This is a genomic window from Nocardia sp. NPDC049526 (assembly GCF_044465765.1).
Taxonomy (GTDB): domain Bacteria; phylum Actinomycetota; class Actinomycetes; order Mycobacteriales; family Mycobacteriaceae; genus Nocardia.
On record NZ_JBITMA010000006.1, the window covers coordinates 230,687 to 287,127 of the forward strand.

The following is a 56,441-nucleotide window of genomic DNA, read 5'->3' on the forward strand; positions in this document are numbered from 1 at the left end:
GCACGCCCCCGACGTCGCTCGGCACACCACGCACGCCGGCGCCATCGACGCCCATCCCACCATCAACCTGATCGGCGGCTCCGGAATCGCCCTCGCCAGCGGACATCCCGGCCGCGGCAGCACCGTGGTCGCCCCCGGCTACCACCACCTCGACGTACTCACCGCCGCCATGAACCAGAACAACCGGCAACCCGAAATCGTCTCCACCACACTCGCCCAGTTCGCTCTCGCTACCACCGGTCCCCATTGATCGGAGGTGTACCCAGGTACACCATCGTTTCGGGACCGCACTCCCTGGGCTCGCCCCTCCGGCGAGGGCATCGTTGATGCCAACGAAGTCGTCGGCCTCGCACCGAGCCGACGGTGAATCCAGAGAGGACAGCGAGCATGGCAACGATGAAGTCGGTTCAGACCAGCACACCCGGCGCGATCACAGTGGTCGAGGAGCAGCGCCCGACGCCAGGCCCGGCCGATGTGCTGGTACGGATCCGGGCGTGTGGAATCTGTGGCACCGACGCGACCTTCGTGCACATGGGCGGTATGCCGAAGGTGCTCGGGCCGCAGGTCAAGGCCGAGGCCCTGACGCCGGACCAGATGCGCCCGGTGGTGCTCGGCCACGAACCGGCAGGCGAGATCGTCGAGGTCGGCGCCGATGTCACCGGACTGCAGGTCGGTGATCACGTGGTGGTCAATCCGCAGGCCGCCCCGTCGGGCATCATCGGTTGCGGCGGACCGCTGGGCGGTATGAGCGAATATCTGCTCATCGAGAATGCCGAGGTCGGCTCCAGCGTCGCCATCGTGCCGGATTCCGTGCCCTTCGCCGTGGCCGCGCTCAACGAGCCGATGGCCGTATCGCGGCATGCGGTGAACCGCTCCGAGGCGAAGCCGGGTGATAAGGCGATCGTCTTCGGTGCGGGTCCGATCGGGCTCGGCGCGGTGATCTGGCTGAAGCTGCGCGGCGTCGAGCACGTTGTCGTCGCCGATGTGATCGCCTCCCGGCTCGACACCGCGCTCGCGGTGGGCGCGGACGCGGTCATCAACTCCGCCACCGAGGATGTCGCCGCCCGTCTCGGTGAACTGCACGGTTACGGGAGCAACGCCCTGGGCGCACCGCGCCCCGACACCGATATCTACATTGATGCCGCCGGCGTCGCCGCCGTCGTCAACACCGCGCTCGCCACCGGCAAGTGGGGCGCCAAACTGGTCACTGTCGCCGTGCACAAGAGGCCCGAGCCGATCGACCTGGGCGCCATCCTGCGCAACGAGATGACCATCATCGGTTCTCAGGGCTACCCTTCCGAGATCTTCGAGGTCACCCCCGAGATCGCCGAGCACGCCGACCGCTTCGCCCGGCTCATCAGTCACCAGGTCCCTTTCGCCGATGTGCAGAAGGCGTTCGAATTGGCCCTCACCCCGGGCGCGGCGGAAAAAGTGGTCGTCACCTACGAATGAGCCGCAGCCGGCTTCCGCTCGCCGGGATCGGCGCTGGCGGGCCGGGGCCACCTGAAATAGCATTCTCTGAAATAAGAGAATCATTCTCCTACCTGGCACGACCCGACAAGGACTGTGAATGACCGAAGTTACGGCGCGGCCGTCCGAACATGCCGAGCCCACGGTGCGCACCGCCACAGGTGCGGTCCGTGGGAGACGGGAGAACGGCTTGGTCGTATTCCGCGGGATTCCGTTCGCGCAGCCACCGATCGGTGCCGCGCGCTTCGCGGCACCGCAGCCGCTCGCCGAGTGGGACGGCATGCGGGATGCCTTCGAGTTCGGACCACCGCCGCCGCAGGAGACCTCGTTCGGCAACCGCTCCAGCAGTGTCGTCCTGCCGAAGGGCGACGACTGGCTCACCGTGAACGTCTGGACACCCGATCCCGACCCGGCTGCCCGTCGGGCGGTGCTGGTGTGGATCCACGGCGGCGCCTACAAACTGGGTTTCTCCGGCAGTCCCGGCTACGACGCGCAACATATCGCGCGCGACGGCGACCTCGTGGTCGTCACGCTCAACTACCGGCTCGGTATCGAGGGTTTCGCACACATCGACGGCGCACCGGCCAACCGCGGTCTACTCGACCAGGTCGCCGCCCTCGAGTGGGTACGCGAGAACATCACCGCGTTCGGCGGGGATCCCGATCAGGTCACTGTTTGCGGGGAATCTGCGGGCGCCGGATCTATCGCGGCGCTACTGGCCATGCCGAGCGCGGCCGGGCTGTTCCGGCGCGCGATCTTGCAGAGCATGCCGGGCACGTTCTTCTCCGACGAGCTCGCCACTGATATCGGGACCGCCATCGCCGCACAAATCGATCTGCGGCCGACGGTGGCGGACCTGTCAGGTGTGGATCCATGGCAGTTGACCGACGCGGGAGCCAAGGTCGGCGCATCGATGCGGCAGTACGAGCGATGGGGCGCGGTGGCCGACACCCTTACCGCGTTCTCGCCCGTGGTCGACGGTGGCGTACTGCCGAGGGCGCCGTGGCAAGCGCTCGCGGATGGCTCCGCCCGCGACGTCACGGTGGTCGTCGGGCACAACCGGGACGAATTCCGGCTGTTCCTCGCCCTCGGCGGACAACTCGGCACGATCGCTGACGCACAGGCGGCGCACGCGCTGCAGGTGTTCGGCCCGGGCTCCGACGGTGCGCACGCATATCGCACGGCATTTCCGTCCGCCGGACCGGAAGAGCTGTTCGAACTGGTTCAGACGGACTGGCTGTTCCGGATGCCCGCACTACACCTGGCCGAGGCCCAGGCAGCAGGCGGTGGCCGCGTGCATCTGTACGAGCTGACCTGGCCCGCACCCGGTAACGGCGGCGTCCTCGGCGCCTGCCACGGCCTCGACGGACCACTGTTGTTCGCCGCCTTCGGCGCCCAGCTCGGCCCGCTGCTCCTCGGCCCAGAACCGTCGGCCGAGGCCCGGGAACTGTCGGCTCATATGCGTGCGCGCTGGAGCGGCTTCGTCAGGACCGGCGAACCGGGCTGGGCCGCTTACGATCCGGAGCAGCGCCTGACTCATATCCTGGATGCGAAACCTAAGGTCGTCGCCTACCCCGAGGAAACCTCTCGCGGTCTGTGGCGCGACCACGTCTTCTCGGCGCTGCCACTGCTTGGTTAGTGCGGTGCTCGCGGCGGGGCCGCACCGAGGATGGCCGGGCAGATCAACCGGCCGGTCGCGATGGCCGGCCGGGCGGCCGCGCTGCCGATATTGCCGCTATCGATGATTCCGAAAGTCTTCGTCATGTGGGCTCTTTCGCCGGCATCCGCAGCGCAGCCGGCCCGGCGATCGGACCAGCTGCGCCACGGCACCAGCGGGGCGATCACCGGAGCACAGCCGGTGAACGCACCACGGGAGCAACTGTGTGCGGGGGTTACGAATTGGCCGGAGCCGCAGGAGCATCGGTGACGTGCTGAGCCTGCAACTGGTTGTACTTCTCCATTCCGGCGGTAAGACCGACCGGAATAGCCAGGGCGAGACCGCCGACCGTGGCTCCGAAGCCACCCACCGCGACCGCGCCGATCAGGCAGGTCGCCGCGAGCGCGGGGACCGTCAGCGTGCCCGCCGAAATGAGCGTCATCAGAGTGCCGCCCGTCGCCATGCCGAACGGACAGCCCACCACGGCGCCGATCACCGAACCCACCGCGGAACCCACCGCAAAGGCGGCACCCATATGCGGATTCGCGGCCTCGACAGCCTGATTGAAGTTCGACATAGGATCACCCGCCACCGGCGCCGCGGCTGCGGTGATCGGAAGCGCCGCAGCTGCGGTGCCCGAGTCGGAGACAGCCGGTGCCGAGCCGGCCTCGTCCTGGATCGGAGATCCGGCAACGGTCCGGCCGGTAGCATCACGGACGTCGAATTGGCCCTGTTGCATGACTACAGTGCCGAAAGGCGTGCTGAGCACCGACTTTCCGATGGCGAGGTCGTCGCTGAAATGCACGCCGGGCGCAACGTCGGTGGTGAGGGATTGATTCTGCTGGGCATCGACGGCGACTGCGGTATCCGCGTCGGCGCGCGCGGCACCAGCGGCGATCGCGACCGCTGCCGCAGTCAAGGTGGTGACGGCCATGCCACGAGTCTTGAGGTTCATTGTTATCTATCTCCTGGGTCGGGTGAGCTATTGGGCCGAATCGGGATTCGGGACCTCTTCCGCGATCAGCCCCTTGGAACGCAGCGAGTTGTATTGCTGGCCAAAGGCATTGCTCATCGCGGGTGAGCCGGTGACGATGCTGCCGACGGTCCCGCCCAGGAAGCCGAGGGTGCTCGCACCGATGATGCAGCCGCCGACGATCCCTACCGGTGTCAATACGGCCGTCGGGAGCGTGAGGGCACCGCCGGTCACCGCACCCAACGGGCACCCGACGAGCACACCGATCGTCGTCCCGACCACCCGCCCGGCCGTGGAATCGTTGGCGAAGGCGCCAGTGATCGCGGTGAACGCGTTCAGGTATTCCTGCCCGGGATCCGCCGGCGCGGCACCGGCCTGCTGGGAACTATCGACTACCGCGACGGAGGACGGCGTGGCGGCCTGGTCCGGTTCGGCGGTCGCGGTTCCCGCGCAAATCGTGCTGGCCACGATCGCAACGGCCGCCCATCCGGCCGCCTTGGGTATCTGATGCATGTTGCTGCCTCACTGATATTGGAGCTGAAGAAGAGCGAGAATCACGATCTCATAGAACGAGAACGATGATGCCGCTAAGGGTGCAGCCGAGAAATAGAAAGACATCATGCCTATATGCAAGATCGGCATGGCTATGCACCGCGTAGCACCGACGGCTTGACGCGCGTCGTTTGCGACGGTTCACGGCCCCTACCCCTCGGCGGCCTTCTGTTGATGAACGGCCGCCGCGGCGAGTTCCGCATCTTCACGATAACCGACTTCTTCCCTACGCGAATCTCTCTCTCCATTGAGAGAATGTCATTCTTACAAGGGTTGCGGGCAGTTAGAGATGTTTTGCGAATATTTGGCGACTACTGCTGTCCGGGCAGCAAGGTGAGGAATAGCGCGTGCGCGTCGGCGCACAGCCGGTCGCCGTCGTGCAGGGTCGCTACCAAGAAGATCTTGCGCCCCTCCTGCCGCTCGACTCTGGCGCGAATGGTCAGCTCCGTGTCGAGCGGGGTAATGGACCGGTAGTCGACGGTCAGTGAAGCGGTGCGGATCGCCGCACCCGAATAGGCGACCCCGCTCATGCCGAGCACGGTGTCGAAGGCGAGCGCGATATGACCGCCGTGCACCGCCGAATTGCCGCCGAGATGGAAGCGGCGAAAGGTGATACGAGCCGACACGCCGTCGCGGTCGGAACGGTCGACGACGAACGGCGGCAGGGTGATGTTGCCGTTGGCGGGCACGTCGGGCCGGACCCAAGTGGGCACCGACCACTCGTCGACCAGGACCGTGTCCAACAGGCCGTTGAGCTCCTTGAGCGTGGTGATCGTTTCGAGCGCCACATCATCGGAGGGGCTGGCCAGTCGCACACGGTCCATCAGGCCGCGAATCTGTTCGATGAACTCCCCGTAGTGCGGACCGCCTCGGGAGATGTCGGGCGTGCGATCCAGCGACCGAGACCGCACCGGCCGAAACCCACCTTCGTGGTGTTCCTCGGTGGGTAACGGCTCGAACTGGCTCTCACTCATGAGAATTACATTATCGCCCGGCGCTGCCGCACCACGGACCGCCGCCCGCCCTACGGGACGGCGGCACCGTCGTGGGTGATCGCCTTTCCGTTCAACTGGTCACCCAGCTGCGCGAGATCGTAGGACTGCCTGGCCAGCCAGAAGCGCAGGAATCCGGTCAGCGAATAGCGCAGGAACAGCGCCGATCCCACCACGCTCGCGGCCACGCCGCCGAGTGCGAGGGTTATCGCATCACGTTGTGCCAGTGGGTCTTTGGTGCCGTGTGCCATGAAGTAGGACACCACGGCCACCAGCAGGCCGAGCACCATGAGGGTCACTCCGGTGCGCAGCCACAGCACGGCCCGGCCGGCCGCGGGGTCGGGGATCTTGGCCTCGTCGAGTTCGCGGACGAAGCGGTCCGCGCGTGTTTCGGTCATTCGGAGCTTCCTAAGTAGAGGGCCGCCAGTTCGTCGCGGATGCTGTCGGGGTGGCCTTGTTTTTCGATGCGACCGCGCACGAGCACGGCCGCGTGATCGGCGATATCCAGTACCGCCGCGGCGAACTGCTCGACGACCAGGACGGCCACGCCCTGGCGGGCGATTTCGGCGACCTGCTCGTAGAGCTGAGCGACCACCAGCGGCGCCAACCCCATGGACAGCTCGTCGAGCATGAGCACCGCAGGATCGGTGGCCAGGCCACGGGCCAGGGCGAGCATCTGCTGTTCGCCGCCGGACATGGTGCCTGCCGTCTGATCGGCCCGCTTCCCGAGAATCGGGAAGCGAGTGAAGGCGATCTCCTGGATCTCCTCACGGGAGCGACCCGTGAAGGTCATCATCAGCAGGTTGTCGCGGACCGACAGATTGGGGAATACGCCGCGTCCCTCCGGGATCAGGCACACCCCGGCCCTGGCCAGGTCGCGTGGGTCGGCACCGGTCATATCGCGCCCGCCCAACCGCAGTTGGCCGGACGCGACCGGATGCACACCGGCGGCGACCTGCAGTGTGGTGGTCTTGCCCGCACCGTTCGGCCCGAGCAGGGCGACCACCTGGCCCCCGACGACGCTCAGATCGATGCCGTGCAGCACCGTGATCGCGTCATAGGCCGCACGCACCTCGCGCAGTTCCAATAGCGGGCCGGCGACGAGATCCGGTGTCGCCGAGGCTGTTTCGATGCTGTCCACGGTCATGCCGCCCCCAGATAGGCCGCAAGGACGGTTTCGTCGCGCCGGATCACCTCGGGTGGGCCCGAGGCGATGACCTTGCCGAGGTCGAGTACATAGACCTCGTCACAGACATTCATGACCAACCCCATATCGTGTTCGACCAGCAGCACCGCCGTCCCGTCGGCGGCCAGCGAACGCAGTAGCGCCGCGAATCGTTCGGTCTCGCTGTGGTCCTGACCGGCCGCGGGTTCATCGAGCAGGATGAGCTCGGGTCGCGCGGCCAATGCCCGGCCCACCTCGATCAATCGGCCGGTCCCCGTCGGCAGCGCGTCGGCACTACTGTCGGCGACTTCGCGCAGATCCAACCGTTCGATGATCTCGTCGACGACCCGGGCGGCATGCCGACGCTGTGGCCCGAGTTCCGCGGCGACCAGCAGATTGTCACGAACGCTCAACCGGCCGAATAGTTCCAGCCGCTGGAAGGTGCGAGCCATCCCGAGCCGGGCGCGGCGGCCCGTGCCGAGCCGGGTGACATCGCGCCCATTGATCAGCACGCGCCCCGAGGCCGGTTTGCGCAGACCGCAGATCACATCGAAGAACGTGCTCTTGCCTGCACCGTTCGGACCGATCAATCCGGTGACATGACCGGCTTCGGCCACCAGCCCCGCGCCGTCGAGCGCGCGGTGGCCGCCGAAGACGACGCTCACATCCTCAACTTGCAGCAGCGGTGGCACGGCTCAGCACCTCCTCGTCCTGGGTCCGCCATGGCCGCCGAATCCCCCACCATTCGACCGGTAGTTCGGGTTCGGCCGGCACGCGCTGCCGCGCGATCCAGACGCGGGCTCCGATAACGACGAGCACCAATCCGAAGAACAAATGCCACCCGGTGATCACATCGGCCAGTCGAAGCACCCACAGCAGCACCGAGACGACCAGCACCACCGGCATCACCACACGATCACGGAACATCGGCAGCCATTCCTCCCGCATGGTGGCAATCGCACCCTGACCGAGCATGCCGCCGGCGAAGGCGATGCCACCCAGCGAAGGCACCACCTGGGACAGGTTCAACAGCGACGGCCAGAGCACCGGAATCACCAGCAGCGGCCCGGCGTACGCGACGCCGGTGAAGAACCCGCTGCCGACCGCGCCGAGACCGGCGATCACCACGATCAGGAAGATCGGCAACCCGGAAACCAGGTTGAAGTGATCGGAGGTGACCGCACGCAACTGCATGCCGTACAGCGCACCGCCGAGTCCGGCGATCGCCGCCGAGAGGGCGAACACCAGCACCTTCGCCATCAGCAGATTGCCACCGAGGGTCGCGTACGCGGCCTCGCTGTCGCGCATCGCGATCAACCGCCGCCCGAACCGGCTGCGCCGCAGCAGCGCTATCGCGAAGCCCGCCGCCGCCAGGCATACCGCCGCGAATACGGTCACCTGGGCGGTGCTGTTGAGATGCAGGCCGAACAGCCGTGGCCCGACCAGACTCACCGAGCCCTGTTCGAAGAAGTTGATCCGCACGCCGAATACGTGCACGGTCGGCAGGGTGAACACCCACCGGTCGAGGACGACCGAGAACGCCACCGTCGCCAGGGCCAGATAGACCCCGGACAGCCGGAGCGCGGGCAATGCGATCACCGCACCCACCGCACCCGCGACCACCATTGCCAGCAGCAATGCCCACCACTGCCCGTCCGCGCCGTACTGGGCGTAGATGACCGCCCCGATTCCGGCGATGCTGAGCTGACACAGCGAGATCTGCCCCGCGTATCCGGCCAGCGGTACGAACGACAACCCGATCACACCGAAGGCGAAGATCTGCCCGTAGGTGATCAGATCGGCCTCGCCGAGGACGGGGGCCAGCACGACGCCCAGCGCCACGACCACCGCCGCGAAGGCCGCCGATCCCGAAACCGTCGGCAGCGGCACCGGACTGAGGCGCCGATCCCGGCCGCGCAGCCGTCCGTGTGGGAACAGCAGCAGCGCGATGAACAACAGCAGCGCGGGCGCGGCCAGCCGCAGCCCCGGCAGATATTCGTTCTGCGGCAGATAGCCGGTGAGGTAGCTCTCCAGACAGCCGACCACGATCGCGCCGAGGAAGGTCATCGGCAGGCTGCGCAATCGGCCGAAGATCGCCGCGGTGTAGGCGCTGACGATCAGCAGCGACAGCTGGGGCGCATCGAGCGCGACGGTCGGCGCCACCAGGATGCCGCCGATCGCCGCCAACTCGATGCCCAGAATCCACGCCACTCGGTTCGCCCGCCGCGGGTCGGCGCCGGTCAGACCCACCAGCGCACGATCGTCGACCGTGGCCCGCATCTCCGCACCGGTCCTGGTGCGGTACAACAGGATCCGCAGTCCCACGGCCACCGCGATCGCAACCACCATTGTCAATGCCTGATGCCAGGTGATGGTGACGACCCCGAAGTGCATCGGTCGCTGTTCGGCGAAGAACTTCGGCAGGGTGCGGGCCGTGTTGGGGTCCCACACCCATTGGGCGAGCAGGATCAGACCACTCAGCAGGGCAATGGTCATCACCAACTTCTCCGCATCGCCGAGGCCCTGGGTAGGGGCCAACGCCCACGCGAAGAACAAGCCGAACAGCGGTGCGAATACCAGCAGCACCGCGGCGATCGACAACGGCGCGGGCACGCCCCAGCCGATATGCAACTGCCAGTACACGAACGCCGACACCATGCCCGCCGCACCGTGCGCGAAATTGAACACGCCGGTCGTGGTGTAGGTGAGCACCAGGCCGCTGCCGATGATCGCGTAGATCGCCGCGGTGCTCAGCCCGACGACGCTGAAGGCGAGGAATTGCTCCATTGCCGAACGACTCCGCTACTTGAAGTCGTTGATACCGAGACCGACGTCGGCGAGGGTCAGGCCCTTGCCGTAGTCGTTCTTGTACACGTAGGCGTTCATATCGCAGCGGTACGGACCGGTATCGGGCTTGAAATCGGTGGCCTGCTGCCAGCCCTGCGGGGTCGCCTGCACGATGTTGTAGCACTTCGGCAGCGCTCCGGTGGGCCGCAGATCCACCGGTGCCTGCAGACCGCCCGCGGTCCACGCCGTCTCCTTGCTGGCGGCGTCGTATACGCACTTGCGGGTCAACTGGTCGCCACAGCTCGCGGCCGATTTGGCGAAAAGCAGCCACGCGGAGAACGCGCGCAGTGCCGGATAGGTGACATCCTTACCGGGCGCGTACTTGGCGAACAAGTCCTTCACCAGCTTGACGTCCGGCACTGTCGCGGCCGCCTCGAGCGGCGCGATGCCGGCCAGATCGGCGAAATTGTTCTGCCCCGCAAGGGATTTGCCCGCCAGCTCCAGGAACTGCGAGTTGTAGGCGTTGCTGTTCGCGTCGATCCAGTCCAGCTTGTAATCCATGCCGGTCAGCACATCCTCGAGCTTGGCCAGGCTGCGGAAATCGCCGAGGAAGATCAGCCCCTTGACGCCCTTGCTCTTGATCGACTGCGCGTACGGCGTCCAGTCCGCGACACCGGTGGCCGGATAGAGCTCGTTGTAGACCACCGAGGCGTTCATCGCCGTCAGCGATTCCTGGAACTTGGGCACCATCACCTTGGTCGACGGTGAATCGCCGGTGATGATGCCGACCGCACCGGCCGAAGCCGGGTAGGTCGTGAGCAGCCACTGGTGATATCCGGTGTAGACGTCGAAGGGGCGAGAGGCCGACGCGCCGCCGCCGACCTGGAGGTCGGATCCGGAGTTCTTCACATCCACGACCTGCGCCGGGAAGTCCGGCAACAGGCACTTCAACCGATCCTCGGTGCCGAGCGAATCCAGCGCAGCGCCGCCACCGACCAGCGCGAAGTCCTCGCGGCAGGCCTCGATCATCCGCTGGCGGACCTCCCTGAGCTTCGCATCGCGCACGGTGGCCACCAGCTTGCGGCCGCCGATACCGCCGGCCGCGTTGCACCAGGAGGTGAAAACGTTTGCCGCATCGATGAATTCGGTGTTCTTGGTGAACCCGACGTCACTGAAGACACCGACCTTGATCTCGCCCGCGGTCACGCCCTGCGCGGACGAGCTCGACGGCTTTCCGGCTTGGCAGACATTCTTCAGATCACCGAAGTCGCCCGACGCAGTCGAGCTGGTGGTGTTGGTGCCCTCGACGTCCTCACCACCACGACTACAGCTGGCCGCCAGCAGCGCGGCTGCCAGCAGAGCAACGAGTATTCGCTGCGATTTCACGTTTCCTCCTCTACGGACGCCACCGCCGATCCACGATCGGTCGAGGTCACGTCCTTGTTCTTCATCGAGCGGCGCCCTACCGGATCTGGCACTCTCGCCGCTGGAAAAGCAGCTTTCCATATTAAGAGAATTAAGTGGCCCAAATTGGGAAATGTTGTCTGCATCAACCTTCGGCCCGCACGCCCAGGGCGCCCCGCGATGGCCCGCCAGCACCACCGATTGCCACCGAACGGGAATGAGAATAGGATTCTCACAAAAAGTGAAGGAGGATCTCATGTCGGCGCAAACCAAGTTGCCGTACCCGCTGTTCGACGCGGACAACCACATGTACGAGACCAAGGAAGCACTGACCCGCCACCTGCCCAAGCGGTACGAGGGCATCATCCAGTACGTCGAGGTCAACGGCCGGACCAAGATCGCGGTACGGGGGCAGATCAGCCAGTACATCCCCAATCCCACCTTCTCGGTGGTCGCGCGTCCGGGCGCCATGGAGGACTACTTCAAGAACGGCAACCCGGAGGGCAAGAGCCGCCGCGAGATCTTCGGCGAGCCGATGAAGGCCATCGACGCCTTCCGTGAACCCGGGCCGCGCCTGGCGCTCATGGACGAGCTGAAGGTCGACCGGAGCTTGATGTTCCCCACCCTGGCCAGCCTGGTGGAGGAGCGCCTGCGCGATGATCCGGAAGCCATCCACGCCATCGTCCATTCGCTGAACCAGTGGATGCTCGAGACGTGGTCGTTCAATTACAAGGACCGGATCTTCGCGGTTCCGGTCATCACCCTGCCGATCGTCGAGGAGGCGATCAAGGAGCTGGAGTGGGTCGTCGAGCACGGCGCCAAGGCGATCCTGATCCGCCCCGCTCCGGTGCCGGGCTTCCGCGGCCCGCGCTCGTTCGCGCTGCCGGAATTCGATCCGTTCTGGAAGCGGGTGGTCGAACTCGGCGTCGCCGTGACCATGCACACCTCCGACAGCGGCTACGCCCGCTACACCCAGGAATGGGACGGCGCCAACGCCGAGATGCTGCCCTTCGTCACCAATGCCTTCAGCATGGTCAACGAATGGCGGCCGGTGGAGGACGCCGTGACCTCGCTGCTGTGCCACGGTGCGCTGCTGCGGCATCCGGAGCTGAAGGTCGCCATCATCGAAAGCGGCGCTGCCTGGCTGGGCCCGCTCATGAACAAACTGTCCGAAACCTTCAAGAAGGCGCCCGAAGGCTTCGGCATGCAGAACCCGATCGAAACCATCAAAAACCAGATCTTCGTCAGCCCCTTCTACGAGGAGGGCGTGAGCGACCTGATCGACCTCATCGGCGTGGATCGGGTGCTGTTCGGGTCCGACTACCCGCACCCAGAGGGCCTGGCCCAGCCCACCCACTTCGCCGATATGCTCACCCATCTGCCGGTCGAGGATCAGGCCAAGATCATGGGCGGCAACCTGGCTGGTCTGCTCGGCGTATGAGTGGTCAGCCCGGGAGGCAGCAGCGAAGCGTGACCACGCAGGGCCCCGCTCATGCGCCGAGTAGGCACAGCGTATGACCTGGGAGACCATCCCGCAGTTGGTCATGAGCGCGGCCGACCGCTTCGGCGCCGCCGAAGCGGTCGTGGACGGACCATTGCGGATCAGCTTCACCGAACTGGCGGAACGGGTCCGCCGGGCCGCGGGGGCCTTCGCGGACGCCGGAGTCGAATCCGGTGACCGAGTGGCGATCTGGGCGCCCAATTCGGCCGAGTGGATCATCGCGGCGTTCGGGTTGCTGAGCGCGGGCGGCGTGCTCGTCCCGGTCAACACCCGGTTCAAGGCCGAGGAGGCCGACGATATCGTGCGCCGCAGCGGGGCGAAACTGCTGCTGGTGCAGCAGGGCTTCCTCGGCGTGGACTACGCGGGTCCGGACGGCGTGCCGGTGATCGACCTGAAGTCGGACTTCCTGTCCAGCGGTGCGCCGTTCGAACGGCGAGCGCGTGGCACGGATATCGCCGACATCATCTACACCTCGGGCACAACCGGAAAGCCCAAGGGCGTCATGATGAATCATCTGCAGACCCTGCGGCTGTATTCGGAATGGTGCGAACTGGCCGATCTGCGGGAGGGCGATCGCTATCTGATCGTCAATCCGTTCTTCCACACCTTCGGATACAAGGCCGGGATCATCGCGTCGCTCATCCGCGGCGCGACGATCCTGCCGGTCCCGGTCTTCGATGTCGATCGGGTGCTCGAGCTGGTCGAGCGCGAGCGGGTGACGATGCTGCCCGGTCCGCCGACCCTCTATCACTCGCTGCTGGAGGCCAAGGACCGTTACGAGCTGTCGTCGTTGCGGACGGCGGTCACCGGGGCCGCCGATATTCCGGTCGAACTGATCCGCCGGGTGCACGAGGAGTTGCCGTTCCGATCGATCATGACCGGATACGGGCTCACCGAGGCGGGCACCGCGACGGCGTCGCGCCCCGGCGACACCTTCGAGCAGATCGCGACCACCGTCGGGACCGCCTGCGACGGCATCGAAGTGCGCATCGCCGATGACGGCGAGGTGCTCGTCCGGGGGTACTCCGTCATGCAGGGCTACCTCGACGATCCCGAGGCAACCGCCGCGGCCATCGACCCCCAGGGCTGGCTGCACACCGGCGACCTCGGCAGCCTGGATTCCGGCGGACGGCTGCGGATCATCGGCCGTAAGAAGGACATGTTCATCGTCGGTGGCTTCAATGCCTATCCGGCCGAAATCGAAGGCGTCCTCCTCGAGCATCCGGCCATCGCGCAGGTAGCGGTCGTCGGCGTTCCCGACGAGCGGCTCGGGCAAGTCGGTAAGGCGTTCGTGGTAGCCACCGGCCCGATCTCCGAACAAGAACTGATCAGCTGGGCCAAGGCCCGTTTGGCGGGTTACAAGGTCCCGCGTTTCGCGAATTTCCGGGAAGCGCTGCCGTTGAACGCCACCGGGAAGGTGATGAAGGATCAGCTGCGGTAGGCCTACCGCAGCTTCCCGATCACCTTCGCCCCGAATTCGGCCGATGTCTCCGGTGCGGCGAAATCGGTGAACCACACATAGAACCGCTCGACGCCGCGCTCGACGAGGTCGCCGAAGTGTGCGACGAGTTGCGCGGCGTCACCGACGACAAGTCCGTCACCCAGCTGACCGAATCGCCGAGTGCTGCGCGCGTGCACCTCCGCGGCATCCCGGCCATGGCCGACGAAGCCGACCATCTGCTGGACAGATACCCGCGCCGACCCGATTTCGGGTCGCAGTTCGGTCAGCCGATTCAGTTGCGGCGCAGGCAGATTCCACCAGGTCGCATAGCCGCGCACCAATTCCAGCAGGGGTGCGCTGGTGCCGCCGATGACAATCGGAATCGGTGTACTCGATACCGGCACCTGCACCGGTCCTTCGGTATTCGGTGCGCCCCAATACTGGTGCAGCAGTTCCAGACTGCGCCGCAGCCGATCGCGTCGCGCGGCCGCCCGGTCCCGGGTGATGTCGAATCCCACCAGCTCGTGCGGTACCGAACCGGCGCCGAGGCCGAGCTCGAATCTGCCGCCCGATGCCTCCTGCAGCGTCACCGCCGCCTTGGCGAGTACTGCCGGATGCCGGAACGAATCGCACAACACCAGATGCCCGATCCGCAGCCGCTCGGTTCGCGCGGCCACCCATGCGGCCACCGTCATCGCCTCCCACAGCGGTAGCTGTTCGGCGCCGGGCGCGACCAGATGGTCGATGAACGCAATGCCGTCGAACCCGCTGGCCTCGGCCACGCGGGCCCGTTCAACGATGTCGTCGACACGCAATTTGATCTGCGGCAAGAACAGAAACCACTCGGGCGTCGGATTTTTCACAGCGCCAGGCCACCGTCGACGGCGACTGTCGCGCCGGTCATGGCGCTGCTGTCGGGCCCCGCCAGAAAGGCGAGGACGCCGGCGATCTCCCCCGGATCGAGCAACCGTCCGATCGGCTGTTGGCCGGCGAATCCCGTCACGTCGGGTAGCCGGTAGAGGCGCGCGATCTCGGCCAGCAGCGCGGTATCGGCAGAGCCGGGACTCACCGCGTTCGCGGTTACCCCGGTGCCGCCGAGCTCCGCGCCGAGTGCCCGAATCAGCCCTGTCACACCGGCTTTCGCCGCACAGTAGACGGCCAGCTGAGGCAGACCCTTCGTCGCGGCGGCCGAGGCGACGGCCAGGAACCGCCCCGATCGCGGTGCGGGCCGGGCCAGCAGTGCCGGAACGGCCGCCCGCGCCAGGTTCACGACCCCACCCAGGCAGACATCCAGGACCGCGTGCTCCTGCTCGATCGGCATCTCCCACAACGGAACTCCACCGGCGATCACCCCGGCCGCCGCGACCACCGCATCCAGCCCGCCCCAAGTAGCGACCGCCTCGGCCACCGCGGCCTGCAGCGCGGACCGATCGCGCACGTCGGCGATATGCGGCCGCACCGCACCGACCCGGTTCACCCGACTGCTCGCCTCGGTCGCCACCGCGACGAGTTCCTGTTTACTTCCCATCGGATAGGGCAGCGCGGGATCGTCGCTCGCCAGATCCACCGCGAGCACCGACCAGCCCCGAGACGCCAATTCCAGCACCGTCGCCGCCCCGATCCCCCGCGCGGCGCCGGTGACCAGCGCGACCCGCCGATGCTCCGAACGCGAAGTCACGCCGACCTCCGAACCGCCGGATACTCGGCAACCGGTCGATGTCGATGCGGATAATCCTGCGACAGCTTCGGCGCGGTCAGGCGGTCGATCCCGGCCGGCACCGAATCATCGCGTCCACCTACACGTTCCGTACCCGCCCCGCTGCGCTGCGGCCTACGCAGTTCGGTGCACAGTTCCGAGCTCTGCAGGATGGGTTCGAATCCGCCTGCGGCACGGATGTTTCCGGCGCGGTACCGGTCGTGGCCGGCGAACGGACCCGCGTAGACATCGCCGACCGGGTCGATCAGACACATCACCTGGCCCGCGCCGGGCACGGTCGATCCCGGCAGCGATTCGCCGAAGCCGGGCAGATCGTGCTCGCGCAGCCAGTCGACAAGCATTCGCCGCTGGTCCGCCGTCGGGTGCAACTCGTCCGAGGTGTCCGTGCCGCGGCCCGACGGGCGCAACGGGTTCAGTCGCAGCTGCGCACCGAACATATCGGCAATCGCCTCGAGCGCGTCGAGTTGGCCGACGTTGTATCTGGTCACGGCGACGGACAGCTCGAATCCATAGACGCCCGAGGAGGCGAGCAACTCCATCGCGCGCACCGCCGCCCGGTACGCTCCGGTGCCGCGCACCGCGTCGTTGACCGCCTCGGTCGCGCCGTCGAGGCAGATCCGCACGTCGATATCGCCGTTCCCGGCGATCCGCCGCGCGGCATGGGGCGTGACCCGAATCCCGTTGGTGGAGAACTTCACTCCGATGTGCTTGGCGGTGGCGTAGTCGATCACTTCCCAGAAGTCCGGACGTACGGTCGGCTCGCCGCCGCCGATGTCGACACGGCAAATCCGCATCCGCTCGAATTCGTCGATCAGCGCCGTGCATTCGGCGGTGCTCAGCTCGCGCGGATCGCGGCCGCGCGTACTGGACGAGCAGTGGATGCAGGACAGATCGCAGGCGTGGGTCAGCTCCCAGGTCAGGCGGGTCGGCGCGGCGACGGTTTCGCTGGTGTTGTCGATCATGGAGACTCCCGCGTCTTTGCTTGCGTCACCGAGTTTGGAAATGTTGTTCTTGTCATAGGATAATGACATTCTGCAAAGGAAACAAGGCAGGCGGGCCCCGCCCATTCGGTATCAGGCGACGGCTTCCTCGCCGACGAGGGTGGTGCGGTGCATCAACCGGCGTGAGCTCACCTCATAGTGCTGGGCACGGTGCAGCATGCCGGTGTTGTCCCACACCACCAGATCGCCGGGCCGCCATTGATGCTGCAGGGCGAACTGCGGCCGGGTCGACCACTCGAGCAACCGATCCAGCAGTGTCCGGCTCTGGTCCGCCGACATGCCGACAACCCGCGCCGCAGTCGCGCCGATCAGCAGCGACTTGCGGCCGTTCTTGCGCGTCCACACCAGCGGATGCACCCGGGTCGGCACCTTCGCCCAGGCAGCCCGCTCCCGATCCGTCGGATCCGGATTGGCCAGCGACTGCGCATGCGCGAAACTGTGCACCACGCGCAGGGTTTCGAGTTCGGCCCGCTCCGCGTCCGGCAGCGCCGCGTAGGCGGCGAAGGTATTGGCGAATTCGGTGCCACCGCCGTCGGCGGCCACCTCGAGCGCGGTCAGCAGAGTGGCCTGCTGCGGGACCGCGTCGGTCGCGCCATCGATATGCCAGAAGAAGGTGCCCTCCCGATAGGCGGCCAGCACGCTCTTGGCGGGATCACGAGTGATGGCCGATACCTCCGGATGCGCCTTCTCCCCACCGAACGGCGCCACCACGACCTCGCCGAGCAGGCGACTCAGCGCGACGAGCGCATCGTCGTCGATGTGGGCGTCGCGGTAGATCACCACCCCGTAGCGGTCGAGCGCCGCGCGCAGGTCGGCGGCAACGCGCAGGTCGACGAGTTGGCGGCCGGACAGGCCGGTGATTTCCAGTCCGATGTGGTCGGTCACGGGAATGGCGGTGACGGTCATGATGCGCCTCTTCGGTACGGCAGCACGCGGGTCTATGCCCTGCGAGTGCTGAACTAGTGCCCAAACTTGATATGTGCATATGCTTAACACCGTGACGGATGACAGGTCAAGAGGCCGGGCCAGCACGGACGAGCCGGCGGCCACGCGCGGCACCGCCCGGGTACGCCGGATCGGCGCGCAGGATTCGACCACCCGACTCGCCATCCTGGATGCCACCGCGCAGATCATGCTCGAGCAGGGACACGCCGCGGCGACGTCACGGCGGGTCGCCGCGCTGGCCGGGGTCAAACCGGCGCTGGTGCACTACTACTTCCCGACCATGGACGACCTGTTCCTGGCGGTATTCCGCCGCGGCGCCGAGGCCAATCTGGAGCGGCAGCGCCAGGCCGTATTCTCCGAGCAGCCGCTGCATGCGCTCTGGCAGCTCAGCCGGGAACCGTACGGCACCCGGCTACAGCAGGAATTCATGGCGCTGGCCAACCAGCGCCCGGCCATCCGCACCGAAATCGCCGCCTATATCGAACGTTTCCGCGATATCCAGGTGACCGCGCTGACCTTCATCGCCCGGGCCAACGGCCTCGACCTCACCGAACTGCCGCCGGTGGTGATTTCACTGCTCATCGCCAGCGTGTCCGGCGTCATCGCCACCGAGAATGCCGTCGGCGTCACGCTCGGCCACGCCGATCTGGTCGCATTCGTCGAGCAGTACCTGGACAGGTTCGAGGCGAGCGCATCCGAACGCACCGCGACCACGATCGAGGCCGCGGATTCGTGATTCGCGGCATGTGCTCAGTCCGAGTTTGAGCACTAGTTCAGCATTCAGGCCGGGGTAGCACGCCGCCCGCCAGCTCGTCGTCGAGATCCCGATGGGAATTTGTCGACCACGCCCGCGCGCAGGGTGTATGGTCGATCTCACGCGAGAGTGGCATTCTCCCAAATGAAGATTCGCCATCTCTCCGCTTGTCGAAGATCGGGGTGACGCACACCCCCGGCGTTCCCATGAACAGCGAGGAGTCACGTGAACATCGACGACATGATCCTGGTGAGCATCGACGACCATGTCGTCGAGCCGCTCGATATGTTCGACGGCCGGGTACCGAAGAAATGGGCCGATCTGGCGCCGAAGGTGATCGTCGACGAGAAGGGCATCGACCGCTGGGTCTACCGTGGGAAACCGACGGGTGTCACCGGGCTCAACGCGGTCGTTTCCTGGCCCGCGGAGGAGTGGGGATACGACCCGGCCGGTTACGCGGAAATGCGGCCCGGCGTCTACGACATCCACGCCCGCGTACGGGATATGAACGCAAACGGCATCCTGGCCTCGATGTGCTTCCCCACCTTCGCCGGATTCAGCGCAGGTCACCTGAGTCACTTCAAGGACGAGATCACCGTCGCGATGATCCAGGCGTACAACGACTGGCATCTCGAGGGCTGGTGCGATATCTACCCCGGCCGGTTCATCCCGAACGCCATTCTGCCGCTGTGGGATCCGCAGCTGGCCGTCGCCGAGATCCACCGCGTCGCCGCGAAGGGCTTCCGCGGCGTCACGATGGCGGAACTGCCGCACCTGCAGGGCAGCCCCAGCTATTTCGACGAGGACTTCTGGGGACCGGTCTTCGGGGCGCTGAACGAAACCGGTCTGGTCATGAACCTGCATATCGGCACCGGATTCGGGGCGCTCAAGCTGGCGCCGGACGCGCCGATCGACAATCTGATGTGCCTGGCCCCGACGGTCTCCCAGATCACCGTCCAGGATCTGCTGTGGGGTCCCGCATTTCGCAACTACCCCAATCTGAAGGTGGCGCTGTCGGAGGGGGGCATCGGCTGGATCCCGTTCTTCCTGGATCGCTCCGATCGCCACTACACCAACCAGCGGTGGCTGCGGCGCGACTTCAGCGGCAAGCTGCCGAGCGAGGTCTTCCGCGAGCACGTGATCGCCTGCTACGTCACCGACCCGACCGCACTCACCTATCGGGACGCGGTCGGGATGGACATCATCGCGTGGGAATGCGACTACCCGCACTCGGACTCGCTGTGGCCCGACGCACCGGAATTCGTGCTGAAAGAACTGAACGCCGCGCACGCCGACGACACCGATATCAACAAGATCACCTGGCAGAACGCGTGCCGTTTCCTGAATTTCGATCCGTTCGAGCACACCCCGAAGGAGCAGGGCACCGTCGGCGCGCTGCGGGCGAAGGCCGTGGGTTGGGATACCTCGACGACGACGCGGCAGCAATACGCCGAAGCCTATGCCCAGCAGGCACACTGATCGAGGAATGACGATATGAAGTTGATGGTTTTCTCCCGCCCGCGGCCCGGCCGGGACGAGGAATACAACACCTGGTACGGCGAAGTCCACGTACCCGAGATGCTCGCCATCGATGGCGTGAAATCCTGTACGCGCCATCGTCTTCGGACCACCGAGGACCAGCCCACCGAATATCTGGCCGTCTACGACATCGATGGTGATATCGACACCGTGATGAAGGAACTGATGGCCCGGTCCAAGGACGGCCGGATGCGGCTCAGCTCGTCGATCGATCCGGCCAACACGCGGATGACGATCTGGGAGCCGATCTGACCCGCAGCCCGCGGGGCAATCCCGGCAAACGTCGATGTCGCTGGGCTGGGTCCGCGACATAGCCTACGACGAAGACCGCCGCATCCGCACCGCGAAGCCCTGCAAGTCAGGTCGACGATTTCGGCGGCAGCCTGCCAAAATACCGACCCGGACACAACTGAACTCAAATAGCAACGGCCCCAGTCTATTACGTGTCGGACTGGGGCCGTTCAGCCGTCAGGGTGTGGAACCCGCTACGGATCGAGTCGGTTGAACTCACCGTCTTTCACGCCTGCGGTAAAGGCGTCCCATTCGCTCGGTGTGAAGATCAACGCTGGGCCGGTCGGGTTCTTCGAGTCGCGAACACCGACCGTTCCGCCGCGTAGGTTTGCGACTTCCACGCAGTCCCCGCTCGGCTGGCTGTAGCTACTCTTAAACCAATTCGCGCCGGACAGGTCCCTGGTCACGCGGCATACTCCTCTGCAATCTCCTCCACCAGAAGCTTGGTGGCACTCTCGCTCAACGCTACCTGGCGCAGACCCGTCACCGCCGATCGGTGACGTTCGATCGCGCTATCCTCCTCGAGGAACAGTGCACCGGCCTGCGCGAGGTCCTGGACAAACTCACCGAGCTGGCGCTACCCGCCCCTGGCACGGACCGCGAGGGCGACGGCTAGACAGACCGCGGAAGTCCGGAATGAGCGAGCATCGCACCGAGGTGGACAGCTGGCTGGCCATCTGGCGACTCGACCACCACCAGATTCGAATAATCCAGGTGCACAACCTATTCGCATCGAGAGCGCTGATATCGGTGCCGAACCCGGACGCCGCGCCGGACCTGGTACAGATGCGCGAGCAGTTCCCGAAACTGTCGCAATTGTGGGACGCGATACGGCACGAATATTGGACCGAATTCTTTACCGCCCAAGAGCATTCACAGGGCACGATTTGAATGCGAGGCGTCTGACGCCTCGTCCAAATAGATTGCCTCGGTAACGACATCCGCTCCCGCGCACCTTTTGTCACGCCGCGCACGAGATCGCCGTGCGAAACCCTGCGCGGCGAGCGAATCGGTGCGCGGGAACATCCGAGGCGAGAGCCGAGCGGTCCGTTGCCGGTTACCGACTCAACATGGTCGGAGGGCCATTGGGTAGCAGCGGAACTGTCGAAGGACATGATCTGGGAGCGCTTCCGGCGCCCAGCTTGCGCGCCGGATCGAATGTGACTCGCATAACCGCGATCTGGATCAGAATCCGAGATCGGCCAGCAGCCGCTCGCTTTCGGTCCAGAGGCGGGCGGCGGCGACATCGTCGAGGGCGATGGGGGCCGGTGTTTCCACCGTCTTCCGGTAGAAGTAGCGCCCACCGTCGCGGCCGCACTCGGGGTCGGTTGCCAGCCACACCAGGGTGTCGGCCGGTTCATCCGGCGGCACCGTATCCGCTGCGGCCATATGGGCTTGCATCGCCGCATCACCATGCGCGGCAAAGTTGCTGGCGACCACACCTGGGTACATGGCCTGGGCGACGATGCGGTCGGGAGCTGCGCGCCGCGCCAGTTCACGGATGAACAGAATATTGGCGAGTTTCGCACGGCAGTAGGCCGCTGTCGGGTGAAAGGCGTTCAGGCCCTGCGGATCCGCCCAATCGAAGCCCTCGGTCGCACGGTGCGCGCTCGACGATACGGCGAGCACGCGCACAGATCCGGATGGCAGGCCCGCCGCACTCTTCCGCAGCAGCGGCATCAGTTCTCTGGTCAGCAAGAACGGGGCGAGGTGGTTGGTGGTGAAGGTCGCCTCGGCGCCTTCCGCGGTGATGATCTTCCGGTCCCGCACGCCACCCGCATTGTTGATCATGACATCCAGACGCGTTGTGCGGCTCGCGATCTCGGCGGCCACACGCACCACCTCCGTCATCAGGGTGAAGTCGGCGCGCAGCATGTCGAAGCCGCCGCCGTCGCGCGCGGCGGCCGTGATCCGCGTTCGCGCGGCTGCACAACGCTGTCGATCGCGACCGACACCGATCACCTGCCAGCCGCGTGCCACCAGCTTTTCGGCGGTCGATGCGCCGATGCCGGAACTGGCTCCGGTCACGACCGCGACCGGACGATCTGCCTCGAACGTCAAAGTCATTGCCTCTCAGTCATTTCAGCGGGGCCGAAGGCCGTCGAGCAGGAGGCCGACGGTGAATTGGACCCGCTCGTCGAGTTGTTCGGGAGTGGGTGGGCGGCCGGCCACAATGGAGCGCACCTGACCGCCGACGACCATGCTCATGAACGCGCGGGCGGCCTGATCGGAGTTGGTCGGCGCGATCGTCCCGGCGGCGATCGCGCGGTCGAGGACACCGGCTACGAAGTCGACCACCGGCCCGGCACTCAGTTCGTAGTTGGCGACGAAGATCTCCGGAAAACGATAGCTCTCGGTATTGATAATGCGTTGCAGGCGTAGCCCGTTCGGGGTCATCACCTGGTCGATCCGCCGCCGAGCGACGGCGGTCAGCGTCTCGGCCAGATCTCCGTTATCGAAGCCCGCGAGCACGTCCGGGGGCACGACCTGCCGCTCGATTGCGCGCCGGACCGCGGCGAGGAATAGCGACGCTTTTTCGGGATAGCGGGCGTAGACGGTGCGTTTGGTCATATTCACGCGACCGGCGATCATCTCGATCGTCGCCAGCTCGTAGCCGTGCTCCAGGAACAGATCCAGTGCAGTGTCGAGCAATTCCTCGTGCCGCGCCTCGGCCTGTGCCCGGGTGGGCCGCCCGGCCGCGCGCCGAATGGGCGGTCCGACCTCCGTCATCCCCGTCTCCCCGAAATTGCCGCTTGCGTCATCGTGCCTCCGATCGCTATTAATGATACGCATGAGTTGCCATTTTTCCAGCGGGCAACGTCACCGGGAAGGACTCCCCCGTGAGCTCAGCAATCGAAACCCTGACACGGCTGGCCGATGCCGCCGATCGCTTCGACCACTCCGCCGCCGACCTGCGTGAAACCCAGGTCGCGGCGCTCGACGAAAAACTCCGGCAGCACCACGACCGGATCAAGCTGCTCGGACACCGCGCGCGGGAAGCCGGTATCAGCGAGATCCGCGACCGTGCGGATATCGTGCCGCTGCTGTTCCCGCACTCGGTATACAAGAGCTATCCGGAAAGCTTTCTGATCGAGGAGAAGTGGGATCGGCTCGGCAAGTGGCTCGGCACCGTATCGCCCTACCCCATCAGCCCGATCGAGACCTCGGATATCACCGATATCGACGACTGGATCGGGCGGTTGCAGTCCGCTGGGCACTACGTCTCCTGTTCCAGCGGAACGACCGGTAAGTCGGCCATGCTGCTCGCCTCGGAGCGGGATATGGAGTGGTCGCGCAAGGATACGGTCAATGTCTTCTCCTGGGGTTCGGGTGTGCGGCCCGCACAGGACCGGCGGATGGTCGGGATCGCCGCCACCGCATCCGTCCCGAAGAACACCGTCATCGCCGCGGCCCAGCAGGCGGCATTCGGTGATCCGGCCAAAGAGCGTTTCCGCCTGCCCATTCCACCGATCACCGTCGGGTCGCTGACCAAAATGGTGGTGCTGCGCAAGAAGATCGCCGACGGCACCGCGCGACCGGAGGAATTGGCCGATTTCGACCGGACCTCCCGGGAGCGGCAGGAAGCACTCGACAAAGCGATGATCGCCGGCGCCGAGGCGCTCGTGCGATACCGCGCGGACAAGCTCTATATCTCGGGCATGTGGAATGCGTTGTACCAGGTGGCCGCGATCGTCCGGGATATGGGCTACTCCGCCGCGGACTTCCACCCCGACAACTGCCTTTATGTCGGCGGTGGGCTCAAGCGCGCCCAATTGCCGCCCGATTACCAGCAATTCGTCCACCAGAGTTTCAATATCCCAGCCGACCGGGACTTCCAGAACTACTCGATGCAAGAACTCAATTCCGGAATGCCCAAGTGCCGCAAGGGCGATCGCTATCACATACCACCATGGATCGTGCCGTTCATCCTCGACGAGGACGGTGCGACCCTGCTGCCGCACGAATCCGGTGAAATCGAAGGCCGCGCCGCATTTTTCGATCTCTCGCTGGACGGACGCTGGGGCGGCATCATCACCGGCGACAAGATCGCACTCGACGTCGACCCCTGCGCCTGTGGCAACAACGGCCCGTCGGTCCGCAATGACATCGTCCGATACGCCGATATCAAGGGCGACGACAAGATCGGCTGCGCCGGAACCGTCGACGCGTATGTTCGGGGGCTCTCATGACCATCGCCGACACCGAAGCCGTGGCGGCCGCGCCGTTCTTCCTGCGCGGCGAATTGCTCGAGGGTGACGACGTCACGCACCGCTCGCGCGATCTGGGCGTCACCTTCGCGACACCGAACATCCCGATGGACCGCGCGGTGCATCCGCGCAGTGAGGTGCCACCGCTGCTGAACGTCCCGCTCGCGGAGATCATCGATTTCCTCGTCGAGACCGGCCGACGGCTGCGCGCCCCCGAAAACCCTTTCGTGCGCGACTGCATCGACCGGATGTCGGCCACCCATGTCCTGCCGCGCGCCGTGCTGCAGGCACAGGTCATGGGTGCGGCGGCCTATCTCGACAAGCGGCTGCTCGAGACCGTGGTCGAACAGAATTTTCCGAACCCGCGGGCACTGGACGAGTGGATTCCCAAGCGCGACTTCACCGGTCGCCAGAGTTTCGTGCGGGCATTCGCACCCCGGCTGATCCATGTGCTGCCCGGCAACTCCCCCGGCGTCGCGGTGAAATCCATCGCCCACGGCGCGCTGGTCAAGGCGGTCAATCTGTTCAAGATGTCATCGAGTGATCCGTTCACCACGGTCGCGATCCTGCGGACCATGGCCGATATCGATCCCGACCACGCCATTGTGCGGTCGATGTCCGCGCTCTACTGGCGCGGTGGCGACGACGCGGTGGAGCGGGTGCTGTACCGGCCGCAGTATTTCGACAAGATCGTCGCCTGGGGTGGCGGCGATGCGATCGATAACGTGATCAAATACCTCGGGCCGGGCTTCCAACTGGTGTCCTTCGACCCGAAGACCTCGATATCGATGGTCGGCCGGGAGGCCTTCGCCTCGGAGAAGGCGCTCGACCTGGCGGCAGAACTCGCCGCCGCCGATGTGATGGTGCTCAACCAGGAGGCCTGCGTCGCAAGCCGTTTCGTCTATGTCGAGGCCGATCAGGCCGACGCCGACCGCTTCTGCGCCCGGCTGCACGCCCGCATCGTCGACAAGGCCGCCGAATCGGGCGACACCCGACCGCTCGATATCGATATGCGCGAACAGATCGACACTCTCATAATGCTCGACGACGAGTTCCAGGTCTGGGGACGGACCGACGGCAAGGGCCTGGTGATCCGTTCCGATGAACCGGTGGACTTCCACCCGATCAACAAGACCGCCAACGTCGTTCGCGTGGACAGCCTCGACGCGGCGATGAAATACGTCAATGTGGCGACGCAGACGGTCGGCTTCTTCCCGTTCGACCGGATGGCCGACTACCGCGACCGGCTGGCCAGCGGCGGCGCCCAGCGCATCGTCCGCCTCGGCGAAGCCGGACCGAGCACAATCGGCAACCCGCACGACGCGATGTATCCGCTGCACCGCTTCGTGCACTGGATGGCGCACGAAGACGGACTCGCGCCCTACTAATGCCCCGGCTGCACGCCGAGCGCAGTCGAAAGGTGGCTCGCCACGTTGTCCGACACCGCAATTCGACTGCGCTCGGCGGGATGGTGCCACGGACGGAGGCCCTAGCCGGCCCGATCGTTCTTTGCGGCGGCGGGGTTGGCATCGGGCAGCCGGACCGCGACCCGGACCTGGAACGTCAGTGAGCGGGTCGGCAGCACCATTACCGCGCCCAGCGCCGCGGAACGCCGCACCGCGACGGCATGTGCCCCGACCGGCCCCCACCACCAACTCCAGCCACAGCCGTGCAATGCGAGAATGCGGGCGGTGCTGGTGAAGTCCACGGCCTCGAGTCCGACGGCGTCGATGAACAGCCCGCTCAGCGCGATGGATCCGAACAGTATCGACGGTGAGACCCCGTCACAGACCACGTGCACAGTCCCGGCCGGGCCGACACACCGCGCTGCCCGGTCCAATACGGCACGACGACTCTTCGCACTGCCCGAAACCAGCGCGACGGCTTCCGACCCCGCCGTCAAGCGCCGGGTCCTTCCAGGATCGTCACCGCCGACACCGCCGTCGGCCCACCTAGGTTGTGCGCCAAGCCGATACGCGCACCGTCGACCTGATTGACCGCGGTGCCGCGCAACTGCTGGAACAACTCGACGCACTGGGCCACGCCGGTCGCCCCCGGCGGATGTCCCTTGGCCTTCAGGCCGCCACTCGGATTCACCGGCAGCGCGCCGCCGACCTCGGTGACCCCGTTCTCGATCAGTTTAGCGGCCCCGAATCGCTCGGCGAAGCCGAGGTCCTCGTAGCTGATCAGTTCGATACCGGTGAAGAAGTCGTGCACCTCGGCGACATCGACATCCGCGGGAGTCAGACCCGCCATCGAGAAGGCCGCCTCGGCGGCTCGCACGGTGGCGGGGAATGTCGTCATATCCCGCTTGTGCTGGTGCATCACCGAATCCAGACCGAGGCCCACGCCGCGGATCCACACCGGGCGATCGGTATAGCGGTCGACCACATCCGCCGCGGCGAGCACCAGCGCCGCCGCACCGTCACTCTGCGGTGCGCAGTCGTATAGCCCGAACGGTCCGGCCACGATCGGCGCCGCCAGCGCCTGTTCCACGCTGATCTCGAAACGCAAGCGGGCCTTGGGATTACGCACACCATGCCGATGGTTCTTCACCGCGACCATGGCCAAATGCTGTCTGGTCGCGGGCGATTCGTGCAGATATCGGGCCACGTGCAGCGCGAATCCGACGGGCGCGATCAGGCCGAGTGGGTAGTCCCAGGCCATATCGCGCGCCATCGCCTCCCATTCCCACAGCATGTCCTTCTGCGCGGTCTCGCGTAACTTGTCCGCGCCGACGACAAGGGCCACGTCGAAAGCACCGGAGGCGATGCCGAACAGGGCGTTGCGTACCGCGTCATTTCCTGTTGCACAGGAGTTTTCGACCCGCGTCACCGGCAAATCCGGGAGCCCGAGCGCATCGGCGACAATCCCGGCCGGGAACCCGTCGGTATTGCCCATCGCACCGAACCAGGCCGCCTGCAGATCGGCGGTGGCCAACCCTTTGTCGATGCTGGCGGCGCATTCGGCGAATGCCATCGGCACCAGATCCTTGACGCCGAGGGCGAAATGCTCGGCGAAAGGCGTCATGCCCGCACCGACGATAGCCACTTCCCTCACTGGGTGACCTCCGGTTCGAATGCGTATCCATAGTCGGGCACCCCGGAACGCACCGCGACCCGGCGCAGCACCATCCGGCCGCGGTCCCCGATCGCCACTGTGCCCGGATCGGTGCCCGTCACCTTCGCCAGCGCCCGCACCCCGACACCGTCGAGTTCGATGATCACCAGGGTGTACGGACTTCTCAGCCCCGGCACCGGTATCCCGACGGTGACCTCGGTGTACACCGTGCCGGTGCGCGGCAGCGGCACCAGGGTGTAGTCGGTGCTCAGACCGCCGTCCGCGGCGACCCGATAGCGCGGCGGGAAGTCCAGTTCGTCACTGCCGGAGTGTTTTCCGGCCTCCCAGCGCACCTTCGCCTCGAATGCGCGCTCGTAGGCGGCCAGCGAGATCGGAATCTCGGATCCGGGCCACAGCTGTCCTTCGGGCAGCTCTCTGGCCGTCGACTCGCGCCGGTGCAGCACCGCCGTACCGGTGGCCACCGTGATACCGGACAGGCTGGCCTGCTCCACCCCCACCAGCAGACCCGTGCTGCCCCATTCGGCCATGGTCGCCAAGGCGAACAGCCCGGCGCTGGCGCCGACCGTCGGCAGCGACGGCGGGCCGCCGAGGCACAGCGCGGCCGCCTGTTTGTCGTCGACCCCGGCCACCGCCACCGGCGTATCCAGCCAGGCCGCAGCCAGCGAGGCCAACAGGCCGCGCGTGTGCAGCAGTCGCGGATCGCCGTAATCATGCACGGCCCCAACGGCATTGCGGGTGCGCACCGGCAGGCTGCGCGCCACCCGGGCGGCGGTGCGCACCTGCAGGCCGTGATCGGAGACCAACGCCGCGGCCGCGCCCGCGGGCTCGGTATCGACCCCGATGATCAGCGTGCGCGACCGGGCGGAACTGAGCGAGTCGAGGGTGGCGGGCGCGCCGCCGAGCCGCTCGATCACCTCCAGTTCCGGATCCAGCCCCAGCCCCGCCAGCAGGACCGCGGCATTACTGCTTTCCACCAGCGGCAGATCACGACTGACCACAATCACCCGTTCCACCGGACCGGCGTCGTGCAGCGCGGCGCGGCCGGCCTCCACGGCCAGGGTGATCGCGTCCTCGTCGTCACCGAGCACCCGATGGCGCTGGGCACCCCAGCACGGCAGGTAGGTCCCTATCGAAGCGATGTAGGTCATGGATACTCCAGCGAATTACGTGATCGCACCCGCGGTTTTGAGCGCGATGATGCGGTCCCAGTCCAGGCCGAGTTCGAGCAGGACCTCGTCGGTCTGCGCGGCGAACTCCGGGCCCGGACGCAGGTCCGGTGCGGTGAGATCGAACTGCACCGGACTCGAAACCAGCTGCAGCTCACCGGCTTTGCGGACATATTCGTTCGCCTGCACCTGCGGATCATCGATCGCCTGGAGCGCGTCCTGCACCGGCGCCCACGGACCGGACAGGGTCGCGAAACGCTCGGTCCACTCGGCGAGCGTGCGGGTGGCGAACACCTCGCGCAGGATCTGCACCGCCGCAGCGGTGTTGGTCGCGATCGCGGCGGCATCGGCGAACCGCGGATCTTCCACGAGGTCCGGCCGGTCGATATGTCGGCATACATCGGCCCAGAATTTGCCGGGCTGCAACATGACCAGCGACAGATACCGACCGTCCTTGGTGGCGTACAACCCCGACAGCGGATTCGACGGCGAACCGTGTGATCCGGTCGGAAACGCCCGCAGCGGCTCCCCCATATACGCCGAGAGCGCGATGGTGTGTCCCATCGACCACAGCCCGCTGCTCAGCAGCGACACATCCACGATCGACGGCTCGCCCGTGCGTTCCCGCTTCAGCAGCGCGGCCGCGATGCCGCCCGCCAGATTGGTTCCGGAGATGGTGTCGCCGAATGCCGGGCCGGGCGGAGGGATCAGCCCGTCGATATCGGGCGGGGTGATGGTGGCGGCGACGCTGCCGCGGCACCAGTAGGCGGTCATGTCGTAGCCGCCCTTATCGGCCTCCGCGCCGCGCGGACCGAGACCGCTGCCGCGGGCATAGATGATCGTCGGGTTCACCGCGCGAATGTCGTCGACATCGATACCGAACTTGCTTCGGTGCTGCGGCAGGAAACTGGTCAGGAATACGTCCGCGGTCTTGGCCAGGTCGTGGATCACCGCCCGGCCCTCCGGCACCGACATATCTACGCCGATACTGCGCTTGCCCCGATTGGCATGTTCCACATTGGGATTGGGATCGCCCTCGACCTTGAAGGTGGCGATCTGACGCAGCCCGCGCTGTGGGTCACCGGTGACCGCGTGCTCGACCTTGATCACGTCCGCACCCCAGTCGGACAGCACTGCGCCCGCGGACGGCACGAACCCGTACATCGCGACCTCGAGGACGCGGATCCCGTCGAGTGGCCCCCCGCTCATGCCGCCACCTCGCTAGCGCTCGGCGGCGTCACGAGCGGGCGCCCGGCTGTGTTGATTGTTCGCTCGCTGCGCTCGCTCATCGGACCGCCGCCGCGAAGGTCTTGATCTCCAGGAATTCCGTCAACCCGTCGACTCCCATCTCCCGGCCGATGCCGGACTGCTTATAACCGCCGAAGGGCGCGTCGGCGGCGAAGTAGTTGCCGCCGTTGATGCTCATGGTGCCGGTGCGGATACGCCGCGCCACCGCCAGCGCCCGCTCCTCGTCGGCGCTGAACACGCCGCCGGAAAGGCCGTAGATCGAGTTGTTCGCGATCCGGACGGCATCGTCGTCGTCCTCGTACGGGATCACCGCGAGCACCGGCCCGAAGACCTCCTCCTGGGCGATTTCGCTGTCCGGATCGACACCTGCCAGCAGCGTCGGCAGGTAGAAGAAGCCCGGGTCGACCTTCTTGCCACCGGTTACCAGTTGGGCACCCGCCGCCACCGCGCGCTGCACCAAGCCGTCGACCTTGTCGCGCTGGCGCTCGCTGATCAACGGGCCCATATAGGTTTTCGGATCGGCGGGGTCGCCGTAGCGCACGTGCGCGAAGTTCTGCGCGACCAGCTCCACGATCGCGTCGTGGTCTTTGCGCGGCACCAGCAGCCGGGACGTCAACGCGCAGCCCTGCCCGGCATGGACGACAATGCTGAACGCCGCGAACTGCGCTGCCGTCCGGTAGTCGGCGTCGTCGAGCAGGATCGCGGCCGATTTGCCGCCGAGCTCGAGGAACACTCGCTTCAGCGTCTCGCTCGCGGCGGCCATGATCTTGCGTCCCACCGGCGTCGAACCGGTGAAGGTGACCACGTCTACATCGGGATGCGTCGTCATCCGTTCGCCGACAGCCACATCCGAGGAGGTGAGCACATTGACCACACCGGCGGGAATGTCGGTGTGGCGCGCGATGATCTCGCCGAGCGCCAGGGTGGCCAGCGGCGTATCCGGTGCGCCCTTGAGTACCACCGTGCAGCCGGCCGCGAGCGCGGGCGCGAGCTTGGCCAAGGCGAGCTGATGCGGATAGTTGTAAGCCGCGATGGCCGACACCACGCCCGCGGCTTCCTTCTCGACCCAGCGCCGGTGGCGCTGACCCCGGATTTCGATATCGCCGAGGTCCTCGCTGAAGGAGAACTTCGACAGCAGTCCGGCGTAGAAGCGGACGATCTCGAAGGGAATCTCGAGCTGGTTACCCTGCGTGAGCTGCCTGGTCGCGCCGACCTCCGCGATCGTCAGCTCCCGCAGTTCTTCGACGTTATCGCGAAACGCCTGGTAGAGCTGTTCGAGGCAGTGCGCGCGGAATGCGGCGTCAGTGGCCCAGGTCGTGGTGTCGAAGGCCCGCCGGGCCGCGGCGATGGCCGCGTCGGTCTCGGCGCGGCCCGCCTCCGGTGCGTACCCGTACACCTCGCCCGTCGCGGGATTGAGCGAGGCGAGCGTGCGCCCGGTCTCGATCAACTGTCCGTCGACGAGCAGCCGCCGGGTCGGAATCTGCTCCGTCCGGGCGGCCACTTCTTCTTGCACTGACATCCGGTCTCCTCCGCTACGCAATGGAAACTTCATTCTCGCTATTGGAGAATCATACGTTCATCGCTTGCGCGACTGTAGCAACAATCCCGAAATAGGCAACCAATGTCGCGCGCGGATGACATCGGTACTCGCATGTCGATTCCCCCCATCACCCGGGAAGTCTTGCGCGTACGATCGACGCGAGAGTACGGTTCTCAACATCCGGAAGGGAGATTCTTGCGTGAAAACCGCTGTGGTCACCGGAGGCGCCTCGGGCATCGGCCTCGGCATCGTCGAGCGCCTGCGCGCCGACGGCTTGCACGTCGCCACCCTCGACCTGAACCCGTCCGCCGAGGACGACTTCGCCTATCAGGTCGATGTGACGAAACCGGACGAGATCGCGGCGGCGTTGACCGATGTGCGCACGAAGCTCGGTCCGATCACCGTGCTGGTCAATGCCGCCGGAATCGAGAAGTACCGCCGCTTCCAGAACCTCACCTTCGAGGAGTGGCAGCGCATCATCGATGTCAACCTGCACGGCGTATTCCACACCGTCCAAGCCGTTCTGCCGGATATGACGGCCGCGAACTGGGGACGCATCGTCAATATCTCCTCCTCCAGCACCCACTCCGGCCAGCCGTTCATGGCGGCGTACGTGGCGGCCAAGTCCGGACTCAACGGCCTCACCAAATCGCTTGCGCTGGAACTGGGTCCGTACGGGATCACCGTCAACGCGGTCCCGCCGGGCTTCATCGATACCCCCATGCTGCGCCGGTCCGAGGAGAAGCAGCTGCTCGGCGGAACCATCGAGGAGCACATCCAGCGCACCCCGGTGCGCCGGGTCGGCCGCCCCGCCGATATCGCCGCCGCCTGCTCGTTCCTGATCTCCGAGGACGCCGGCTACATCACCGGACAGATCCTCGGCGTCAACGGCGGCCGTAATACCTGAACCCGTCCGTGCCCCGGCACGGACGGTGCAGCCCAGAAGAAGTAGGACCGAAAGGAAGAGCCGTGGGACGTGTGGAGGGCAAGGTCGCCTTCGTCACCGGAGCCGCGCGAGGCCAGGGCCGCAGCCACGCGGTGAAGCTCGCCGAGGAGGGTGCCGACATCATCGCGGTGGACATCTGCCGTGATATCGAGAGCATCCAGTACTCGCTATCGCGACCGGAGGATCTCGAGGAGACCACCCGTCTCGTCGAGAAAACCGGCCGGCGCATCATCGCCGAACAGGCCGACGTGCGCGACCGAGCGCAACTCGCCGCGGCGATCGAGCGCGGTATCGCCGAATTCGGTCATCTCGACATCGTGGTGGCCCAGGCGGGCATCGCCGGTATGAAGGGCGAGCCGCAGTGGCAGGCCTGGACCGATGTCATCGATACCAACCTGATCGGCGTCATCAATGCCGTACAGGCGGCACTACCGCATCTCGGCGCCGGTGCATCGATCATCGCCACCGGTTCGACCGCGGCGCTGATGGACTTTTCGAAGGTCGATCAGCCGGGTAAGGATCCGGGCGGCGTCGCCTATATGGTCGCCAAACGCCTTCTGTCGCAATATATCCACGAGATCGCCACGCACTTGGCCCCGAGCAGTATTCGGGCCAATGTCGTGCACCCGACCAATTGCGACACCCCCATGCTGCACAGCGAGCCGATGTATCGGTCGTTCCGGCCGGATCTCGAACACCCCACCCGCGCGGACGCCGAACCCGCCTTCTTCGTGCAGCAGGCCATGCCGGTCCCCTATGTCGATCCGGAGGAGATCAGCAACGCGGTGTTGTTCCTGGCCTCCGACGAGTCCCGTTTCATCACCGGTACCCAGTTGCGGGTCGACGCCGGCGGCTATCTGAAGTGGTACGACTACCGCGTCTGAAGGGAAGAAATACCGTGAAGGTTCGAGTCGATGACGAGCGCTGTCAGGGGCACACGCTGTGCGCGATGATCGCCCCGAAAGTGTTCGAACTCAGTGAAATCGACGGGCATTCGTCACCGGTCAGCGAAGACGTTCCCGCCGATCAGCAGGACAACGTGCGCGAGGCCGTCCGGTCCTGCCCCGAGCGGGCGATCTCCAGCACCGAATAGAGGAACCGCCGATGACCGATATCGCATCCGATGCCGAGCGCAGACAGCCGGAATTTCATTTCGATCGACACACCCCGCAATATCGCGGACAGTTCGTCGACATCACCCAGCAGATGCAGAGCGAATGCCCGGTCGCCTGGACCGAAACCTATGGCGGGCACTGGGTGGCCGCGGGTAACCGCGAAGTGTTCGAACTGGCCCGGTGCCCGCACATCTCCAACGACAACGACCCCAACGGTGAACGTCGTGGCTACAAGGGAATTTCCATTCCGACCCCGGAACGCGGCCAGGGTATTCGCGCGGGCATCCTGGAAATGGACCCGCCCGAACAGCGGGAACTGCGCTCGGCGCTGAATCCGTATCTATCCCCCGCGGCGGTGCAGCGCTGGATTCCGTTCGTCGACGAAATCGTGCGCGCCGGCATCGACGAGCAGATCGAAAGCGGCAGCATCGATTTCGTCGACGAGTTGGCCAATATCGTGCCGGCGGTGCTCACCCTGGCGATGCTGGGCATCCCGCTGGATAAATGGACCATCTACAACGAACCGGCGCACGCCTCGGTGTACACCCCACCGGATTCGCCGGACACCCCGCGAATCGCCGAGATGCACCGCGCCATGGGCCTGGACCTGCTGACGAATTACCTGGAGGTCAAACAGAATCCGCGGCCGGGCATGCTGCGCGCCGTCGCGGAGTCCACCCTGAACGGCGAGCCGATCTCCGATATGGACGCGCTCGGCATGCTGAGCCTCATTATCGGCGGCGGCTTCGACACCACCACCGCGCTCACCGCGCACGCACTGGAATGGCTGTCGGAGAATCCGGATCAGCGCGAATTGCTCAGCCGGGAACGCGATCTCATGCTGGATTCGGCGACCGAGGAGTTCCTGCGCTACTTCACCCCCGCACCGGGTGACGGCCGCACCTTCGCCCAGGATTGCGAGGTCGGGGGCAAGCAGTTCGCCGAGGGTGAGCGGTTGTGGCTGTCGTGGGCGATGGCCAACCGGGATCCCGAGGTGTTCGACAACCCCAATGAGATCGATATGGAGCGACGGGGCAATCGGCACTACAGCTTCGGTCTCGGCGTGCACCGCTGCATCGGTTCCAATATGGCGCGCATGGTGTTCAAGCGAATGCTGCTCGCGGTGTTCGACCGGATGCCGGACTATCGCTGCGATCCCGAGGACGCCGTACATTACGACACCATCGGCGTCATCCAGGGCATGCGGCATCTGCCGGCCACCTTCACCCCCGGTCCCCGGCTGGGCGCCGGACTGGACGAAACCCTGGCGAAACTGCAGCGCGTCTGCGATGAGCAGCGGCTGGCCGAACCGGTCACCGTGCGCAAGGGCGACGCCCAGATCTGACGAAAGAGCGAGGAGGCGATATGGGCGAAGCATCGGGACGTCCACTGCCATTGCTCACCCTCGAGAACGAGTTCTTCTGGACCTCGGGGAGCGATGGCACGCTGCGCATACAGGAATGTGAATCCTGTGCGGCACTGATCCATCCACCGCAGCCGGTGTGCCGGTACTGCCGTGGACACGAGATGGGAGTGCGTGCCGTCTCGGGCTTCGCCACACTCGCCGGCTTCACCGTCAACCACCGTTTCGGTGTGCCGGGACTGCCCGCGCCCTACGTCGTGGCACAGGTAGCGCTCGAGGAGGATCCGCGAGTTCGGTTGACCACCAATGTGATCGACTGCGATCCGGATGCCCTGGTCCTCGGCATGCGGCTCGAGGTGGTCTTCCAACAGGACGACGACGTCTGGTTGCCGCTGTTCCGGCCCGTCGAAACACAGCCGGAACCGGCCCCGCTGCCCGTGGACGATATTGCGCCACAAGAGTTCTGGCGGCACGTGCGCCCCATGGTGCGGTCGGAAAAGTTCGAAGACCGGGTCGCGCTCACCGGAATCGGTAGGTCACCGATCGGTCGGCGGCTGCAGGTGCCGCCGCTGCGGCTGACCATCCAGGCCTGCGAAAATGCGGTCGCCGATGCCGGACTGACGCTGGACGATATCGACGGCCTGTCGACCTATCCTGGCGGCGGCAATATGGGTGGATTCAGCGAGGGCGGTATCACTGCTCTGGAGTCTGCCCTCGGCATCCGGCCGACCTGGTACAACGGCGGCATCGAAACCTTCGGCCCCGGTGGGGCGGTCATCGCGGCCATGCTCGCGGTCGCGGGCGGGCTGGCCCGGCATGTGCTGTGCTTCCGGACCCTGTGGGAAGCCACCTTCAATGATCTGATGCGCACGGGCAAGATCAAGCCCTCGGGTGGGCGCACACCCGGCTGGATGGCCCCCTTCGGCGCCACCTCGGCGGCACATACCTTGGCGCAGAACGCACAACGGCATTTCCATCGCTATGGCACCACTCGCGAAACCCTCGGCTGGATCGCATTGAATCAGCGCGCCAATGCCGAACTCGAGCCGACCGCGATCTATCGAGATCCGATGACCATGCAGGATTACCTCGAGGCGCGCACGATCACCACCCCGTTCGGGCTCTACGACTGCGATGTGCCCTGTGACGGCGCGATAGCGGTCATCGTCTCCAGCGTGGACGCGGCGCGCGATCTGGCCAAACCACCGGTGCTGGTGGAGGCGGTCGGCACCCAGATCATCGAGCGGATCGAGTGGGATCAGAGCACCCTCACCCACGAACCACAGGTGCTCGGCCCGGCCGCGCACCTGTGGACCCGAACCACGTTGCGCCCCACCGACGTCGATGTCGCCGAGCTGTACGACGGCTTCACCTTCAACTGCCTGTCCTGGCTGGAGGCTCTCGGCTTCTGCGGTATCGGCGAGGCCAAGGACTTCCTCGACGGCGGTAAGAACATCGCCCGCGACGGCCTGCTGCCGCTCAATACCCACGGGGGCCAGCTCTCGCACGGCCGCACCCACGGCATGGGCCTGCTGCACGAGGCGATCCTGCAGCTGCGCGGTGAAGCCGGTGCGCGTCAGGTCGCCGACGCTCGCATCGGTGTGGTGTCGAGCGGCGGGCTCACCCCCGGCGGGGCAATGCTGCTGCGGAGCGATTCATGACGATTACCGAATCCGATTTCTCCCTGCTGACCGACGACGACCCGATTCCGGTGGTCACCGAGGTCGACGGCATCCCGATGTCGGGGTTGTTGGCCGAGGCGCGGACACCACGGGCGGTCGTGCTCGCCCTGCACGGCGGGGCCACCACCTCGGCGTATTTCGACTGCCCGGACCATCCGCGACTGTCACTGCTGCGGCTGGCCGCCGCGGCCGGATACACCGTGCTGGCCCTGGACCGGCCCGGATACGGCAGCTCCCACACGCACGCCGACGAACTCGCCGACCCACAGCGCCGTGTCGATCTGATGTACGCGGCCGCCGAGCAGCATCTCGGATCGCTGCCCCGCGGCGCGGGCACCTTCTTGCTCGCCCATTCCGCCGGTAGTGAATTGGCACTGCGGATGGCGGCCGACGAGCGCGGCCGCGAGTTGCTCGGCCTCGAATTGGCCGGGACCGGGCTGGAACATCAGCAGGAGGCCTACGACATTCTGTGGGGACCGGATCCGCAAGGGCGGCGGCGCATGCGGCGCGACGGTGTGCCGGGCGGCGTCACCGAACTGCTGTGGTATCCGGCCCGGCTGTACCCGCCCGAGTTGGTCGGCGGTGCGCGGATCGGGTCCTATGGCCCACGCTACGAAGGGAATTCGGTCGAGGACTGGCCGACGGTCACCTTCCCCACCCTTGCCGCCGAGGTTCGGATTCCGGTGCGGTTCACCGTCGGCGACCACGAACGGGTGTGGCGCAACGATCCGGAGGCCCTCGCCGAGGTCGCCGCCCGGTTCACCGCCGCACCCAGGGTCGTGCTCAATATCCAGCCCAACAGTGGCCACAACCTCAGCATGGGACATACGGCCGCCGCCTACCACCTCGGGCTGCTGGCCTTCGCCGAAGAAGCCGCCGTCGCCCGGAGCACCGGCGAATTCCACGGCCCGGCAATACAATTCAACGGTGCCACACAGGAGGAGAACTGATGGACGTCGTCGATGTCGCCATCGCACTCGTGCGACTCGTCGTGGGCGGCACCATGATCGCCCACGGGGTCAATCACTGGGTGGGCGGCGGCAAGATCGCGGGCACCGCGCGCTGGTTCAGCGGCCTCGGACTGCGCGGTGGAGTCCTGCACGCGTGGCTGAGCGTCGTCACCGAAATCGGTGCCGGCGTCTTGTTGATCGTCGGGCTGCTGACTCCGCTAGCGTGTGCGGCGGTCATCTCGGTGATGGCGGTCGCAGGCTTGCTCGCCCACCGCACCAACGGATTCTTCGTATTCAAAGAGGGTTACGAGTATGTGCTCGTGCTCGCGGTCGTTTCGCTGGCGCTGGGGCTGCTCGGGCCCGGGTGGCTGTCCATCGATCACGCCGCCGATATCGAGATAACGGGTTGGGCCGGTGGCGGCATCGCTCTCGGGGTCGGCCTGGTCGCCACCGCGGGCCTGCTCGCCGTGTTCTGGCGGCCCGAAGCGAAAGGCGAAGCGTGATGCGGGTCGGATTCATCGGACTCGGCAGCCAAGGTGCACCGATGGCACGCCGGATCGTCGACTCCGGATATGAGACAACGCTGTGGGCGCGGCGGCCCGCCTCGCTCGAGCCGTTCGCCGATACGGCGGCGAAGGTCGCCGCATCACCAGCGGAACTGGCCGCCGCGAGCGATCTCGTCTGCCTCTGCGTGGTCGGCGACGCCGACGTCCGCGAAGTCGTGACGGGCGCAGACGGAGTACTGGCGGGCATGGCCGCGGGCACGATCATCGCCGTGCACAGCACGGTGCATCCGGACACCTGCCGCGGGCTCGCAGATATCGCTGTGGCACAGGGGGTTTCGATCATCGATGCACCGGTCAGCGGTGGCGGCGCGGCCGCCGCCGACGGCCGGTTGCTGGTGATGGTCGGCGGCTCGACCGATATCGTCGAACGCGCTCGCCCGGTATTCGAGACCTACGCCGAGCCCGTCGTACATCTGGGCCCGCTCGGCGCCGGACAGACCGCCAAGCTGCTCAACAACCTGCTCTTCACCGCGAATCTCGCCACGGCGGCAAGCACTCTCGCGCTCGGTACGTCGATCGGTATCGATCCGACCCGCCTCGGCGAGGTGATCTCGCACGGCACCGCCGACAGCTTCGCGCTCGGCCGTATCGTCTCCGCGGGCGGCACCCTGGACCGGATCGCCGCGCACGCCGGGCCGCTGCTGCGCAAGGATGTCGGTCTGATCGCGGACCTGGCCGCCGCCGCGAGCGCCGAACCCGGCATCGTGCTCGACGCCGCGGACGCGACCCTCGCGATGATCGATCATCCGCGCTGATGCGCGTCGGATTCCTCGGCGCCGGGCGGATGGGGCGTCCCATGGTGGAGCGGCTGGTCCGGGCCGGACATGAGGTGTGCGCGCTCGGCCGGTCGCTCGATGCACGCCGGGCCCTCACCGAGATCGGCGCGCAGGCGGTATCCGCCCCCGCGGCCGTCGGGACCAACGCCGATCTGGTCATCGTGTGCGTCTTCACCGATGAACAGGTTCGAGCGGTATGTCTCGGCACACCGTTGCTGGCCGCCATGCCATCCGGGTCGACTCTCGTCCTGCACACCACCGGCAGTCCGCACACGACGGCGGCCATTGCCGCCGAAGCCGTTGCCTCACATGGCATCCAGGTGCTCGACGCGCCCGTCAGCGGCGGCCCACCCGATATCACGGCCGGGCGGCTCACCCTCTTCGTCGGTGGCCCGGTCGAGACCGTGGACCGGGTCCGGCCCGTGCTGGCCGCCTACGGCGACCCGATTCTGCACGTCGGTCCGCTCGGCGCGGGCCAGCGCGTCAAGTTGGTCAACAATGCCGTTTTCGCCGCACAGCTCGGAATACTCACCGCAGCAGTGGATCTCGGGAAACAGCTGGGCGTTGCCGAGACCACCCTGTTGGCCGCGCTGCCGCACGGCAGTGCCGCAAGTCGCGCGCTGACCGGTGTCGCGGGCCGGGGGTCGGTCGCCGAATTCAGCGCATCGGTCGGCGAATTCGTCGGCAAGGATGTCGCGGCGGTCCGGTCGATCGCCGCCGAACTCGGCATCGATCTCGGCCTGCTCGACGACGCGATCGACAACCGGCACTGACGAATGGAAGGGCGCCCCGAACCTGCTGCCGGTGCAGGTTCGGGGCGCCGCTCCCACCGCGCCACGCTGCGCGGGTGAGCCATCAGACTCGGGCGGGAACTTCCGCTTCGGTCTGCTCGGCCGGACGGGCGACCATCGCACGACGGACCGGAATGGCCATCGCGACCAATGCCGCCAGGACCGATACGCCACAGCCGATCAAGAACGCGACGCGGAAACCGTCCTCGGTGGGGATGCTGTGACCGCCGACCGTGACGGTCAGCTGTGCCAGCACCGCGCCGACCACGGCCGCGGAGACCGAGGTGCCGATCGAGCGCATCAGGGTGTTGAAGCCATTGGCGGCGGCGGTCTCCGACTGCGGCACCGCACCCATGATCAGGGCGGGCATGGCGCCGTAAGCGAAACCGACACCCGAGCTGCAGATGATGTTCACGATCAGCAGTCCCCAGGTACTGCCCATCAGGACCTGCGCGGAGCCGTAGCCGATGGCCATGACGACCGCACCGACGACAAGGGTGAACTTCGGACCGCGCATCGCCGACAGCTTCGCGCCGACCGGGGAGATGAGCATCATCATGATGCCGGCGGGGGCCATCCACAGACCCATCGCCATCATCGACTGGCCGAGACCGTAGCCGAGTGAACTCGGCAGCTGCATCAACTGCGGGACACTCAACTGCAATGCGTACATACCGACGCCGATGGCGACCGTCGCGAGGTTGGTGACGAGCACCTGCGGCCGAGCGGTCACCCGCAGGTCGACCAGCGGCTCGACGGTTCGCAGCTCCCACCAACCCCACACCAGCAGCACCACTACGGCCGCGACGAACAGGCCGAGAATGCTGCCGCTCGTCCAACCCCACGTCGCGCCCTTGGACACGGCGAGTAGCAGCGACACCAGGCCGGCGCCGAGCAGTACCGCACCGAGTCCGTCGAAACGACCCGACGGTCCTTCGGCAATACCTTCCGGGACGACCAGCGTGATCAGCGCGGTGGCGACCGCGACCAGCGCCGCCGCCGCCCAGAACAGCACCCGCCAGTTGCTGTACTCGGTGACCGCCGCCGCCAACGGCAGACCGAGCGCGCCACCGATCCCGAGCGAAGAGCTGATCAGTGCGATGGCCGAGCCGAGCCGCTCGGGCGGCAGCACATCCCGCAGCAGTGCGACGGCCAGCGGGATGGTGCCGAAGCCGAGGCCCTGCAGGCCGCGGCCGATGATCATCGGCAGCAATGAACCCGCCATGGCACAGACCACCGAGCCGACGATGAGCGGCACGGTCGAGGCGATCACCATCCGGCGCTTGCCGAACATATCGCCGAGGCGTCCAGCGACCGGAGTGGCGACCGCACCCACGAGCAGGGTGACCGTGACGACCCAGGACGTATTGGCCGCCGAGGAATTCAGAATCTGCGGCAACTCGCCGAGCAATGGCACTACCAGCGTCTGCATCAGCGACGCGACGATGCCGGTATAGGCCAGCACCGCCAGGATGGCGCCTGGCCGGACAGCGGAATCAGGCTTGTCCACCTAAATCTCCCTCGGACTCACAACAATCAGCGTGTATCGTACACCACATGTGTATCATGCATTCCACGTGAACAATACACGCACTATGTGTGATGCACATCTCCGAGGAAGGAAGGCATGGACAAGCGCATACAACTGATCGAGTTCGAGACCTTGCTACTCGGCCACTACCGACTGAGCCCGCAGCATCGGCGCACCGATGACCCGCTGGAGCGCAGCTCGTATCTGCTACTGAGCCGGCTGCGGATCCAGGGCCCGATGTCGCTGCGACAGCTCAGCGACGCCCTGGGATTGGATGTGTCGACGCTGCATCGGCAGACCGCCACACTCCTGAGCACCGGACTCGTCGAACGCATCCCCGACCCCGACGGCGGTATCGCGCGCAAGTTCCGCGTCACCGCTGCCGGAGGTCAACGCCTCGATCGGGAGCGTGCTGTCATCATCGAGGTACTGGCAGCGGTGACGCAGGATTGGACCGCCGAGGAGCGCGCCGAATTCGCCCACTATCTGGAGCGTTTCAACAGCGATATCGAACGCCTGTACGGACGAACATGGCCGCGCCCCGACTCGAGCGCCCGGCGATCAAGATCAGGTGGAAACCATGGCGGCATCGGCCGAGTAGCCCCCGCCACCAGCTCCACCTGATCTTGATCGCCGCGCGTCGAGCGGACGCTCGGTAGGTCGCTCAGCTGACCAGCGTGTCGTGGCCTTCCCAATACTGGGCGCGCAGTTGGCGTTTGTAGAGCTTGCCGCTGGGATCACGGGGCAATTCGGTGACGAAGTCGACCGTGCGCGGGCATTTGTAGGAGGCTAGTTCCGCGCAGCAGTAGGCGATCAGCTCGGCCGCGATCTCGGCACCGGCGGCAGCCGGATCGACCAGTTGGACAACGGCTTTCACTGCCTCGCCCATTTCCTCGTCCGGCACGCCGAGCACGGCTGCGTCGGCGACCGCGGGATGTGCGGCGAGGACGTTCTCGGCCTCCTGCGGGTAGATATTGACACCACCGGAAATGATCATGTGGGCCTGCCGATCGGTCAGGTACAGATAGCCGTCGGCATCGAGATAGCCCATATCGCCGAGTGTGCGCCACCCCTTCTCATGAGTCACCGAAGCGGTCTTCGCGGCATCGTGGTGATATTCGAACGGCCGTCCCCCACCGAAATACACCACCCCGACCTGGCCGAGCGGCAACTCCTCGCCATCCGCGCCGACAATGTGACACTCCTGCGCCGGTCTGCCCACCGAGCCCGGATGTGCTAGCCACTCCTCGGCGCTGATGTAGGTGTTCCCGACATCCTCGGTCCCGGAGTAGTACTCGCTGACGATCGGTCCCCACCACTGCAGCATCTGCCGTTTCACCGGTACGGGGCACGGCGCCGCCGAGTGGACCACATTCACCAGACTGGAGATGTCGTAGCGTTCGCGTTCGGCCTTCGGCAACCGCAGCAGGCGCACGAACATCGTCGGCACCAGTTGCGCGTGCGTGACCCGATGACGCTCGATCAGGTCCAGACATTGCCGAGGATCGAAGCGTTCCATCACGATCACGGTCGCGCCGATTCGATGCCACGACATCGAGAACACCAGTGGCGCACCGTGATACAGCGGTGCGGGCGATAGATACACCGCATCCGCACTGGCACCGCTCACCAGCAGACCTCGCGCGATCTGCACCGGCGCCGACGACGGATCGCCGAGCGGAGCGGCAGGCAATGGTTTGCGAACTCCCTTGGGCTGCCCGGTTGTTCCCGAGGAGTACAACATTTCCCGGCCTTCGCATTCGTCGGAGCCGAGCGGATGCGGCGATGTCGCCGTCAGCACATCCTCGTACTGCTCGAAACCGACCAGCTCCCCCACCGCCACAATCCGGACCGGGATAGCGGAGAGGTCGAGCTCGGCCACCACCTCGGCCATGGACTCGCTGGTAATCAGCGCGGTGGCACCGCAGTCGTCCAGGATGTACTGCACCTCACCGGGTTTCAGATGCCGGTTGATCGCGGTGTAGTACAAACCGCAGCGCTGCGCCGCCCACGCGATCTCGAGAAACGGGCGATTGTTCTCCATGAGAATCGCGATGTGGTCACCGACCGCGAGCCCGCGCGAACGCAGGGCCCTGGCGAACCGGATCGACCGCTGCTCCAACTGGGCATAGGTCACCACCTCGCCACTGGATGCCAGCACGATCGCCGGGCGATCCGGCGCCCGATCGGCGTGCCAGCCGGGCGTCATAGGTGCCGCAGTGGTCCGCACAACGTCGTAGCCCGCCACTGGATCACCTTGTTCGGCAATGTGATTCTCGGCCATGGAACAACACTCTTCCTCGAATTGGACACCGGTCAGCTGATACAGGCGGCCGCAGCGAACCGGTCAACTCGCGGTGATGGCATGCTCCGGGCAGGCCGACACGGCCACCAGGACGGCACCGGCGAAGTCGGCCGGAACGTCGGGAGTCTGCACCTCGGCGTAGCCGTCGTCGTTGAGGGTGAACACCTCCGGGCACAACGACAGGCACACACCGTGTCCGCGACAGCGGTCGGAATCGACCGAGACCTTCATCGGGTACCACCTTCGGTGATATCGAATTCCAGATGCAGCGCGGTCAGGCCGCGCAGGACGAAGGTCGGCACATACTCGTACTCGCGTGCGTCGGCGGCGCCGTGCACCGCTTCGTCGATGCGGATATCGGTCGTGCGGTCCAGCAGCCGCTCGATGGCCACGCGGGCCTCGGCCCTGGCCAGCGGCGCACCCGGGCAGGTGTGGATGCCACGGCCGAAGGCGATGTGGGTGCGGGCATTCGAGCGCTCGGGGTCGAAGGTCGACGGATCGTCGAAGCGGCGTGGATCCCGGTTGGCGCCACTGTTCACCACCATCAGGGTGGTACCGGCGGGCAGGTCGACCCCGCCGACACTGACGGGTACCCGCGACAACCGGAAGTCGCCCTTGACCGGGCTCTCCATGCGCAGCGCCTCCTCGATGAAATTCGGTATGCGCGAACGGTCCTCGCGCACCCACCGCTGCAGTTCGGGCTGCTCGGCGAGCAGTTTCAGCGCGGAGCTGAGCAGTCGAACGGTCGTCTCCTGACCGGCCGAGAACAGGTTCGCCGCCACCCGTACGACATCGAGCACCGTGGGTTCGGAGCCGTCCGGGAACACTGTGCTCGCCATGCTGCCGAGCACGTCGCCGCGTGGTTCGCGACGGCGGTCCTCGATGTAGTCGGCGAACTTGCCGTAGAGAAATTCGATCGGGTTGTGGTGCATGGATTCACCCTCGGTGCTGCCGAGGGTGGAGCCCTCCCGGTGCGGGTCGCGTTGCAATGCCTGCAGGAATTCCTCCTGGTCGGCCGCGGGCACACCGAGCAGATCGGCGATGACGTACAGCGTGAAAGGTCCGGCGAAGTCGCGGATGAAGTCGCCGCGACCGGGTGCGAGGTAGCTGTCGAGCATCCGGTCCGCGAGCGTCCACATTGCGTCCTCGTTCTCCTTGAGGCGCTTCGGGGTTATCAGCCGCATCAGCAGGCCGCGATGCTGGGTGTGCACCGGCGGGTCCAGGGTCGGCAACTGGTCGCTGAACGGCAGTTTGTCGCGATGCTCGGCGATCAGCGCATCGATATCGCCCTCCAGCGGGACCGGGAAACCGGGGAAGGGACCGGTCACCGAGGTGCAGGAGGAGAAGTGCTCGGTGTCGTTCAGCACCTCGAGCGCCTCGTCGTAGCCGGTCACCATGTACACGCCGTGGTGGTTCTCGCGCGCCACCGGGCACTGTGCCCGCATGGCGTCGAAGTACGGATACGGATCCGCTATGAGCTCCCGCCCGAGAAAGAAATCCATCTCCTCGAAGTCGTTCACCACTGATGGCTCCCTTCGCCACCGCGCGCTCCACGGACCTACCGACCGGCACGCGAGAATGCTACTCTCGATAACTGTTAAATCCGATTCTCACATCGGTATGGGAGACCGTCAAATAGGAGACGGCGGCGCGCGGTTTCCGACCAGCGCGTCTCAGCCCGGTGAGCAGGTGCTCAGCGGTTGATTCGGAGGACCGAAAGTCATGAGTGTCGAGCCGACCGGCGATCAGCGGTTGTTCCAGACGACGACCCGCGAGTTCCTCGACCGGACCGTCCCGATCGAGACGGTGCGCGAACTCGCCGATGCCGCATCGGGTTTCGATGACCTGTGGTGGCGACGGGGCGCGGAGCTGGGCTGGACGGCGATGCTGGTGCCCGAAAGTCTCGGGGGCGGCTCGATCTCCGGTCAGCCGATGACCGAACTCGCGCTGGTGGCCGAGGAGTTCGGTCGCACCTGCGCGCCCGGCCCGTTGATCCCCACCAGCGCGGTGCTGACCGGACTGGCGGCCGCAGGCGATCGGTTCGCCGATGTCATCGCCGAGATCGTCAGTGGGGACGCGATCGCCGCGTGGGCGCTCTACGAGCCCGGCCACGGTTTGGACCTCACCGCCCCGGACACCAGTGCCGAACCCGACGGTACCGGCTACCGGCTCACCGGACTCAAGGACCGCGTCGAAGCCGGTGACCGCGCCGACCTGTTCCTCGTCACCGCACACGCCCCGGACGGCCCGATCCAGCTCCTGGTGCGCGCCGATACCCCGGGCGTGACGGTCACCCCGACCTGGACGCTCGACCTCGTTCGCCGTACCGCCCGGGTCGAATTCGCGAATGTCTTCCTCGCCGCCGAGGCCGTGGTCCAGCGGGGCGAAACCGCCAGCGCGGCAACCCAATCGCAGCTGCATATCGCAGCGGCGCTCAGCGCCGCGGAATCTGTCGGCGCTGCCCAGCGCGCCTTCGACGCCACCGTGACCTGGATGTTCGACCGCTACACCTTCGGTCGCCCGCTGGCCTCCTATCAGGCCCTCAAACACCGCATGGCCGATAACAAGACCTGGCTGGAGGCCTGCCACGCGACCGCCCGCGCCGCTGCGGCGGTCATCGACGAAAACCCTTCCACAGCAGCCGAATTCGTCAGCGTCGCCAAATCGTATGTCGGCACGAAGGCTCCGGTGACAGTCCAGGACTGCGTCCAGATCCACGGCGGTATCGGCGTCACCTGGGAACACGACCTGCATCTGTTCCTGCGGCGCGTCACCTACGGTCGGGCCCTGTACGGCACCCCGGAGGAACATCACCGCCGCATCACCGACCTACTCGTCCGGAGCGCCGCATGACAACCGATCTCGAACCCGTCGACAGTTTCCGCGACCGCGCCCGGCGCTGGCTGAAGGAAAACCTCCCGCCCACCACGCAGACCTACACCGGCGCGGACCACGACGAAGTGTGGGATCGCGCGCGCGAACTGCAGCGCATCCTCTCCGGCGGCGGCTTCGCCGGTATCTGCTTCCCGAAAGCCTATGGCGGCCAAGGGCTCACGCCCGCTCACCAGCAGGCCTTCACCGAGGAATCGCTCGGTTACGAGATGCCGCTGGTGCTGAATGTGCCGACGCTGGCGATCTGCGCGGCCACCCTGCTCGAGCTGGGCACCGAGCAGCAGAAGCGCACGCATCTGACGGCGGTGCTGCGCGGCGAGGAGATCCTGGCCCAGTTCCTGTCCGAACCGCGCGGCGGCTCGGATCTGGCCGGGCTGACCACCCGCGCCGATCGCGACGGTGCCGAGTGGATCCTCAACGGCTCCAAGATCTGGAGTTCGGGCGCCTATGCCGCCGACTACGGACTGTGCCTGGCACGCACCGACTGGGATGTGCCGAAGCACAACGGCCTCACCCTGTTCCTCGTGCCGGTCGCCGCGCCGGGCGTGACCATTCAGCGGATCAAACAGGTCACCGGATCGACCGAGTTCTGCCAGGAGTTCTTCGACGATGTCCGGCTGCCCGCCGACGCCGTGCTCGGCGAGGTCGGCGGCGGCTGGTCGGCGGCGTCGCGGCTGCTGAATCACGAACGGGCCGCCATGGGCGGCACCTCGCCCTACACCAGCGGCCAACGCCCCCACCTCGGCGCAGAGGCCACCACGTTGGTCGACTTGGCGCGCGCGACCGGGCGCCTCGACGATCCACAGGTGCGTGCGGATATCGGGGCGGCACGGGCCATGATCGTGGTCCGCAACCAGCTTATCGCGCACGTCTCGCACGCCATCGGCACCGGCGCGCTGTCGCCCGCGGCCGGATCCATCGTGCGCCTGTTCAGTGCCGAAAATGCCTTGCTGCAAACCGATTCCGCGGTCACGATCGCGGGCGCGGCGGCGGTGACCGGCGATCCGGACGGTCCGGGCATCGGCCAACTCGGCATCGACTATCTGTTCCGCAACGCGTGGAGCCTCGCCGGCGGCAGCACCGAAATGGCCCGCAACATCATCAGCGAACGCGTACTCTGCATGCCCCGCGAACACGCCGCCGACCGCGACGTGCCGTTCAACAAGGTCGAGCGAGGTCGTTGAGTGGCGGGTTGGTTCGAACAGCGCAGCGGCCTCGACGGCACCGTGGCCGTGATCACCGGCGGCGCAGGCGGTCTCGGGCAGGCGATCGTGCACGATCTGGTCGCCAACGGTGTCCGGCCCGCAGTCCTCGACCTCGATGCCGCAGCAGCCGAGGCCCTGCGGCACATGATGGCCGACCGCGACACCCTGGTGCAGGTCGGCGACGCCCGCGATCCCGATACGCTGACGGCACTGTTCGCCGCCGTCGACGAGCGCTGGGGTCGGCTCGACACACTGGTCAATGTCGTCGGCGGCACCTTCCGTGCGCCGTTCACCGACACCACGCCGAAGGGCTGGGACGCACTGCTGCGCACCAATCTGCTGCACGTATTCCACGCCTGCGCACTGGCGGCGCCGCGGATGCGGGCCGGTGGGCGCGGCGGCAGCATCGTCAATATCACCACCATCGAAGCGCACCGTGCCGCACCGGGTTTCGCCGTCTACGCCGCCGCGAAGGCGGCCGTCGAACAGTTCGGCCGCACCCTCGCCGTCGAACTCGCACCGGACCGGATCCGGGTCAACAATGTGGCCCCGGACTTCGTGCCGACCCCCAACCTCGCCAGGTTCTCGCACGGCGACGGCGCCATGTCGGATCCGGCCGGGGCCCGGGTCGCCATTCCACTGGGCCGCCCCGGTCAGGTCACCGATGTCTCGAACTGCGTGGTCTTCCTCGCCTCGGCCCTTTCGGCCTACCTCACCGGTACCACCCTGCACCCCGACGGTGGCACCTCGGCATCGGCGGGCTGGTTCAACTGGCCGGATACCGGCTGGGCCAATTACGCTCCGCTGCGCTACCTCCAGAGTTGATCGGAGTGATCGCGCGCAGGCAGAACGCGGTCGTGCGGTCGATATCGGCGGCGGTCGGCTCCACCCGGCGCCAGAGGAAATCGGTCAGACTGCCGACGGTCGCGTGCGCGACGAGCGCGGCATCGAATTCCGGGTCCTGGCTGCCCAATTCGGCGAAAGCGCCGTGCAGCAGTGTGGCGAGCCGATCGCTCGGCGTCGGCGATCCGGCATCGATATCCGGGGCGGACCCACCGGCATTCCACAGTACCGCCCTGGTCAATTTCGCCGTGTTCTCGGCTGCTTGGGACAGCACCGCCTCGACCCAGCGGCGTACCTGGTCCTCCGGGGTCTCCGCCGTGCGCATTCGACGGGCGGCGTAACGCACCAGGCGCTCGGCGCCATCCTCGATCAGGGCGGAGATCAGTGCGTCCTTCGACGGAAAGTGCCGGTAGAAGGCGTCATTGGACAGACCGGCGGCCGCGACGATATCGGCGACGCGCGGTCGCGACGCGGTTCCGCTGGCGCGGATGACGGCCAGCGCGGCATCCAGCAGGCGGCGCACCTCGTCGGCGTAGGTCGCCTCCCGTTTAGCGAGAGCGCGCGCGGCGATGCGGCCCACCACATCGACCCCAGGACCCGCAAGACTATTCTCGCTCACAAGAAGAGTATTCTCAGAATTAGGAGTCGGCGCAAATGCCCGAGCGTGTCCTCACCCTGCAGGGTGCGACGAACTTCCGCGACCTCGGTGGCTATCCGACCGTCGACGGCGGATACACCCGCTGGGGCATGGTCTATCGCTCGGACGCTCCGCACCGGCTCAGCATTGACGACCTCGCCATCATCGAACGCTTGGGGCTGCTGGTCGCCTACGACCTGCGCACCGACGAGGAGCGCGACCGGTCCCCCTCGGCCCTACCGGCCACCGTGCGCCGGATACCACTCACCATCGGCGGCACCGCCGCCCACACCAGGGCCAATGCCGAGATGATCCGGACCAGGCCCGCCGACATCCCCGACGACTTCCTCGCCGAAATGTACCGCCGGATGGCCGATTTCGACGCCGGGATATTCGGCCGGATTCTCACCGAGCTAGCCGATGCGGACGGTACGCCGGCGCTGATCCATTGCACCGCGGGCAAGGATCGCACCGGCGTCGCCGCCGCATTGCTGCTGGCGGCACTCGGCGTCGACGAGACAACGATTCTCGACGACTACGAACTCAGCGCCATCCACTTCACCGACCGGCGCCTGCCCCGCCTGCTCGCCCGCCTCCCCGAGGATGTCGACCCCGCACGCTACCGCGCAGTGTTCGGCGCGCCGCGGCTGGCGATGGCCACCCTGCTCACCACGCTTCGGGAACAACACGGGAGTATCGAGGGCTATCTGCGTACCAGGGCCGGGCTATCGGCCTCGACCCTCACCGCGCTGCGCGACCGGCTGGTCCAGTCAGCCGTTTCGTGACTCCGCCCGGTACCCGGCGACGAAGTCAGTGGCCTGTTTGTGCAGATGACGCAACAGGATCTCCTGGTCATTGAGCGGGAACTCGGTGATCGCCCGCGATTCGAGCATGGTCTGGGTGGCCTCGAGGGTGTTGCAGTCCTGCAAGCCGAATTCCTTGAAGGTGAGCGCGGCCAGTTCCTGACGCAACCGGTCGGTGGCGTTGCGCGCCGGGGCGAAATAGCAGGTGCCCTCGAAGATGTGCTTGTTGTAGGCGGTCGGCCAGTAGTGATACGTCAGGTACCAACCCGGCGCCCACACGACGATCATGAAATTCGGGAAGAAGACGTAGGAGTCCAGGCCCCAGGCCCGGTGCCGGGCGGGGTTCAGGCCGGGTGGCAGATTGTCCAGCGCGGGGATGTCCGGGCGATCCCAGGCGCCGAAATTGCCACTGCGCAATACCCTTTCGATCGGCTTGACCATATTCAGGTCTTTCGGCGGCGCCATGCCACCCCAGGAGGACACCATGCCGTGCGGGCCGTCCAGTTCGTAGTGCAGCGCCTCGAAGCCGAAGTTCGACAGCTTCGACGACTCACCGGACACGTACTGCTTCGCGTGCAGGATGGGCGCGTGGTAGAACTCGGCGAAGGCGTCGATGTAGAGCTTCCAATTGCTGCCGACCTCGGCCCGGTACTTGTACACCTCGGTCATCTCCCCGAACGGGTAGCCCGCCAGCCCCTCGGCGAACTTGCCGAGATAGTCGGTCAGCGGCGCGGCATCGTCATCGAGATTGACGAAGACGAAGCCCTCCCACACCTCGCAGCGCACCGGCTTCAGGCCGAACCGGCTCTTGTCGAAGTCGAAGAACTCCTGCTCCTGCTGCACGAAGGTGGCCTCGCCGTCCAGGCTGTAGCGCCAGGCGTGGTACTTACAGGTGAACTGTCGGCAGGTACCGGCAGTCTCCTGGCCCGGATAGTCGTCCCAGACCAGCTTGTTGCCGCGATGGCGGCAGACATTGTGGAAAGCGCGGATTTGCTGGTCGTTGTCCTTGACGATGATCAGCGACGTGTTCACCACCGCAAGCTCTTTGGTGAAGTAGCTGCCCTTGCGTGGAAGTTGTTCCACCCGACCGACATTCAGCCAGGTCCGCGCGAAGATCGCCGCACGTTCGAGCTCGTAGTGCTCCGGCGAGATCGAGTCCTCGAACGACACCAGGCCGGTGCCCAGCTCTGGATAGTGCTCCGTCCACGACCCCTCCGCGGGCTTCGCGAAATGCGGCATCTGCAGCTCCCGTCCTATCTGACGCCGCGACCAACCTGGGTCGCCGACACAGGTCGAATGCTAGCCGATCGTAAAGCAGATCGCTAGTCGATCGTAAAGTGATTTCCTTACCGATCGTAAAGCAATCGCCTTGCTGCTCGTCAAGTACAGTCATATTCACCACGACGGGCTCAACGGGAAGGAAAGGCATGACCACCGCAACCGAGGCAGCCGATGTCGCGCGGGAAATCGACAGTCGGCAACGCCTTCTCGAGGTCGCGGTGGCACTTTTCATCCGGCACAGCTTCGCCGGCACCTCACTGCAGATGATCGCCGACGAACTCGGCTTCACCAAGGCCGCGATCTACTACCACTTCCGCACCCGCGAACAACTACTCCTCGCGGTGCTGCAACCACTGCTGCAAAAACTCCGATCGGTGATCGAGACCGCCGAACAGCAGCGCACCGCGCGCGCTCGCGCCGAGTCGATGCTGAACGGTTACGCCGAACTCGCCGCCGCGAGCCGATCGATCGCCGCCGTCGTGACCACCGACCCCAGCGTCATTCGCGTGGTGCGTCAGCAACCGGACTGGCGCAAGGTGATCGATCGGCCTGTCGCACTACTGGCCGAGCTCACCCCCGGACCGGATGGTGTCATCGCAGCCACCGCGGTGCTGACGGGCCTAGCCGGTGCTGCGTCCGGCGCGCCGAGCGATGTCGATCAGGAGACGCTGAACCGACAGCTGCTCGACATCGGCCGCCGCATACTCGGACTGCGCAGACCACGAAACCCATAACACCGCAATGTATTTCAGAAGGAACGGGTCACGCCGGTCCGCTCGAGTCTCGCCCGCTTCCCGGCCGCCTCGACAAATCCGAGCGCTGGAAAGATCTGAGCTCTGGTACGAGTTGTTCACCGCCGTGCACGCACCACCGGCCGCGGCCTGACGCGTCCACCCCCGAAATCGGGCTCTACCAGGAACGACAGTGGAAAAGCTGGGCAGCAGCTACCGGCTCCCACAACCGGGCGGTCTGCGCGCCGCAGGCGCGCAGACCACTCAGAATCCGCCTCGGTCGATCCGGGCTGAGACTGCCACCTACAGAGGGGGAACGCGGGGAATCTCAAACAGCGTGAACCATCCTGTGGCGCAAAGCGTGACTCTTGGTATGCCCTCGACAGTAGGGATACGGCATAGACGTTGTGTTAATAGCGTCGAGCGTCGTTCGAAGATCTTGCGCTACCCGTGTAGCGCAAGACTGCACGTCAAGAGGAAGAGGTTTCTACGTGATCAACGCCAAGAAGACAGTTGCCGTGTGTGCGAGCGTAATCGGAATCACTGCCGGGATGGCGGTATTCCTCCCCGCAACCGCGTCCGCGGCAACCTATGGCGGGCAATGCGGTAAGGGATATGCCGTGATCGATTCGCGCAGCCTCGGCGGTGGCACCGTCTTCCTCACCTACAACGGTAAGACGAACTGCGTTGTCACCGTCCGGGACCAGCCTGGGAAACCCGTGCGGATGAGCGCTGGGCTGCGGCCGTCACGGGATCAGCGCGACGTGGTCATCGACGATGCCAAATACACCGAGTTCGCGGGTCCGGTGAAGGTCGAGGCAAAGGGCGAATGCATCGACTGGGGCGGCCTCATCGGTGACGACGATGTGGAGGTATTCAAAGTGCACTGCGGCTGAACGGCGTACCACCCGCTGGATCGGGGCCGATCTCGAAGTGGGCAGCTGGTCCCGTTGTTTCGCCAGGCCGTGGCCTGACGCCCACGCCTCGGGAGCGGGTTCCGACACTCACTCATTCAGCGGGGCCGGTTTCAACGACAAGGCCCGAACCGCGGCAGAGTCGGATGAGGTCGCACTCATCGACTTGTCGATTCTGTACGAATGACCCGCCCGGCGACGCGACAACTGTACGATGATTTTCACTCGAAAAATATTGTGTCGCATGGATTTTCCCCTATCTTGCCAACTTCTATATCGCTAACTCCGCTCGGCTGAATCGTGATGGCGTCGGCCTTGTCCAGTTCGGCGTCCGAGTCCGATACCCAGCCGTCCACCACTCGGCCCAGCGAGCCATCTCGCCCTCGTAGATCGGCGCGCCTGGTCACCGGCGCCGGTGAGAATCGCGATGCGCAGGACCGGATCTCGCTCGAACCGGTCCCAGGCCGGCGGCCAGTCCCGCGCGCACGTCGGCCAGGCAGTTGCGGGTCTCCGGTCGGTTCAGCGTGATCACGGCGATGCCGTCGTCGCGCCCGTCGAACAGGACAGCGTCGCTCATCAAAATCCTCTCCGGGCGAGGGTGTGGGCGGCGCGCGCCAGGTCTTCCCGAAAGTCGGGATGAGCGATGGCGATCAGGCGACGAGCGCGCTCGGCCAGGGTCCGGCCGCGCAGTTCGGCCGCGCCGAATTCGGTGACGATCACGTCCACATCGCTGCGCGCGGTGGCGACCAGGCCCGAGAGGCCAACGATGATCCGGCTGGTGGTACCGCCGTGTGGATGGGTGCAAGCGCTCGGCGGCAGAAACGATAGTGGCTCGGCGAGCCGCGTGTTGCCCTCGCCGATCCGCCGAGGCGAAATTCAGGTGTCACTCGCTTCCAGCAAGGACGCCGCCACCATCAGTCGAGACCGAGGTCGAGTTGATTCCAGCTGATGGTCACGTCGAGTGGGTCGGCTACGTCGACTGCTACCGCGTCGCCGCGGGCGCGCAGTGACATGTTCTCCCGGACATAGCTGCCATCGGCCATGAGCCGGAGCATCTCGATCGATGTCACGGGGCCGTCGTCCTGCACCATGCGCACAATCCAGTAGTGTGCGATGCCCAGACGGGCATACTCCGCCCGTTTCTCCACCAGATCAGCCGTCACTGTGTTGGGAGACACGACCTCGACGACCAACAGCGTGTCCGATGCCATCGGCTTGGTCTTCCATCTGCCACGCGGCTCGTCGATACAGCGGTACACGATCGCGTCGGGCCGCTTGTAATGGAAGGGCACCTCGGAAACCAGCATGTCGAGTTCGCCGCTCGCCCGCATACACGGCGCGTCGCTGGAACGCTTGGATACCGCCTCGCGCAATGCCCCCTTGATGTTGTCGCTGATCGCGACGTGGTTCGGCGACGGGGATTCACAGTGCACGATCATGCCGTCACGGATTTCCACCGTCCGCGCTATGTCTTCGGGCATGTCCAGGTACATGGCCATATCGACAACCGGGATCGGTTTACGTAGCCACGACCAGTCGACAGCCTCACTCATGCCGCAAGCCTAGCGCCACCGCTGGTTGCTGCACTCGATCACACCGCGGGGTAGGCGATGGATTTGAGCTCGGTGTACTGGTCGAATCCGGCGATGCCGTTCTGGCGGCCCACACCGCTGGCCTTGTATCCGTCGAAGGGCGTGTCCGCGCCGTAGCCCGCGGTGCCGTTGATGCCGATGAAACCAGCGCGCAACCGCGCGGCTACGGCCAGTGCGTGCTCCACGGATCCCGACATCACGTTGCCCGCGAGGCCGTACGGGCTGTCGTTGGCGATGCGAACCGCATCGTCCTCGTTGTCGTAGGGAATGACGACCAGCACCGGACCGAAGATCTCTTCCTGGGCGATGGTCATCGAGTTGTCCACATCGACGAAAAGCGTTGGCTCGACAAAGAATCCCCTGTCGAGACCTTCCGGTTGCTCGGCACCGCCGACGAGGAGCTTCGCGCCCTCGTCGATCCCGGTCCGGATGTAGCCGCGAATGCGACTTCGTTGCTTGTCGGATATCACCGGACCACACAGCGTGGCGGGATCCTGCGGGTCGCCCGGTGCGATGCCCTCGTACATCGCCTTCAGGATCGCGACCCCCTCGTCGTACTTCGACCGCGGCAACAACAGTCGAGTGGGATTGGCGCAGGCCTGGCCGGCATGCATGCACGGCGCTATTCCCATCATGCAGCCCAAGGCCAGATCGGCATCCTCCAGGACGATGGTCGCCGACTTACCGCCGAGTTCGAGGAACAGGCGCTTCATCGTCGCCGCGCCCTTCGCCATGATCCGTTTACCGACGGCGGTGGAACCGGTGAAGGAGATCATGTCGACCTTCCCGGACAGTGTGAGTTCCTCACCGACCAGATGATCCGATGCGGTGACGACATTCACCACACCCGGTGGGATGTCGGTCTTTTCGGCGATCAACCGGCCGAGCCGGGTGGCATTGAACGGGGTGTCCGGTGCTGGCTTCAGGACGACGGTGTTGCCGGTCGCCAATGCTTGACCGACCTTGTGGATGGTCACCTCGAAGGGAAAGTTCCACGGCACGATTACGCCGACAACGCCAACGGGTTCACGCCAGACCTGCCTGGTCGTGTTCACACCCGTGACCGCCACAAAGGCATCGCCGAGGGAGGTCCGCCACGGATAACTGTCGATCAGCTCGGCGGGGTAGGTGAGCGCATCCGAAGTGTCCGCTCAGGGCAGCTTCCGGCAGACCTCCGACGCCGTGGGCGGGTCGGCCCCGCGGCGTGCGCAGGTCATCGCCGCGACGGTGGTGGCGTGATCGAGGACATCGGTCAGCTCCGATTTCGCGATGTCGCGCAAGGCATTCCGCCGATCAGCACCGAGCAGATCGCGCCGGTACAGGCCGGCCAGCAACCCGGCCGAGAAGGCGTCACCGGCGCCCACGGTGTCGACTACCGGAACTTGTTCGGCCGACCGGTACATCGGCGTCGGGTCCGCGCCGGTCGCGGCGAGGCAGCCGTCGGGGCCAAGGGTCACGACGACCAGGGCGGGTCCGCGCGCGGCCCAGTCCACCAAGATGTCCTCCGGCGCAGTGTGCGGATACAGCCACGCGAGATCCTCGGCGCTGACCTTGATCACGTCGGCGAGCTGCAGCAGCACCTCGATACGCTCGCGGGCGGTCGTGCGAGCCATCAAGCGCGGCCGGAAGTTCGGATCGTAGGAGATCGTCGCCGTCCGCCGGGCCCGTTCCACCAGGCGCAGCAGCGCCGCCGCACCGGGCGGGAGCATCAGTGCCAGCGAACCGGTGTGCAGCGCAACTACCGCATCGTCGACGGCGTGCGCCAATTCGGCGTCGGTCCACTGCCAGTCCGCGGTGGCGTCGATGCGGAAGTCGTAGTGCGCCATACCCATCGCATCCACGTCGACCACTGCCAGGGAGGTCGGTTCGGCCGCGGACACGACATGGTCCAGGCTGATGTCGTTGTTCTGCAGGTGTTTTCGAATCCGCCCCCCGAGCGGATCCGTGCCGAGGCGAGCCAGCATGCGGACCGGCGTGCGCAACCGCGCCAGACCCACCGCGACATTGGCCGGACTGCCGCCCGGCACCGCCTGGAATTGCCCCGGCACCCCCGTCGGCATCAGGTCGACGAGCGCCTCACCGGCGA

58 protein-coding genes and 1 pseudogene (2 of these 59 running past the window's edge) are annotated in these 56,441 nt (G+C 66.2%); 27 read left to right on the top strand and 32 right to left on the bottom strand.

Translation table 11 applies throughout. The features are described from left to right. The 3 genes from ACIBW7_RS20730 to ACIBW7_RS20740 form a co-directional block, all read left to right on the top strand. Positions 1 to 250 carry the end of a hypothetical protein gene (locus ACIBW7_RS20730; RefSeq protein WP_397048555.1) on the top strand. The gene continues 1,442 nt to the left of window position 1, outside the view, so only the last 250 of its 1,692 coding nucleotides appear in the window; its start codon lies beyond the left edge, outside the window; it ends in the stop codon at positions 248 to 250. Positions 251 to 396: 146 nt separating this feature from the next. Next, the gene (locus ACIBW7_RS20735; protein ID WP_397049059.1) at positions 397 to 1,452 is read left to right on the top strand and encodes a zinc-binding dehydrogenase; all 1,056 of its coding nucleotides are present in this window, start codon (positions 397 to 399) and stop codon (positions 1,450 to 1,452) included. 118 nt (positions 1,453 to 1,570) lie between these two features. Then, positions 1,571 to 3,109, top strand: coding sequence for a carboxylesterase/lipase family protein (locus ACIBW7_RS20740; protein ID WP_397048557.1), 1,539 nt, complete (start codon positions 1,571 to 1,573; stop codon positions 3,107 to 3,109). Here ACIBW7_RS20740 and ACIBW7_RS20745 read toward each other — a convergent pair. The 9 genes from ACIBW7_RS20745 to ACIBW7_RS20785 form a co-directional block, all read right to left on the bottom strand. Continuing rightward, positions 3,106 to 3,234 (bottom strand): hypothetical protein, encoded by a 129-nt coding sequence (locus ACIBW7_RS20745; protein ID WP_397048559.1) that lies wholly within the window; start codon positions 3,232 to 3,234, stop codon positions 3,106 to 3,108. The genes ACIBW7_RS20740 and ACIBW7_RS20745 overlap by 4 nt on opposite strands. Positions 3,235 to 3,362: 128 nt before the next feature. Continuing rightward, positions 3,363 to 4,082, bottom strand: a complete 720-nt coding sequence (locus ACIBW7_RS20750) for a hypothetical protein (protein ID WP_397048561.1) — start codon at positions 4,080 to 4,082, stop codon at positions 3,363 to 3,365. Positions 4,083 to 4,109: 27 nt separating this feature from the next. After that, complete coding sequence (locus tag ACIBW7_RS20755) at positions 4,110 to 4,613, bottom strand: hypothetical protein (RefSeq protein WP_397048563.1); 504 nt, start codon at positions 4,611 to 4,613, stop codon at positions 4,110 to 4,112. A 350-nt stretch (positions 4,614 to 4,963) separates the two neighbouring features. Then, positions 4,964 to 5,626, bottom strand: coding sequence for a PaaI family thioesterase (locus tag ACIBW7_RS20760; RefSeq protein ID WP_397048565.1), 663 nt, complete (start codon positions 5,624 to 5,626; stop codon positions 4,964 to 4,966). 50 nt (positions 5,627 to 5,676) lie between these two features. Further along, a complete protein-coding gene (locus ACIBW7_RS20765) occupies positions 5,677 to 6,042 on the bottom strand; it encodes a hypothetical protein (protein WP_397048567.1) in 366 nt (121 codons plus the stop codon). After that, entirely contained in the window at positions 6,039 to 6,791 is a 753-nt protein-coding gene (locus ACIBW7_RS20770) for an ABC transporter ATP-binding protein (RefSeq protein ID WP_397048569.1), read from the bottom strand. The genes ACIBW7_RS20765 and ACIBW7_RS20770 overlap by 4 nt, the downstream gene beginning before the upstream one ends. Next, on the bottom strand, positions 6,788 to 7,501 hold the full coding sequence (locus ACIBW7_RS20775; protein ID WP_063039356.1) for an ABC transporter ATP-binding protein: 714 nt from the start codon (positions 7,499 to 7,501) through the stop codon (positions 6,788 to 6,790). The genes ACIBW7_RS20770 and ACIBW7_RS20775 overlap by 4 nt, the downstream gene beginning before the upstream one ends. Further along, positions 7,479 to 9,596 carry an ABC transporter permease gene (locus ACIBW7_RS20780; protein WP_397048571.1) on the bottom strand — a complete coding sequence of 706 codons (2,118 nt, stop codon included), beginning with the start codon at positions 9,594 to 9,596 and terminating at the stop codon, positions 7,479 to 7,481. Before ACIBW7_RS20780 ends, ACIBW7_RS20775 begins: the two co-directional genes overlap by 23 nt. A 15-nt stretch (positions 9,597 to 9,611) precedes the next feature. Continuing rightward, the gene (locus ACIBW7_RS20785) at positions 9,612 to 10,982 is read right to left on the bottom strand and encodes an ABC transporter substrate-binding protein (RefSeq protein ID WP_397048573.1); all 1,371 of its coding nucleotides are present in this window, start codon (positions 10,980 to 10,982) and stop codon (positions 9,612 to 9,614) included. A gap of 274 nt (positions 10,983 to 11,256) precedes the next feature. Between ACIBW7_RS20785 and ACIBW7_RS20790 the strand changes: the two genes are divergently transcribed. Continuing rightward, the gene (locus tag ACIBW7_RS20790; protein WP_397048575.1) at positions 11,257 to 12,441 is read left to right on the top strand and encodes an amidohydrolase family protein; all 1,185 of its coding nucleotides are present in this window, start codon (positions 11,257 to 11,259) and stop codon (positions 12,439 to 12,441) included. Positions 12,442 to 12,514: 73 nt separating this feature from the next. Beyond that, positions 12,515 to 13,942, top strand: coding sequence for a FadD3 family acyl-CoA ligase (locus tag ACIBW7_RS20795; protein ID WP_397048577.1), 1,428 nt, complete (start codon positions 12,515 to 12,517; stop codon positions 13,940 to 13,942). Between the two features lie 2 nt (positions 13,943 to 13,944). Here the strand turns inward: ACIBW7_RS20795 and ACIBW7_RS20800 are convergent, their stop codons facing one another. The 4 genes from ACIBW7_RS20800 to ACIBW7_RS20815 are packed head-to-tail and all read right to left on the bottom strand — an operon-like array spanning position 13,945 to position 17,566. Beyond that, entirely contained in the window at positions 13,945 to 14,805 is an 861-nt protein-coding gene (locus ACIBW7_RS20800) for an LLM class flavin-dependent oxidoreductase (RefSeq protein WP_397048579.1), read from the bottom strand. Further along, positions 14,802 to 15,620, bottom strand: a complete 819-nt coding sequence (locus ACIBW7_RS20805; RefSeq protein WP_397048581.1) for a mycofactocin-coupled SDR family oxidoreductase — start codon at positions 15,618 to 15,620, stop codon at positions 14,802 to 14,804. Before ACIBW7_RS20805 ends, ACIBW7_RS20800 begins: the two co-directional genes overlap by 4 nt. Further along, a complete protein-coding gene (gene mftC / locus ACIBW7_RS20810; RefSeq protein WP_397048583.1) occupies positions 15,617 to 16,690 on the bottom strand; it encodes a mycofactocin radical SAM maturase in 1,074 nt (357 codons plus the stop codon). The genes ACIBW7_RS20805 and mftC overlap by 4 nt, the downstream gene beginning before the upstream one ends. A 42-nt stretch (positions 16,691 to 16,732) precedes the next feature. Beyond that, on the bottom strand, positions 16,733 to 17,566 hold the full coding sequence (locus tag ACIBW7_RS20815; protein WP_397048585.1) for a TauD/TfdA dioxygenase family protein: 834 nt from the start codon (positions 17,564 to 17,566) through the stop codon (positions 16,733 to 16,735). Between the two features lie 91 nt (positions 17,567 to 17,657). Between ACIBW7_RS20815 and ACIBW7_RS20820 the strand changes: the two genes are divergently transcribed. The 3 genes from ACIBW7_RS20820 (at position 17,658) to ACIBW7_RS20830 (ending at position 20,150) form a co-directional block, all read left to right on the top strand. Next, positions 17,658 to 18,341, top strand: a complete 684-nt coding sequence (locus tag ACIBW7_RS20820) for a TetR/AcrR family transcriptional regulator (RefSeq protein WP_397048587.1) — start codon at positions 17,658 to 17,660, stop codon at positions 18,339 to 18,341. Between the two features lie 243 nt (positions 18,342 to 18,584). Then, positions 18,585 to 19,838 carry an amidohydrolase family protein gene (locus ACIBW7_RS20825; protein WP_397048590.1) on the top strand — a complete coding sequence of 418 codons (1,254 nt, stop codon included), beginning with the start codon at positions 18,585 to 18,587 and terminating at the stop codon, positions 19,836 to 19,838. Positions 19,839 to 19,853: 15 nt separating this feature from the next. Beyond that, on the top strand, positions 19,854 to 20,150 hold the full coding sequence (locus ACIBW7_RS20830; RefSeq protein ID WP_397048592.1) for a hypothetical protein: 297 nt from the start codon (positions 19,854 to 19,856) through the stop codon (positions 20,148 to 20,150). A gap of 233 nt (positions 20,151 to 20,383) precedes the next feature. On the opposite strand, the gene ACIBW7_RS20835 is transcribed toward ACIBW7_RS20830, so the two are convergent. Then, positions 20,384 to 20,596 (bottom strand): DUF397 domain-containing protein, encoded by a 213-nt coding sequence (locus ACIBW7_RS20835; protein WP_397048594.1) that lies wholly within the window; start codon positions 20,594 to 20,596, stop codon positions 20,384 to 20,386. Positions 20,597 to 20,825: 229 nt separating this feature from the next. On the opposite strand from ACIBW7_RS20835, the gene ACIBW7_RS20840 reads away from it, so the two are divergent. Next, complete coding sequence (locus tag ACIBW7_RS20840; RefSeq protein ID WP_397048596.1) at positions 20,826 to 21,080, top strand: hypothetical protein; 255 nt, start codon at positions 20,826 to 20,828, stop codon at positions 21,078 to 21,080. Between the two features lie 294 nt (positions 21,081 to 21,374). On the opposite strand, the gene ACIBW7_RS20845 is transcribed toward ACIBW7_RS20840, so the two are convergent. Further along, complete coding sequence (locus ACIBW7_RS20845) at positions 21,375 to 22,256, bottom strand: SDR family NAD(P)-dependent oxidoreductase (protein WP_397048598.1); 882 nt, start codon at positions 22,254 to 22,256, stop codon at positions 21,375 to 21,377. Positions 22,257 to 22,271: 15 nt separating this feature from the next. After that, entirely contained in the window at positions 22,272 to 22,919 is a 648-nt protein-coding gene (locus tag ACIBW7_RS20850) for a TetR/AcrR family transcriptional regulator (protein WP_397048600.1), read from the bottom strand. Positions 22,920 to 23,029: 110 nt separating this feature from the next. Here ACIBW7_RS20850 and ACIBW7_RS20855 point away from each other — a divergent pair, with 110 nt between their 5' ends. Continuing rightward, entirely contained in the window at positions 23,030 to 24,379 is a 1,350-nt protein-coding gene (locus ACIBW7_RS20855; protein ID WP_397048602.1) for a hypothetical protein, read from the top strand. Beyond that, complete coding sequence (locus tag ACIBW7_RS20860; protein ID WP_397048604.1) at positions 24,376 to 25,785, top strand: acyl-CoA reductase; 1,410 nt, start codon at positions 24,376 to 24,378, stop codon at positions 25,783 to 25,785. Before ACIBW7_RS20855 ends, ACIBW7_RS20860 begins: the two co-directional genes overlap by 4 nt. A gap of 101 nt (positions 25,786 to 25,886) precedes the next feature. Here ACIBW7_RS20860 and ACIBW7_RS20865 read toward each other — a convergent pair whose 3' ends face one another. The 5 genes from ACIBW7_RS20865 to ACIBW7_RS20885 all read right to left on the bottom strand — a co-directional run bounded on the left by ACIBW7_RS20865 (position 25,887) and on the right by ACIBW7_RS20885 (position 31,411). Beyond that, positions 25,887 to 26,300 carry a hypothetical protein gene (locus ACIBW7_RS20865; protein ID WP_397048606.1) on the bottom strand — a complete coding sequence of 138 codons (414 nt, stop codon included), beginning with the start codon at positions 26,298 to 26,300 and terminating at the stop codon, positions 25,887 to 25,889. Then, positions 26,297 to 27,457 carry a thiolase C-terminal domain-containing protein gene (locus ACIBW7_RS20870; protein WP_397048608.1) on the bottom strand — a complete coding sequence of 387 codons (1,161 nt, stop codon included), beginning with the start codon at positions 27,455 to 27,457 and terminating at the stop codon, positions 26,297 to 26,299. Before ACIBW7_RS20870 ends, ACIBW7_RS20865 begins: the two co-directional genes overlap by 4 nt. Next, positions 27,454 to 28,626: an OB-fold domain-containing protein gene (locus ACIBW7_RS20875; RefSeq protein WP_397048610.1), complete on the bottom strand. Its 1,173-nt coding sequence runs from the start codon at positions 28,624 to 28,626 to the stop codon at positions 27,454 to 27,456. Before ACIBW7_RS20875 ends, ACIBW7_RS20870 begins: the two co-directional genes overlap by 4 nt. A 15-nt stretch (positions 28,627 to 28,641) precedes the next feature. After that, positions 28,642 to 29,853 (bottom strand): CaiB/BaiF CoA transferase family protein, encoded by a 1,212-nt coding sequence (locus ACIBW7_RS20880; RefSeq protein ID WP_397048613.1) that lies wholly within the window; start codon positions 29,851 to 29,853, stop codon positions 28,642 to 28,644. Between the two features lie 76 nt (positions 29,854 to 29,929). Further along, the gene (locus ACIBW7_RS20885) at positions 29,930 to 31,411 is read right to left on the bottom strand and encodes an aldehyde dehydrogenase family protein (protein WP_397048615.1); all 1,482 of its coding nucleotides are present in this window, start codon (positions 31,409 to 31,411) and stop codon (positions 29,930 to 29,932) included. Positions 31,412 to 31,631: 220 nt separating this feature from the next. Between ACIBW7_RS20885 and ACIBW7_RS20890 the strand changes: the two genes are divergently transcribed. The 9 genes from ACIBW7_RS20890 to ACIBW7_RS20930 all read left to right on the top strand — a co-directional run bounded on the left by ACIBW7_RS20890 (position 31,632) and on the right by ACIBW7_RS20930 (position 39,603). Continuing rightward, complete coding sequence (locus ACIBW7_RS20890) at positions 31,632 to 32,339, top strand: SDR family NAD(P)-dependent oxidoreductase (RefSeq protein WP_397048617.1); 708 nt, start codon at positions 31,632 to 31,634, stop codon at positions 32,337 to 32,339. A 62-nt stretch (positions 32,340 to 32,401) separates the two neighbouring features. Beyond that, on the top strand, positions 32,402 to 33,262 hold the full coding sequence (locus tag ACIBW7_RS20895) for a mycofactocin-coupled SDR family oxidoreductase (protein ID WP_397048619.1): 861 nt from the start codon (positions 32,402 to 32,404) through the stop codon (positions 33,260 to 33,262). Between the two features lie 14 nt (positions 33,263 to 33,276). Further along, entirely contained in the window at positions 33,277 to 33,471 is a 195-nt protein-coding gene (locus ACIBW7_RS20900; RefSeq protein WP_063039407.1) for a ferredoxin, read from the top strand. Between the two features lie 11 nt (positions 33,472 to 33,482). After that, complete coding sequence (locus tag ACIBW7_RS20905) at positions 33,483 to 34,838, top strand: cytochrome P450 (RefSeq protein WP_397048622.1); 1,356 nt, start codon at positions 33,483 to 33,485, stop codon at positions 34,836 to 34,838. A 20-nt stretch (positions 34,839 to 34,858) separates the two neighbouring features. Beyond that, on the top strand, positions 34,859 to 36,517 hold the full coding sequence (locus ACIBW7_RS20910) for a thiolase C-terminal domain-containing protein (RefSeq protein ID WP_397048624.1): 1,659 nt from the start codon (positions 34,859 to 34,861) through the stop codon (positions 36,515 to 36,517). Continuing rightward, entirely contained in the window at positions 36,514 to 37,488 is a 975-nt protein-coding gene (locus ACIBW7_RS20915) for an alpha/beta fold hydrolase (RefSeq protein WP_397048626.1), read from the top strand. Before ACIBW7_RS20910 ends, ACIBW7_RS20915 begins: the two co-directional genes overlap by 4 nt. After that, the gene (locus tag ACIBW7_RS20920; protein WP_357466197.1) at positions 37,488 to 37,991 is read left to right on the top strand and encodes a DoxX family protein; all 504 of its coding nucleotides are present in this window, start codon (positions 37,488 to 37,490) and stop codon (positions 37,989 to 37,991) included. The genes ACIBW7_RS20915 and ACIBW7_RS20920 overlap by 1 nt, the downstream gene beginning before the upstream one ends. After that, entirely contained in the window at positions 37,991 to 38,809 is an 819-nt protein-coding gene (locus ACIBW7_RS20925) for an NAD(P)-dependent oxidoreductase (protein WP_397048629.1), read from the top strand. Before ACIBW7_RS20920 ends, ACIBW7_RS20925 begins: the two co-directional genes overlap by 1 nt. Further along, on the top strand, positions 38,809 to 39,603 hold the full coding sequence (locus ACIBW7_RS20930; RefSeq protein ID WP_397048631.1) for an NAD(P)-dependent oxidoreductase: 795 nt from the start codon (positions 38,809 to 38,811) through the stop codon (positions 39,601 to 39,603). The genes ACIBW7_RS20925 and ACIBW7_RS20930 overlap by 1 nt, the downstream gene beginning before the upstream one ends. A gap of 82 nt (positions 39,604 to 39,685) precedes the next feature. Here ACIBW7_RS20930 and ACIBW7_RS20935 read toward each other — a convergent pair whose 3' ends face one another. Beyond that, positions 39,686 to 41,131, bottom strand: a complete 1,446-nt coding sequence (locus ACIBW7_RS20935; protein WP_397048633.1) for an MFS transporter — start codon at positions 41,129 to 41,131, stop codon at positions 39,686 to 39,688. Between the two features lie 117 nt (positions 41,132 to 41,248). Between ACIBW7_RS20935 and ACIBW7_RS20940 the strand changes: the two genes are divergently transcribed. After that, positions 41,249 to 41,776 carry a MarR family winged helix-turn-helix transcriptional regulator gene (locus ACIBW7_RS20940; protein ID WP_397048635.1) on the top strand — a complete coding sequence of 176 codons (528 nt, stop codon included), beginning with the start codon at positions 41,249 to 41,251 and terminating at the stop codon, positions 41,774 to 41,776. Between the two features lie 40 nt (positions 41,777 to 41,816). Here the strand turns inward: ACIBW7_RS20940 and ACIBW7_RS20945 are convergent, their stop codons facing one another. From ACIBW7_RS20945 to ACIBW7_RS20955, 3 genes are all read right to left on the bottom strand, one after another. Then, the gene (locus tag ACIBW7_RS20945) at positions 41,817 to 43,361 is read right to left on the bottom strand and encodes an acyl-CoA synthetase (protein ID WP_397049061.1); all 1,545 of its coding nucleotides are present in this window, start codon (positions 43,359 to 43,361) and stop codon (positions 41,817 to 41,819) included. 138 nt (positions 43,362 to 43,499) lie between these two features. Then, positions 43,500 to 43,688, bottom strand: coding sequence for a ferredoxin (locus ACIBW7_RS20950; RefSeq protein WP_357466207.1), 189 nt, complete (start codon positions 43,686 to 43,688; stop codon positions 43,500 to 43,502). After that, positions 43,685 to 44,980 (bottom strand): cytochrome P450, encoded by a 1,296-nt coding sequence (locus ACIBW7_RS20955; protein ID WP_397048638.1) that lies wholly within the window; start codon positions 44,978 to 44,980, stop codon positions 43,685 to 43,687. The genes ACIBW7_RS20950 and ACIBW7_RS20955 overlap by 4 nt, the downstream gene beginning before the upstream one ends. A 199-nt stretch (positions 44,981 to 45,179) precedes the next feature. Here ACIBW7_RS20955 and ACIBW7_RS20960 point away from each other — a divergent pair, with 199 nt between their 5' ends. The 3 genes from ACIBW7_RS20960 to ACIBW7_RS20970 are packed head-to-tail and all read left to right on the top strand — an operon-like array spanning position 45,180 to position 48,379. Beyond that, positions 45,180 to 46,310: an acyl-CoA dehydrogenase family protein gene (locus ACIBW7_RS20960; RefSeq protein ID WP_397048640.1), complete on the top strand. Its 1,131-nt coding sequence runs from the start codon at positions 45,180 to 45,182 to the stop codon at positions 46,308 to 46,310. After that, positions 46,307 to 47,533, top strand: coding sequence for an acyl-CoA dehydrogenase family protein (locus ACIBW7_RS20965; RefSeq protein WP_397048642.1), 1,227 nt, complete (start codon positions 46,307 to 46,309; stop codon positions 47,531 to 47,533). The genes ACIBW7_RS20960 and ACIBW7_RS20965 overlap by 4 nt, the downstream gene beginning before the upstream one ends. Continuing rightward, entirely contained in the window at positions 47,534 to 48,379 is an 846-nt protein-coding gene (locus ACIBW7_RS20970) for an SDR family NAD(P)-dependent oxidoreductase (RefSeq protein WP_397048644.1), read from the top strand. Here the strand turns inward: ACIBW7_RS20970 and ACIBW7_RS20975 are convergent. Next, the gene (locus ACIBW7_RS20975) at positions 48,321 to 49,016 is read right to left on the bottom strand and encodes a TetR/AcrR family transcriptional regulator (RefSeq protein WP_397048646.1); all 696 of its coding nucleotides are present in this window, start codon (positions 49,014 to 49,016) and stop codon (positions 48,321 to 48,323) included. The genes ACIBW7_RS20970 and ACIBW7_RS20975 overlap by 59 nt on opposite strands. Positions 49,017 to 49,051: 35 nt before the next feature. Here ACIBW7_RS20975 and ACIBW7_RS20980 point away from each other — a divergent pair, with 35 nt between their 5' ends. Beyond that, positions 49,052 to 49,819: a tyrosine-protein phosphatase gene (locus tag ACIBW7_RS20980; protein WP_397048648.1), complete on the top strand. Its 768-nt coding sequence runs from the start codon at positions 49,052 to 49,054 to the stop codon at positions 49,817 to 49,819. On the opposite strand, the gene ACIBW7_RS20985 is transcribed toward ACIBW7_RS20980, so the two are convergent. Continuing rightward, positions 49,805 to 51,076: an aromatic ring-hydroxylating dioxygenase subunit alpha gene (locus ACIBW7_RS20985; RefSeq protein WP_357466221.1), complete on the bottom strand. Its 1,272-nt coding sequence runs from the start codon at positions 51,074 to 51,076 to the stop codon at positions 49,805 to 49,807. The two genes, ACIBW7_RS20980 and ACIBW7_RS20985, sit on opposite strands and share 15 nt — an antisense overlap. A gap of 188 nt (positions 51,077 to 51,264) precedes the next feature. On the opposite strand from ACIBW7_RS20985, the gene ACIBW7_RS20990 reads away from it, so the two are divergent. Then, a complete protein-coding gene (locus ACIBW7_RS20990; RefSeq protein ID WP_397048651.1) occupies positions 51,265 to 51,852 on the top strand; it encodes a TetR/AcrR family transcriptional regulator in 588 nt (195 codons plus the stop codon). Positions 51,853 to 52,340: 488 nt separating this feature from the next. Beyond that, positions 52,341 to 52,745 (top strand): spore-associated protein A, encoded by a 405-nt coding sequence (locus ACIBW7_RS20995; RefSeq protein WP_397048653.1) that lies wholly within the window; start codon positions 52,341 to 52,343, stop codon positions 52,743 to 52,745. A 421-nt stretch (positions 52,746 to 53,166) separates the two neighbouring features. On the opposite strand, the gene ACIBW7_RS21000 is transcribed toward ACIBW7_RS20995, so the two are convergent. The 5 genes and pseudogenes from ACIBW7_RS21000 to ACIBW7_RS21020 all read right to left on the bottom strand — a co-directional run. After that, positions 53,167 to 53,340, bottom strand: a complete 174-nt coding sequence (locus ACIBW7_RS21000; RefSeq protein WP_397048655.1) for a hypothetical protein — start codon at positions 53,338 to 53,340, stop codon at positions 53,167 to 53,169. Next, positions 53,340 to 53,639: an acetyl-CoA hydrolase/transferase C-terminal domain-containing protein gene (locus tag ACIBW7_RS21005; protein WP_397049063.1), complete on the bottom strand. Its 300-nt coding sequence runs from the start codon at positions 53,637 to 53,639 to the stop codon at positions 53,340 to 53,342. Before ACIBW7_RS21005 ends, ACIBW7_RS21000 begins: the two co-directional genes overlap by 1 nt. Positions 53,640 to 53,677: 38 nt before the next feature. Next, the gene (locus ACIBW7_RS21010; protein WP_397048657.1) at positions 53,678 to 54,316 is read right to left on the bottom strand and encodes a Uma2 family endonuclease; all 639 of its coding nucleotides are present in this window, start codon (positions 54,314 to 54,316) and stop codon (positions 53,678 to 53,680) included. A gap of 38 nt (positions 54,317 to 54,354) precedes the next feature. Beyond that, positions 54,355 to 55,506, bottom strand: a pseudogene (locus tag ACIBW7_RS21015) (aldehyde dehydrogenase family protein); the annotation flags it as partial. Beyond that, positions 55,507 to 56,441 carry the 3' portion of a carbohydrate kinase gene (locus ACIBW7_RS21020; protein ID WP_397048659.1) on the bottom strand. The gene runs 28 nt beyond the window's last position, so the window shows 935 of its 963 coding nt (coding positions 29–963); its start codon lies off the right edge, out of view; its stop codon occupies positions 55,507 to 55,509.

Coding starts and splice junctions, on each gene's coding strand:
- ACIBW7_RS20925 (WP_397048629.1), top strand. CDS start 37,991: ATGCGGGTCGGATTCATCGGACTCGGCAGCCAAGGTGCACCGATGGCA.
- ACIBW7_RS20860 (WP_397048604.1), top strand. CDS start 24,376: ATGACCATCGCCGACACCGAAGCCGTGGCGGCCGCGCCGTTCTTCCTG.
- mftC (WP_397048583.1), bottom strand. CDS start 16,690: ATGTCATTATCCTATGACAAGAACAACATTTCCAAACTCGGTGACGCA.
- ACIBW7_RS20880 (WP_397048613.1), bottom strand. CDS start 29,853: ATGAGCGGGGGGCCACTCGACGGGATCCGCGTCCTCGAGGTCGCGATG.
- ACIBW7_RS20920 (WP_357466197.1), top strand. CDS start 37,488: ATGGACGTCGTCGATGTCGCCATCGCACTCGTGCGACTCGTCGTGGGC.
- ACIBW7_RS20915 (WP_397048626.1), top strand. CDS start 36,514: ATGACGATTACCGAATCCGATTTCTCCCTGCTGACCGACGACGACCCG.
- ACIBW7_RS20745 (WP_397048559.1), bottom strand. CDS start 3,234: ATGACGAAGACTTTCGGAATCATCGATAGCGGCAATATCGGCAGCGCG.
- ACIBW7_RS20885 (WP_397048615.1), bottom strand. CDS start 31,411: ATGTCAGTGCAAGAAGAAGTGGCCGCCCGGACGGAGCAGATTCCGACC.
- ACIBW7_RS20990 (WP_397048651.1), top strand. CDS start 51,265: ATGACCACCGCAACCGAGGCAGCCGATGTCGCGCGGGAAATCGACAGT.
- ACIBW7_RS20905 (WP_397048622.1), top strand. CDS start 33,483: ATGACCGATATCGCATCCGATGCCGAGCGCAGACAGCCGGAATTTCAT.
- ACIBW7_RS20760 (WP_397048565.1), bottom strand. CDS start 5,626: ATGAGTGAGAGCCAGTTCGAGCCGTTACCCACCGAGGAACACCACGAA.
- ACIBW7_RS20790 (WP_397048575.1), top strand. CDS start 11,257: ATGTCGGCGCAAACCAAGTTGCCGTACCCGCTGTTCGACGCGGACAAC.
- ACIBW7_RS20980 (WP_397048648.1), top strand. CDS start 49,052: ATGCCCGAGCGTGTCCTCACCCTGCAGGGTGCGACGAACTTCCGCGAC.
- ACIBW7_RS20910 (WP_397048624.1), top strand. CDS start 34,859: ATGGGCGAAGCATCGGGACGTCCACTGCCATTGCTCACCCTCGAGAAC.
- ACIBW7_RS20850 (WP_397048600.1), bottom strand. CDS start 22,919: ATGACGGAGGTCGGACCGCCCATTCGGCGCGCGGCCGGGCGGCCCACC.
- ACIBW7_RS20950 (WP_357466207.1), bottom strand. CDS start 43,688: ATGAAGGTCTCGGTCGATTCCGACCGCTGTCGCGGACACGGTGTGTGC.
- ACIBW7_RS20795 (WP_397048577.1), top strand. CDS start 12,515: ATGACCTGGGAGACCATCCCGCAGTTGGTCATGAGCGCGGCCGACCGC.
- ACIBW7_RS20840 (WP_397048596.1), top strand. CDS start 20,826: ATGAGCGAGCATCGCACCGAGGTGGACAGCTGGCTGGCCATCTGGCGA.
- ACIBW7_RS20945 (WP_397049061.1), bottom strand. CDS start 43,361: ATGACGCCCGGCTGGCACGCCGATCGGGCGCCGGATCGCCCGGCGATC.
- ACIBW7_RS21000 (WP_397048655.1), bottom strand. CDS start 53,340: ATGAGCGACGCTGTCCTGTTCGACGGGCGCGACGACGGCATCGCCGTG.
- ACIBW7_RS20750 (WP_397048561.1), bottom strand. CDS start 4,082: ATGAACCTCAAGACTCGTGGCATGGCCGTCACCACCTTGACTGCGGCA.
- ACIBW7_RS20930 (WP_397048631.1), top strand. CDS start 38,809: ATGCGCGTCGGATTCCTCGGCGCCGGGCGGATGGGGCGTCCCATGGTG.
- ACIBW7_RS20755 (WP_397048563.1), bottom strand. CDS start 4,613: ATGCATCAGATACCCAAGGCGGCCGGATGGGCGGCCGTTGCGATCGTG.
- ACIBW7_RS20735 (WP_397049059.1), top strand. CDS start 397: ATGAAGTCGGTTCAGACCAGCACACCCGGCGCGATCACAGTGGTCGAG.
- ACIBW7_RS20830 (WP_397048592.1), top strand. CDS start 19,854: ATGAAGTTGATGGTTTTCTCCCGCCCGCGGCCCGGCCGGGACGAGGAA.
- ACIBW7_RS20740 (WP_397048557.1), top strand. CDS start 1,571: ATGACCGAAGTTACGGCGCGGCCGTCCGAACATGCCGAGCCCACGGTG.
- ACIBW7_RS20780 (WP_397048571.1), bottom strand. CDS start 9,596: ATGGAGCAATTCCTCGCCTTCAGCGTCGTCGGGCTGAGCACCGCGGCG.
- ACIBW7_RS20770 (WP_397048569.1), bottom strand. CDS start 6,791: ATGACCGTGGACAGCATCGAAACAGCCTCGGCGACACCGGATCTCGTC.
- ACIBW7_RS21010 (WP_397048657.1), bottom strand. CDS start 54,316: ATGAGTGAGGCTGTCGACTGGTCGTGGCTACGTAAACCGATCCCGGTT.
- ACIBW7_RS20845 (WP_397048598.1), bottom strand. CDS start 22,256: ATGACTTTGACGTTCGAGGCAGATCGTCCGGTCGCGGTCGTGACCGGA.
- ACIBW7_RS20875 (WP_397048610.1), bottom strand. CDS start 28,626: ATGACCTACATCGCTTCGATAGGGACCTACCTGCCGTGCTGGGGTGCC.
- ACIBW7_RS20815 (WP_397048585.1), bottom strand. CDS start 17,566: ATGACCGTCACCGCCATTCCCGTGACCGACCACATCGGACTGGAAATC.
- ACIBW7_RS20960 (WP_397048640.1), top strand. CDS start 45,180: ATGAGTGTCGAGCCGACCGGCGATCAGCGGTTGTTCCAGACGACGACC.
- ACIBW7_RS20940 (WP_397048635.1), top strand. CDS start 41,249: ATGGACAAGCGCATACAACTGATCGAGTTCGAGACCTTGCTACTCGGC.
- ACIBW7_RS20965 (WP_397048642.1), top strand. CDS start 46,307: ATGACAACCGATCTCGAACCCGTCGACAGTTTCCGCGACCGCGCCCGG.
- ACIBW7_RS20765 (WP_397048567.1), bottom strand. CDS start 6,042: ATGACCGAAACACGCGCGGACCGCTTCGTCCGCGAACTCGACGAGGCC.
- ACIBW7_RS20985 (WP_357466221.1), bottom strand. CDS start 51,076: ATGCCGCATTTCGCGAAGCCCGCGGAGGGGTCGTGGACGGAGCACTAT.